Consider the following 57,671-nt stretch of genomic DNA (forward strand, 5'->3'; position numbering starts at 1 on the left):
TCGGGTATGCGCAAAACCAGTTGACCGACGACGGAATTGTCCGCCCCCGTCGACTTGGGGCGTGGTATCTGAATGCCGAAAACCAGGCGGATACGCTATCCGAAGACGTCACCAGTTTTGCTGGGCGTTTCGAATTGTTCGCCGCCAAGTATCTGACATCGTTCGCCGTCGCAGAACGCATCCGATCACGGGTTTTGGCGGCGTTGGTGCCTATGTACGAGGTCACCGCCCAGCGTTTGAACCGGGTCGCAGAGTTGGAGGAATCACCGTCGCCGACCGACGGTATGCGTGCGGCCAGCTATGTGCGGTTGGAACGCCTGTTGGCGGTCGCAAAGCAGCATCGGATTGATTTGTCGGTCGTTGCGATTCCGGTTGGTGAACCGTTTCGCCTTGATCCTGGTTTGCTCGCGAAGCTGGAAAAGGCCGGGGTTCGCCATATCGATGCCCGCAGTGTCCCGGGGATCGGGCCGGATAGCTTTCCCGATGGCTATCACATGGACCCATCCGCGGCCAAGTTGTTCACCGAATTCGTTGCGCAGCAACTGCGTCAGGAGCCTTCGCCATAGTTTCCGACGCGGCAGTCCTGTTGTGAATCGAATGTGTGGTTCGACCTTAATTCGATGCGATGGCTTGCTTGTAAACGTCCACATAGGCATCGGCCATGATGTCGGCGGAATAGACTTGAGCGAACACTTCTTTCCCCTTCGCAGCCAGTGCCGCTTGCTGATCCGGGTTTAATAAAACCGCTTCGATCGAATCGGCCATTGATGCCGCGTCCAACGGGACGGCGAATCCGACACCTTGATCCACCAATCCGGTCATCGCACCCACGCGTGACATGCCGATCGGGACACCCGCGTCCATCGCTTCTAGGATCGAGATCGGTGTGCCTTCGGTGGTGGACGGTTGTAAGTAGATGTCGATAGCGGTCAGCGTCCCACGAGCCTGTTTCATAAAACCTGCCAACATCACGCGATCCTCGATTTGGTTGCGTGCGATCGCGGCTTCGATGGGTTCTCGCTGCGGCCCTTCGCCGACGATCAGCAGTTTGACATCGTGTCCGCGTTGGACCAGGGCGGCGACCGCGTCGACAATCGCCACCTGATTCTTTTCGGGGCTCAGTCGGGCGACGGTTCCCAAAATGGTTCCCGACGCAACAAAGGACTTCAGACTTTCGCTCCACGATGACCGGTCGGCCACCGGACCATGGTTGTCCATCGGGCGGATGCCGTTGCGGATGACAGTGATCGGCACAGGAGTGATGTCTCGCATTTCGTCGGATACTCCGACAACGCTGCGGTGAAATCGAAGCGACTGACGATCCAGCCATTCGTAAACTGCGATTGCCGATATCACGCGTGTCGTTGTGAATCCATGCAACGTCCGCACCAGCGGCGGCATCGGGCAACGCCACCTTTGCATTCCAAGCAAGACACTGGCCTTGTAGTCGTGAATGTGACAAACGTCGACATCATTGGCGATCAACCACGCTGCCATCTGGCGTCCGCCGCGAAGATCTAGTCCCCGTTTCAGTGAAAAGGTATGTGTCGCCAAACCTTCGTTTCGGGCGACTTCCGTGACTTCCTTGGGATCATCCCCGGGCACGCGGATGCTGCCCAAAATTGAATCGATCCCGGCGCTGCGATGGGCGCGCATCAATTCCAAGATGACTTGTTCTTTGCCGTACAAAGCACAGCTGGCGACGATATGAACGACCTTCATGACATTGGATCTTAGAGATGACTTGTCTAATTCGTCTTTGCTGCACCGACAAGACGTTCTCGTAGGACATCAATGAACGAGAACCCGCGAGCGGTGAAATACAACCACGATAAAAACATGCATTGGACAAAGCCGCGGCGAAATCCGCCTAGCCACTGATGGGCTGCCAGCGTTGAAAGCGCCAATGCAAAAATCGGATAGGCCAAAATCGCTGGCCACCACCCTGTGACCCACGGGCCGATCAAACTGAACAAAAACGCGGCTAGCAACATCAGCACAAAAATGGGGATCTTCGAAGCAAAGATTCGGCTGATGGGAGTGAAGTTTCCCTTTCCATGCCACCGCTCGCGGCGAAAGAAATGCCCCACCGTGTTGGGGTATCCCAGGTGCACCGTGACCAACTTGATTTCGTTGAACACATCCGCCCCATGCGCCCGAGCCCGTTCACAAAATTCGTGGTCCTCGCCGGTCTCAAAACGAATGTCAAATCCACCGATCCGGTCAAACAAATCTCGTGTGATCAATAAATGACCACCGTTGATGAAGGTGACCTTCTGTTGCTTTTGGAAGAGTGGGCCGAACCACACTTTGGCCACCCACGACGCGTTCGGGTCAACTGCGTAGACCGAACCGGCGACCGCAGGGTGCGAGGTGATGGATTCAATCACCGGGTCTAGGTTGTCCCGCCACGTGTCGTGCAGATAAACGTCGCCGTCGATGAAAACCAAAATGTCGCCACTGGAATGTTCGACGCCGTGATTGCGGACCGCGCTGATCGTGTATTTGTGCGGCAGTGTCAGTAGCGTCACTCCGTGCTGCACCGCGATATCGGGGGTCGAATCGGTCGATGCATTGTCGACCACGATGATCTCGTAATCTTCCCCCGCCATCTGCGCATGGATCGATTGCAGACACCGACCGATGTACCGATCTTCGTTGAATGCCGGGATGACAAACGAGAATTTCATGGAGAACGACGCCAGTGGGCGACCGCTGAATGCGGGGTGGTCGGATGAGACAATCGGAAACGTCCGTATACCGATGGAGACTAGTTTGAACGCAATCAGGGATCAACCGTACAGGATCCAGACCGGAGCCATGGTTGTCTGGATCCCATTGTCCGTGGACCAACCCCAGGCCAGACCCGCCCAGCGGTTATCATGTCGGATACCCGCAGGTACGCTGCCCCGTCCGAATGTCAGGAACGACCTGGCAGGATTGAAATCGAGCATCTAGGCGTCGGCCAGTTCCCCGCCACTTCCCCTTTTTTTCCAACCGGAGTCTAGCCAGTGATTCGACTTGCACTGCTATGGATCGTCGCCATGGGCATGACCCGTGGCGTCTACGCTGAACGACCCAATGTCGTTTTCTTTCTAGTGGACGACTTGGGCTGGGCTGATTTGGCTTGCTACGGCAGCGATTTTCATGAAACCCCCCACATCGATGCATTGGCTCAGTCGGGCATGAAATTCACGCAGGCCTATGCCGCGTGTCCGGTGTGTTCACCCACGCGAGCCAGCTTGTTGACCGGACGCCACCCAGTCCGGGTCGACATCACCGATTGGATTCCAGGGTCGCGTGCGAATGCCGAATCTAAGCCGCGATTTCAGCATGTCGATGATCGCAATGGATTGGCCCTCGACGAAGTCACCTTGGCCGAATATCTGAAGCAACAGGGCGACTATCAAACGTTCTTTCTTGGCAAGTGGCACCTCGGCGGCGAAGGCTACTTGCCGACGGACCAGGGATTTGATGTCAACATTGGTGGTGGTCACGTTGGATCACCGCCGGGGGGATACTACGCGCCCTGGACGAACCCCTATCTAAAAGCAAAGGCCGACGGCGAATACCTGACCGAACGATTGACCGACGAAGCGATCGATTTGATCGAAGACGCCGATCGTCAGCGGCCCTTCTTTATGTTGATGAGCTATTACAACGTTCACACGCCGATCCAGGCCGACAAACGTAGCGTCGATCACTACCAAGAAATTGCCAAAGAACGCTTCTCCACCGAAGTGGAACCGATCCATGAACGGGATGCCATCAGTCGATCACGACAGGACAACCCGCAGTTTGCATCCATGGTCGGCGCGGTGGACCTAAGTGTGGGACGGATCTTGCAGTTTCTGGAAAAATCCAATCTGCAGGAAAACACGATCATCGTCTTCTTTTCTGACAACGGTGGACTGTGCACATTGCCGCCACGCAAACCCAAACGCAACGGACGCCGGACTGCAGCCGAGAAGTTTGTCGGTGGCCCGACCAGCAACCTGCCGCTGCGTAGTGGCAAAGGTTGGCTCTACGAAGGTGGTGTTCGTGAACCAATGATCATGCGAGTCCCCGGTGTGACCCGACCGGGCAGCATCAGCGATCAGTTGGTCGTCAGCACGGACGTCTTTCCTACCTTGGTCGACCTCGTTGGACTACCGATGGCGCCGAAGCTGCACGCCGACGGAGTCAGTATCCAGCCGGCGCTGAAAGGCATCGCGATGGATCCACGCAAACTGTATTGGCACTACCCGCATTACCACGGCTCTGGCTGGAAACCGGGCGCATCGATTCGTGATGGCGATTGGAAGCTGATCGAATTCTATGAAACCGGTACGTCCGAACTGTATCGGATCAGCGAAGACATTGGCGAAACCAACAACCTTGCAGATGCCCATCCGGAGATTCGCGATCGATTGAAAACGCAGCTCCGTGATTGGCAAGTCGAATTGAACGCCAAGATGCCCATCGAACGTTAACCCATCAAACGTTAACCAATCGAATGTTAACCCGTTGGCAATGCGACGTTCAGCCGAACGCTGTCAGCGCGGACGGGTGGCTTCGTCCAACACGCCAGATATTTCTCGCGTGTTGTTCGCTATCCGATGTGGGCGCGAGGGTGAGCCTGTTCGTAAACGCGGCGCAGGTTCGTTGCACTGACATGCGTGTAGATCTGGGTGGTCGCCAAACTCTTGTGACCAAGCAATTCTTGAACGCTGCGGATGTCGGCACCGCGATCTAGCAGATGGGTTGCAAAGCTGTGACGCAGGGTGTGCGGGCTGGTCCGTGAATCCAACTGTGCCAAACCGATATATTTCTCTAGCATCCGTCCGACGCTGCGGGTGGTCAGGATGTTGCCGAATCGGTTGACAAACACGGGGGCCTGGCGGCCGAGTGATTCGGTTTTGGGGGCGCGAATGCGACGTTGTTCATATTGGTGGATGGCTTTGATCGCATACGAACCCAATGGTGCGATGCGTTCCTTGCGACCCTTACCGCGGACGCGGACGATCTGTTCGTCGGCGTCGACGTCGCCGTCACGCAGTCCTACCAATTCGCTGACCCGCAGGCCTGCCGAATACATGGTTTCTAGGATCGCCCGGTCACGCAGTCCCGACGTCTCGTTTGCCGGTGGCGTTAGCAGCAGTCGCCCGACTTCGTCATTGGTCAGCACATGCGGCAGTTTGCGTTGTCGCCGCGGGTTCCGAAGCGGCTTGGCCGGATTGCTGTTGGCGATCCCTTCACGCATCGCAAACTTGTAGAAGCTGCGCAGGGAAGCCAACTTTCGTGAAATCGTTGCCCGCGCATACTCGGCCTGTTGCAAGGCTGATTGGAATGCACGCAGGTCCTGAGGCGTCAGGCTGTCGGGATGTGGCACCCGACCATGAGTCGCTTCCAACCAATCGACCAGACCAAAGAGGTCTTCACGATAGGCTTTGATGGTCAAGTCCGAAGCGTTGCGTTCCTGAGCCAAATAAGTCAGGAACTGTGCGATCTCGCGACGCATGTTGCCGAAATCCGATTAGTGGAAGTCGTCGATCGATAGACTGTCGAACTCGTGCCCTGCCAGCGTGTCGTCCTCGGTAGGCACTGCGTCACGAATCTTGCGACTCAGCATCGCGGCGTCGTACCACGAAAAATCTATCTCGGGATCGGCGGCGAACCGGGCCAGTTGGCGAAGAGTTTCGTCGCGATTTGCATCGTCGAAAAGAAAAAGAAAACGCTCTTCACCTTTGACCAAGGCGAGAACGTTGATTTCAGTATCCATTGCGTCCATGTCCGAAAAGCAAGAAACGACCTGGTTTGCCATCGCGAGTGCAACTTGCCTGGCTTACCTGGCCTCAGTATCGGCTCAGCGGCCAGCGGAGGATGAGGTCGCTTTCGTCCTTGCCCCCTCGAGACTCAAGCATTTCGGTAATGTGGAGGTGACAACAGAACTGAATGAAATCATCGCTACGTTTCAGATAACCCTGCCAACCGCTCGAACGTGCGTCATCCCCCGTCTCGACGTAATCGGCTAGTCGATTGGTGAAGTATGGATCGTCGCCGCGATAGATCTTGGTATGCGTCAGCACGGGGTCATGACTGGCGATTGCCACCGGTCGGACGGGTGACGGTGGATCGGGAATCAGGTCCGTTGGGTTGGGCCATGCGGGTGGCAAAGGAGCGTCCATGTCGGACCATTCCACGACTCCGCCGTCGCTGCCGTAAAACTCACCCTGATACACTTCTCCCTCGACGATCGTTCCGCTGTCGATGGTGTGGGTGTCGATGGTGTGTCCGCCGATGGGTTGCCCGTCAATGACGTACTCGCCCTCATCGATGACCTCACCCGAATCGACCAACTGACCCGATGTTTGGGTGACCAATCCGGATGGAATTGCTTCGGTTGGAATACGGCTAGTTGGAATACGGCTAGTTGGAATACGGCTGGGGGAGACTTGTCCAGGCGAGATATCGCCGGGGGCCGAGCCGACATCGCTTGGGGCTGCGTTTGCAGACGCGGCCGGGCCGCCAAGATTGGGCGAATCGGTGTCGGATGGCGCGTTGGGGATCGGTGGAAGCGGTGTCTGCGTGGCCAACTGGCTGCGTGCAAGTTCGAACTCCGCTTCACGGGCGATCCGCCGCGGGATCTGTTTCTCGGCTTCGGTCCCCCAGGGCAATCCGTAACCAGCCGGGATCGTGTGAAACCCTTCGTTCGCCGCATACCAGTGGACGGTCATCGCCATTCGTGGCGGATAGAAGGCGTCAAAGTCGGTGACTGAGCCGACGACCAACGCCTCGACCCCCATCATCTGTGCCAAGCGTTGAAAGTCTTCGCCCGAGGTCGGTTCGCCATAGGTCATGGCGTAACGCAGCCATTGGGTCTTGGCCACTCCGATAGGCAAGACCTCAAATCCCGGGACCGATTGCAGCGCAGCATAGTACTTCTCGGCGACCAAATCGGTATCGACGGTCGGTTCGCTGCTTTGGTTATAGAACGGCAGGACCGCAACCCGTTTCAATTGTGGAAACGGATTGTGGATCGAGTCACGTTGGCGAGTCTCGGGAAAGAACGAACAACCTCCGCCCAGAATGATCACCGCAAGTGCGACCACAACCAGATAGATCGTTGATTCAATCGATTGTCTGTGTTTCACGGTGGTTTGCCGGCGCTAAGAGTCCGCGCACATCATCTCCACCCCCGTCAACTGTATCGGCACGCCCGGACGGGAACCTTGACCTAATCGGAAAAGTTTCTTCGATCGTCACCCCCGGTTGTTTCCGGTGCCGCAGACCGATCAGCGGTCCTTGCGGCATCCTGTCCTGCGACCACCCTATCCGGCGGGCATCCAAACGCTGCGGACCTGCCGCCCCGTCGTTTGCTGCCTTCCGCGACCAAACCCGCCACGCCTGGATCGCAGGACGCGGTGGCCGATGCCGGCGGCAGTGAATGAGCGGTGGCACTACTGCCGCATCAGGATTCCGAAACTAAGAAAGTCGGCCGACATGGTGTTCGTGACCGACGATCCGGCAAGTGCTCCGGTGCCCGGCTGGATGATCGGGCCTGTGACCGCGTTTTCGAAGTAGTGCGAGTAGCCAGCGTTCAACGAAACCTTGTCGTTCAGTTTGAAGGAACCGCCAGCGCTTAGCATGTGTTCATAAATCAGCGGTGACGCCAGATTGAAAAACGACTCGTTGTTTTGGATCGGATTCTGGTTGTAGGTGTAACCCATCCGCAGGTAGATGCGGTCGTTGATCGAACGCTGGGCGCCCAACGCGAGGGCAAACACGCTGCTCCAGTCCAATCCGTTCAGTTTTCCTGTCGCATCATAGGAAGCGCGGTCGCCAAAGCCGTCTGCGTTCTCGTAATCAATGAATCGGGCATCGGCGGCAAACAACCATTTGTCAAAACCCGTGAATCCGAGACCCAGCGAGACGGTTGTTGGAAGGTCGATTTCAGTCGTCAGTGTGCGAGCGACGCCATTTTCGTCGACACCCATGAATTCGAACGTTTCCATCCACGCTTTGCTCTTGTACGAAGCACCAACGTGCCAGGCATCGTTCAGGATGTAGTACATCCCGGCTTGAAACCCACCACCCCAGTGGTACTTGGTCGCCCGACCCGCTGAATACGTGTTGTTTGAATTGGCGGAATCGAACACAAACGGTTCAAGTCCGACCTGGGCCGTCGTGATGACGGGGCCCGCGGCGACCGATAGACGGTCCGTCAATATCACCGACAAAACCGGTGCGATTTGCAGGAATGTCGCCTCGGAACTGATGCGTCCCAGACCAGATGGTTGTGGCATCAAGACCGGGTTCGTCGAATCCGATGGCAGGCTGGTTTTGAAACCGGCGACCGAATTGACCCCAAGCCCTAGCGTGAAGGGGGAATCTTCCAAATGATGCACCCAACCAAAGTTGGGAACCGGGAAGGTTCCTGGGTCCGCATCCGTGCTGCCGCCGAAGGGGCCTACTGATGACGAAACATTGTGATCGGTAAACAACAGATCCACCCCGACTTCAAGCTCGGAATGTTCCAAGCCGCTGATCGTGGCGGGATTCCAGTAGAGCGCACCGAGTGCGCTGATCGGCGCCGCTGTGGACGCCCCCCCCATCCCACGATGGACCGGTCCTGCTGCGGAAATGATTGCGCCCTGCGAATATGCCTTGCCCGACATACCCAGCGCAAGAAATAGCCCCATACCTAGCAAAAGGTATCTTTTCATCGAACGTGCCCCGTCGAATGGTCGACCTCTGCGATATCAGCCGAAAGGTCTGACATCACAGTGATTGTCGTCTTTTCCGACACGGCGAATTGGCAAAATTGCAAATGCCCATCCAGCTTAACAGGGTCCGCTTAGATAACCTGCGATGGCATCCGGCTGCGTTCCGCCCCATGCGGATCGAAACGCAGCACTTCGTTGGCTCGCCAACCACTTCGAAACCGGGGAACGCTGTCCCCGGGATGGATACCGGTATCGAACACCAGTCAATGGTTGATCATCGCTGGAAGACTTGCGAAACGGCGAACTGATAGGTCGATAATACGGGGTCGTTGGAGCCGACGTAGGTCCCCACCGATGTCGACTGGGTTTCCGAGTAACCGCAACTACCAAGGAATTCACCCGGCTGGTTGTTCCCGAAGATAAACCGCTCGCCCAATTCTTCCATCCCTTGGATGAAGTTCACAATTTCCATCGATGGTACCGTTCCCTCGACAACCGCTTCCGTCACCATGTCACACCACACGCGACTATCGCGATGATGCAGCAGGCTGGAAATCTGATGAAGGATGGCGCGATTTTCTTCGGCGGTGAAGTACATCGAACATCCCTCGTAAATGACCGCGGTCGGCAATTTGGGATCGAAATCCGGATGTCCTAGCAAACGCTCGGATAGATCGTCGACTTTAAAGTCCGCTTCAATCGTATGCCGAACGATCGAAGAACTGCGTGGGACTTCGTTGACCACTCGTTTGCGTTCTTCAAGCATCTCCGGTAGATCGATTTCAAAGAACGTCGGGTTCCCCAGTTCGTTGGATAGACGAAACGGTCGCATGTCCAAACCAACGCCCAAGATGATTACCTGCCGTAGCCCAGGGATGCGACGCAACGTTTCGTCGGCATGGCTGGTTCGGGCCAATACCATCTCGCGAAGTTGCGGCAAAATGCCATGCAATCGTTTGGCCAATAGTTCGCCATGCGGACCGGCGGCTTGCCGTTCGTGGCTTTGATCAACACGAATCTGTGGGCCATCGGATGACGCCCGCAGCCCTGCGATCATCCGCGCCGAAGCCTTCAACTTCTGTTTGAACAACGGCGAAATGCGGGGGTTCGTCTTAGTAGGTTTCAGCTGAATCGAAGGCTGTGCGAAATATCGCATCTCGGCCTCTGCCACCAATTCACCATTCGACGTGAAGGTTACCGGAAGTGTGACCAGCACACGTTTCCCCGCAAAATACCTCTGACGTACGGTGTCTGCCACACCCGGTGGGATCTCGCAGGTACCAACCAGATGTCCGGTACTAGGATTGCGATATTTGACATCCATCGATGCCAACCATAGCGATGCAGAATTGTCATCTGTACATCGGTGTATCCCCGAAAGGGGGACGCCGCGTAGTAGAGATGCTAAAGCCAATCCGCCCGTGTAGTCGGCCGATAACGAAATCAACGCGGCTTGATGGGTGCCATGTTGATTGGTTGCCGCTTGGCAAAGAGGTAGTTCCGACTGGCACCCCCCTTCGGTCACCGAAGTAACTCGCCATCCCACTTCCTTTAATACCGGAATTGCTTCATGCAGCAATCGTGTCATCAACGGGGGGTTCACTCGTTCGCTGTAATCCTGATCCCAATCAATCTCTTGCCCACTACGAATTAACGTAACCATTGTCTTCTCCAAAATGAAATCTGGGTGCCCTCAGAAGTTAAATGCGTCACTGCCCGACGCTTTGAGCCGATTGTAGCTATGGCAACGGATCCGTGGATCAATTTGAAAAATATCATTGAGAAAAACAAAGCATTCGTAGCAAATGATTTGGAATAACCCCTTTTGGTGATCTATTTTTCCTCGGGCATAGCTATTGAGAACGCGTTTTAGCGTCGGCAATTGCTCGAAAACGTTTGTGACTCCTGCCCCGAAGTCATTTTCGTTTTGCAACACTTGTATTTGTTCGACAGAAATCGAGGCGATAGTGAGGTCAACGATTAATCCTGATGGTGTGGGGCAACGGGCGAACCGATATCGCATCATCAAAGAACTATCGAACACGTCCATCGTCTATTGTTTCCTTGCCGAGGACCTAGACGAGGGGGGGCAGGTTATCCTCCGCGAAGTACCTAAAGGGTTTTTCCGAGAGAGGGGGTACTATCGTTTTAAAACGGAAGCACGCCTGACATCTAGTATCCGATGTGAAACCTATGCCAGCCCCATCGATTATGAGGTTGGTGAAAAGAACCTACGGGTAGTGTATCCCTACACCGAGGGGGTCTCGCTGTCTTCTAAGTTTCATAAAGCCCCGCTGTCCGCCGCCGAAGCGATGGGGTTGGCCCGCGATCTATTGGACGGTTTGGATCATATCCACCGGATAGGGTGTATCCATCGCGACATCCGTCCCTCGAACATCATCGTGCGACCCGATGGCCGTTCTGTTTTATGCGGCTATGTCCCGCTGTGGTGTCCGGAACTATTTGGCAAGGACGATCTGCTTGCTCGCGAATGCGCGTCGTATACGTCCCCTGAACTTTCGGGAATCATCGATCACGACATTTGCGAGTCGTCGGATCTGTATTCGGTTGGATACGTCCTGTACGCCGCTCTGACCGGAGAAACCGCATTCGATGGCGACGTCAGCGAGATTCTGTATCAACACATGACGGCGGACCCGGACGCTAGCCGGTATCCCGACGACACTCCGGATGCGGTCATTCAATTGATCGACAAGCTGATCTGCAAAGAGCCTCGCGACCGCTACCAAAGTGCTCGCGCTGCCCTGCATGATGTCGACGCGATTTCGCAAGCGCTCCTGGGGGACGTCAGTTTTGACGATTTTGTAGTTGGCGCTGCTGACCAACGTTCGGTCATCATTGACCCCGCGTTTGTGGGGCGGGATGCCCAAGTCAAGGTGTTAGAGCAAACCCTTGAAGACGTCGTCGTTGGGAAGTCTCAAAAGATCTTGATGACCAGCGAATCGGGGATGGGAAAGACAAGATTGCTGAACGAGGTTGCACGTGTTGCGTCTCGAAAGCGGTTCTTGGTACTGCGCGGTCGCGCCACCGAACACGCCGCCCAGCAACCCGCAGCGGTCTGGTTGCAGGCGATTGATCAACTGGTCAAGCATTTGGCAAATGATCCGTTGTTGCTTGCCCGGACCATGGACCGGATGGAGGACTATCGCCAGGAAGTTGCGACAGCGATGCCGCAACTTGCAAAGTCCTTCGGGTGGAATATCAGCACGCTATCGGGTCCGGATGTGCTAGGCCAAGGGCGAGTGGTATCAGCCTTTCGATCTCTGTTCACTGGTCTGGGGACTGCGGATCGCAGTTTGATGATCACTTTGGACGATTGCCAATGGATGGATGACCAATCGTTTCGAATTCTAATCGCTTTATGCGAAGCACCATCGGAACACTGTTTTCTGTTTGCGGTTGCGCGCCCCGACGAAGGGATTTCGAACAAGCTGCAAAGTGAGGTCGAGGTTTCGCAGAAACTTTCGCTCGGACCGCTAACACCCCATGCGGTCAAGCAGCTGGCTGAATCCATGGCTGGCCAGCTTCCAGATGTTGCGATCGAAGTCGTGCAGCGATTCGCCGAGGGTAGCCCGTTCATGGCTGCCGCCGTCTTGCGAGGTCTGGTTGAATCAGATGCGCTGCGCAGCGTCGACAAGGTATGGCAGGTCGATCACGACCAACTGTCGTCTTTCCAAACCGCTGATGGTGCGGGGGATATTCTGGTCGATCGGTTGTCTCGTTTGCCCGACGATGCAAGAAACATTCTCGCCGTCGCCGCAGTGATCGGTCGCGAGTTCAGCCTTGACATTGCTGCCGATTTGGTCGGCATCAGCGTTGCCGATGCGCATAACGCCATCCATCCGGCCCGCATGCAACGATTGGTCTGGAGCCGTCCTGACCGAGTGCTTTCGTTCGTTCACGACAAAATTCGCGAGGCGATTTTAGAAGAACTTTCAACGGCCACGATCAAAACCGCACACGGTCAAATTGGGCGATACCTCGAAGCGAATGAACCGCATGAGTTCTTTCGGCTGGCCTATCACTATGACGCTGCGGATATGCATCAGCAGGCGCTACCCAATGCGATCCACGCCGCCAAAATCGCGCGAAACAGTTTTTCGTTGGTCAGTGCGCAAGAACAGCTGCAGATCGCCGTGCGTGCACTGCATCATTCGACGGGCGAACATCAATTGTTCATCGAAATGATGATGAGCGAGGTGTTGTTGTTGCAAGGTGAATACGACACTGCCGAAGAGTGGCTCGATCGGGCTGACAAAAGCGTTGATTCCAGCAAAGACCAGGCTCGTGTGTTGCTACGGCGTGGCGAATTATGGTTCAAGCGTGGCAACAAAGACCAAGCTGTGGAGTGCTTTGAAGCGTCGCTTCGGCAGCTGCAGCAACCGGTCTGTTCCACGCCGATTCAATTGGGTTGGAACCTGGCGATCGAAGGCGGCCGACAATTGCGGAACTCGCTGTTCCCTAGCCTGTGTGGGAAACGCCAGATCGATCCCAGTGAACAGGATCAAATGTCGCTGTCGCTGTACAGCCAGATAGCGCACGCGTACTGGTACACCCGCAACAAGTATTTCACGCTGTGGGCACACCTGCGGGGGATGAATGCGGCCGAAGAATATCATCCGACGCGGTTCCTAGCACAGACGTACTCGGAACACGCACCGGTGATGACGCTAGTGCGTTGGGAAAAACGCGGCATTCAATACGCCAGCCGGTCGCTGGAAATTCGTAAGTCGTTGGGCGATGTGTGGGGACAGGGGCAATCACGCAACTTCCTAAGCATCCTGTTGTATTCATTCTCGAGGTACGAAGCCTGCATTGACCAGGCGCGCCAAGCGGTCGACGTTTTGGAGCGAACCGGCGACTATTGGGAAGTGCATATTGCGCGGTACCAGCTTGCTGCGTCGCTTTACCGAATGGGAAAGTTTGACGAAGCGGTCGAACTGTCCCAGGTCAACTACCAATCGGCAATCAAGCGTGGTGATTTCCAGGCGACTGGGAATATCATTGACGTCTGGGTGCGTGCTGCGTCTGGGAACGTGCCGGTCGTTCTGATCGACCTTGAACTTTCCAGAGATGTGATCGACGCACAACGGACCTGCCAAGTCTTGATCGCGAAGGGTGTCCATGACTTCTATCACGACCGTTTCAGCGAGGCTGCCGCTTCGTTCGAAAAAGCGGTCCTGGTAGCACAGAAGACGAAGGTCAAGAACTCTTATGTCAGTCCTGCTCATGCGTGGATGTGCAGCGCCCTGCGTCGCAAGCTGGAAACCACCGTGGTTCGCAACGTGGCGACGCGACGGCAAGCGGTGAAGCGATTGTACCGAACGGCAAAAAAGGCCGTTTCGATTTCCAAAGAATTTACGAACGATCGTCCACATGCGCTGCGTGAATTTGCTGCGGTGCTTGCGATTTCAGGTAAACAACGCAAATCACGTCTGATGTTCCAACGCAGCTTGGATATCGCCAAGCAGCAGAACGCGAATGCCGAGTACGCTGAAACACTTGTCCTGTATGCGGAATATGCGAAAGAGTTTGGTTGGCCGATCGATGAAGATGAAACCGAACAGGCAAAAGAACGACTCTCGAAATTTAGCGATACCAAACACAGCGTCAACGAAAGCGGATCGCTTTCGTTGCTGGATCGATTCGATTCACTGCTGGCGTCAGGTCGTCGAATTGCCACCAGCGTGATGCCGCAAGAAATCTATAACGAGGTTCGAGCGGCCGCTGCCAAGATCCTACGTGGCGAGCAGGTGTTTTTGATTCTCGAAGATGCCGATGGCGAAATTTCGACGGTTCCCCCGGTGCAACGATTTGATCCGTCCATCCTGGATGAATCGCGGCGGTTGAAGCAAACCGTGGTTCGCGACCAAGAAATTTGCGTCTTGCCAGGTACTTCGGATTCGGACAAGGGAACGTTCCTTTGTTGCCCAATTGATGTGAATAATGAAACGGTAGCGTTTCTTTATGTCGTCAATCGTCGGTTCTCTGGAATCTACGGTGATGACGAAATTCGAATCGCCGACTATCTAGCGTCCGCGGCCGGTGCGGCACTGGAAAAGGCCGATAGCTTTTTCCAATTGCACGACCTGAACCAAAACCTAGAACGCAAGGTCAAGGAACGTACCGATTCGGTGGTGCGACATTCGAAAGAGCTGGAACGGACTGCGCAGCAACTCACCGCGACTCAAGAAAAATTGCAGTTGGCTAAAAGTGTTGCCGAAGAGGCGAATGCGGCGAAGAGCGATTTCCTGGCCCGGATGAGCCACGAAATTCGAACTCCCATTTCCGGGATTCTAGGATTCACCGACCTAATGCTCCGCGGTGTTGTATCAGACGATGCGGAACGCACGTTACACCTGCAAACCATTCACTCCAATGCCTTTCACCTGCTGGATTTGCTGAACGATATTCTTGATATCTCGAAGATCGAAGCGGACAAGTTGGTGACCGAGAGTGTTATGTGCAACCCGATCTTGATCATTGGCGATGTGGTCACCTCGATGCAATCGCAGGCGATGAAAAAGAAGATCGAACTCGGCCTGCGCGTCGAAAGCAGTGTGCCGGATGCGATCGTCAGCGACTCCACTCGATTGCGACAGATTTTGACCAACTTGGTCAGCAACGCGTTGAAGTTTACCGACCAAGGCGGCGTTACGCTGGTGGTCCGAACGCTGGGACCAGCGGCCGCACCCGATCAACTGCAGATCGTGGTGGAAGACACCGGGATCGGAATGACCCCCGAACAGATGGCGTCGGTGTTCGAACCGTTCAAACAAGCGGACGTTTCAACCACCCGGAAATATGGCGGCACCGGTTTGGGGCTTTCCATCAGCAAACGGCTGGCTGACGCGTTGGGCGGAACAATCGACATCGAAAGCGAACAGAATGTCGGAACCCAGATGATTCTGACGCTGAAAATTGATTGTCCCGATGATGTTCGTTTGATTGATCCCGACGAGGTTCTTTCGACTGCCCGTGGGCATCGAAACAATCAGTTCCTAAAGTGCAACCTCAGCGGCGTTCGTGTGCTGGTCGTGGATGATGGTGAATCTAACCGGAAACTGTTGTCGTTGTTGCTCGCCGACTCCGGTGCGATCGTCAACACGGCATGCAACGGTCAAGAAGCGGTCGATGTGTTGATGGCGGATCATGATTCGGCCGACATCGTCCTGATGGACATGCAGATGCCTGTTTTGGACGGGTACAGCGCCGTCGAATTACTCCGCGAGAAAGGTTTCCAAAAACCGGTCGTTGCATTGACCGCCAATGCAATGGTGGGCGACGAGGGCCGCTGCCGAACTGCTGGATGCACCGAATACCTGACCAAGCCGATCGATCTGAACGCACTGCTAAGAATTGTTGCAGCAAACTCGGTCGGTGAAGACGCTTGCGAGATGATTTCGGTCGAACATGCTGCAGGTGTCGATCAGGCAGCGCCAGCGTCGCCGATCGCTTTGCAAGTTCGTCATGACGGGAAAGAGTCCATGTCGTCGTCGAATCTGTTGCCGGCCTATCCAGCGTTGTCTGATGATGATGACTTCCTGGATGACGATTGGCTTGAAACATTCGCCAGCGAATTGGTAGAGCAAGTGGATGTTGTTCTGCCCAGTCTGATCGAGGCCAGCATCGCTGGCGACATGGACACGATCGCCAAGCATTTGCATCAGATCAAAGGATCCGGCGGAACGGTGGGCCTCGACAAATTGTCCGAGATCGCAGCCAAAGGCGAACAAGCGATCGTCGATTCGCAATGGGAAAATATTTCCAGCACGCTGGCGGAGTTGCAAGAGTTCGTGTCGATGGCGAAAGCCGCACGATAAGCCCCATCGGACAATTTGGGTCGTCGGGCGATAGCCCCGGCTATTGAATATTGCAGGTGTGCAGGAACCGCGAATGTCGCCTGATCCCGGGCATTCGGACCGTGGGGCAATCATCGTTGGCGTTGGATCGCTCATTGGGGCGATCTGATCGCTGATCGGCTGGATGCGACCCGATGGGGACCCTGCCTTGATGTGGGCGTCTGCGTCGCATTCGACGCTGCTGCCGAAAATTTTCGGGATCACGCTGCCCGCGATCAAATCGCGGGGCGTTGGCAGCAATCGCCGTTGCGAATACTGCCCCCCGAAAAAGAGGCGACGGTGGGATTCGAACCCACGAATAAAGGATTTGCAATCCTTCGCCTTAGCCACTTGGCCACGTCGCCGTTTTGATAATGCGAAAACTAGAGAAAGACTGGCGAACAGTCAAGATCGGTAGTTTCGCATGCTTTTGTGTTCTGCACCAGATATGACAGTACTATCGGACAAGATTCTTTGAGACTTCAACCCGAACTGAGAAAATTTCTGGCAATTGGGTGCTCAGTACGTTCCCAGTGGCCGCTTCTCGGTCCCCTTTAGCAGCCGCATCAGGGCCACACGCAGTTCTTTCACCTTCAACGGCAGCGGCAACAGTTTATGGTTGCCGCCCCGACGTGCCGAGGCGATCAAGCTGGTTTGCCGCCGATCGACCAGCAGAATAGAGGGTATCGACGCGGTGTGTTCGTCGTCTGCAAATTTATTGAACGCTTCGACAGCTAAACTTCCAAGTTCCGACGCACCGAACACCAGACAGTCGGCTGGCGGATCGTCATCGGGGTGGAAACGGGCCAGTGCTCGGTTGGGGTCTGAAATGACCAGGACTCGGTAGCCGCGTGATTTCAGTCGTTCGCGAACGGCATTCTGGAGCGCCACTTTCGATTCGACCAGCATCACGATGTAACCTTCGCCTTCGTTGGTCGGATCCTCGTCTTCCTCTTGATATTCACTGCCGGGCGCATCATCGTCGCGGCGGCGGGGGCTGATCCCCTGTTCCAGGATCTGGATCGCTTTCTTGGCTTCGGCTTGCAGGGCCGCAGCCGACTGGATCCGCTTTTCAGGGTTGAATTCCAACGCCCGTTGGACCAATTGGTTGGCGACCCCTGGGACATCAGGGACGCGTTCATGAAGCGGAACGATTTCTTGAAAACGCGAAACGCTAAGCCGCTGCAGTCGGTCACGGGTTTCCGTCAGCGCCGGGACCCCTGCCAGCATGTGGTACAGCATGTTGCCGGCAAAATAGACGTCACTGCGTGGGTCGTCCTTGCGAACTCCGGTGCCCCGTTCCAGAGCCGCATAATCGATCGCTCGCGCGTTGGGGCAGTCGGCCATTTTTTCGGGGTTATTGCGGTCGGTCAACGCAGCCAAACCAAAGTCGACCAGCTTGGCCTTCCCGTCGGATGAAATCAGCACGTTGGACAATTTCAAGTCACGGTGGGCGATCCCCAGTGATGCCGCGTAAGCCAGTCCAGATGCGATCTCGTAGATCAAACGCAAACTAAGATCCGCAGGCAGCTTGCCGCGTACCTTCACCAGATCCCGAAGAGTTTGCCCTTCAACAAATTCCATCACCAGGAATGGGTTTCGTTGATCGGGGACGACGTCCAAGATATTCACGATGTGCGGATGGCGAAGCTTCAGCCCCATGCGACCTTCGCGAAGAAATTGTTCCAGTTCCTTCAACTCGTCCCGGAAACGTTTTCGCAGCACTTTGACCGCGAAGACCTGGCCGTCTTTTTCCGCCCGGTAGACTCGCGCGAACGTACCCGCACCAATCAGGTACAGAATCTTATAGTCGCCATAGAAATAACCCTGGCGATCACCCTTCAAGATTTTGTCGGTTTGCAGCGTCGTCACGACGCCGTTGCCCTGCATGACCCGGATCATTTCTTCCATCGTGTGGTCACCAACGCCCAATTCGTTGAGTGCATGGTCGATCACACGGCGGTCTGCGAGTCCAAGGTCAGCAATTCGCTGCGCAAACTGTTGGGGGGTAAGTTCACTCATCAATGACCAGGAACACTTCTATTCAGGACGCGGAAAAGACATTCAGGCAGGTAGCAGCGTCGGTCCCGCCAAGGCCATCGTCGTCCCCTGAGAAGCACGGCCAAATTGCCACGGTGACCTCGCCGATTGGTGGGCCACGCACGGCGGGGCAATCAACGGTGGCCATCCGAAAGCGGACGCGATCAGGCAACAGGCATCCATCGGGGACTGGAACCAACTGGTTAACAGTTTACACAGAATATTGCCGCGGGTCTTGGCAAGGTTTTTCTGCATGGTGACGGCGGGCCGTCTTGCGGCCGGAAGCGAAGATCCGGCCCGTTGGCGGTGATCCGCAGTTTGGCGGCGTCGATCGGCGGTCGATCGGCGGTCGGGCGGCGGTCGATCGGCGGTCGGGCGGCGGTCGGGCGGCGTGGATCGTCCCTGAGGGGCCTGTGGACCCGTCATTCGGTGTCTGTGAACCGCGATGGATTGTTCATGAACCGGTGTGCGGGGCAACCGTCACGGGAGCAAGCGTCGCGGGGGATAGCCGGAACAGGGCGACCGAGAAAGGCCGCCAGCAAAGAATTTGTGCCGATCGTTCTTTGAGTGCTCGGATTGACCGAGGAAACGATTGGCAGGCACTTCGGCAGTTGGTTTGTGCCGACGGGACCGCCAAGTTTGGCGATCCCGTGGATGGTGCGTTGGTGGAAACTTGGCCGGAAGCCTAGCCCATCAATTTTTCCAGAGTCGACAATGCCGACTTGGCTTCGTCGATGCCACCGATTTCGGCAACCAGTTGCTTGACCTTCAGAAGCGAATCAACCGACACGTCGCCATTGGATTTCGCTTTGGCGGGACGGCCAACGGCGCGAACCGATTTGACAGAGCCTTTCGGGCGACCTGGGCGAGCGACTTTCTTCTTTCGCTTGGATGTTGAAAGGATCGTGCTGACAAATCCAGCGCTGACCGAGATACCTTGCTTGCTAAGGTCTTCGGCGATTTGCTTTGGCTTTGCCGATGGGTTGCTGGTGTTGTAATCGCGAATGGCTTGCGACTTGTTCGGTCCGCCCGACTTCTTCTTTGCCATGATCATCATACCTTTCGAACCGAGAATTCGGCCGTGAACTTTGGGGGGTGAAACACATCGGTTGGTGAACGAATTGCAAAAGCCATTGAATAGAACCACGTTGCGAATGTTGTCTTGCGGGGCGAGCAAAACGACGCGCATTTGTGGTTTGGCCTGCAATCATCGCGAACCATCTGTGCACTTGGTTCCCTAAGTTATGTGGTTTGCGCTTTTTGTCAATCCGATTATGGGTATTGAGCAAACAAACCACTGCGATTGCAGCGAAGATTGATAATGAAATCGATGTTGATGTTGGTCATCGCCATCGTTGATGTCGATTACATCCGCTGGACGACGCCGACACCCAAAAGGTTCAGCCCGACACCAAGGATACGCCCGCACAATGCAACCAACATCAACCGTGTCGCTTGGATGGTGGGGGATTCGGCGCGCAGTACGTGACAGCTTTCGTTGAACTTGGAATACACCTTGGCTGTTTCCAACAGGTAATCAACCAGCATGTTGGGGGCATAGTCTTTATGGACGGCAACGAGTGCTTCTTCGAACTTCAAAAGCATCAGCGCTAAGTTGCGTTCGGCTGGATGCGTCAGTTGGATGCCGTGGCTTTCCACCATGTCGATCACATCCGATTCGGCCTTCTCTGCACGTTCCAAGATCTTTTGAATACGAGCATAGGAATACTGAACGTACGCGGAAGTATTCCCGTCCAACGCGACCATTTTGTCCAGGTTGAATCGATAGTCACTGGTCCGATGGTGCCCCAAATCAGCGAACTTGATGGCTCCGATGCCTACGATTTCGGCGATCGCTTCTTGTTCGGATTCATCCATCGGTGGATCGAAGTTTTCCAAGCGATCCGGGTTGCACACCACCTGTTTGGCACGATCCACCGCATCATCGAGCAAGCTTTCCAGTCCGATCAGCGACCCGCTGCGAGTTTTCATCGGCTTGCCGTCTTCGCCCAGGACGGTGCCGAAGTTGACATGCACCAACTTGACATCGCCGGTCCCCACAGCATCGGCGACCGCAAACAGTTTTTCGAAGTGCTCGCTTTGGCGGCTATCGACGACATAAACAATTTCCGCAGGCTGAAATGTCTTCAAGCGGTATTCAAGCGTTGCCAAATCGGTGGTGGCATACAAGAACGCACCATCTTGCTTGCGGACGATCATGGGGGCATCAAAGCCGTCTAGGAAGACGCACGTCGCGCCATCACTTTGAGATGCCAATCCCATGGTTTCAAGTTTTTCGACAATCGGACCCAACATGGGGTGGTAGAAGCTTTCCCCCAATGTGTGGTCGAACTGGATATCCAATCGGTCATAGATCCGATTGATTTCGTCTTTACAGAAAGGAAGGAACTGTTCCCACAAGGCAAGGTTTTCGGGGTCGCCACGGTGTAGTTTTGCGGTTTCTTGAAGGACAGCGGTATCGATGTCGCTGTGTTTCTGTGCGTCGGCCATCAATGCCGCGTCGCTTTCCACCGCTTGGATCTTCCCGTCCAAGGATTGGAGTTCGTCGCGCAGTCCGGCGATCCGTCGTTGCTGCGAAGCGATGTTCTTTTTGGCCTTCTTCTGTTCTTTGGCTGGTAGCGAAGCGAGGCTGGATTCGGCGGCAGCCAAATCGTTGGTTGCCGTTTCGATCGCTTCGATGGTCTTCGGTTTCGATGCCAGCGCCTTTCGGTATTCGATCAACTGGTTGACATGGCGATACAGCTTGGAAAGCTCGGGGACGGGATTTTGGTTCACCACTTGGGGGTCACCGAAATGCCTATAACCGTAAATGATGATTCCAAATTGAGTGCCCCAATCACCCAGGTGATTGTCTGTGATGGTTTGGTAGCCCAGGAATTTCAGGGTTCGGGCTAGAGCGTCGCCGATGACTGTGCTGCGAATGTGGCCGACGTGCATGGGTTTCGCCACATTGGGTGACGAAAAGTCGATCACAATGCTTCCACCCTGCTGTGTTTTGGCGACACCGCAGCGAGCATCACCGAGCATGGCTCGCAGCTGCTCCGTTAAAAATTCATCGCGCAGCTTTAGATTGATGAACCCAGGGCCGGCGACGGTTGGCGTTTCGCATAGGTCATCGACCTTCAATCGCGACACCAGCGTTTCGGCGACTTCGCGCGAAGGTTGCTTCAGGGCCTTGCAAAGCGGCATTGCCGAATTGCACTGATAGTCACCGTGATTGGGATCCGTCGTCGATCGAATCATCGACGCGAAAGCATCAGGATCATCGGTCAGGTCTTTCAGCGCGTCGACGAAACGTTGCTGCAACAATTGGGGAATGTGCATAGATGCGACCGCAAAGGCCGTGGGTCAAAAGAAGGTGGACGATTCAACGACCGCATTATGCCATCGTTGGTTCGCTTTGAACCTACGGCACAATGCGGTCGGGCGCCTTGATCCAAGGCGGCTGGCCAAGGGGATTCTTACGCCTTGGCTTTGGTAGGATTCGGTGGACGACTGACCGCTGGTGTCCACCGTGGATCGGTCGCTTGGCCGATTCCTAGGCTTGGGGGGGAAGGCCAAGTTCTTCCAATGGGATCGACTTGCCGTCGGCCCACAGCGATTCTAAGTCATAGTATTCGCGGGTTTCGTCATCGAATAGATGGACCACGACGCTGCCGTAATCGAGCACGATCCAGCGACTTTCGTCGTATCCTTCGATGCCCATGCGATGGTCGCCAAGCCCTTTTTCAAGTGCGTCGTCGATCTGTTCGCTGATCGCATGCAGTTGCCGCCGGCTGGTCCCGGTCGCCAAAACGAAGAAATCGAATTCGGCCGATTGGGCACAAACATCGATCACCATCACGTCTTGGCCGTTGTTTTCCAGTGCCACGCGAGCGGCTTCGGTGGCCAGTTTGCGACCGTATTCAACCCCCAGGGGACGAATCGCACGCGACGGATTGACCATCGGGTTTTCGTTGGCAGCCGACTTCGATGATGGCTTGCCAGCCACAGGCGAATTGGCCGCTGACGAATCAGCAGAAACGGGTTGGGAGCCGGACGGATCGGGCGTTTGTTCAGAAGTATTGTCACTCATGATCGAGAGTCTAGTAAATTTAGCCGCCCTGTCACGCACCGGTCAGGCAGCGGGCGGCGTTCCCAAGGCAATGGGTGGACACGATACTATCGTGCAGGTGCCCACGGCGGACCCTATTTCTCACTTCCTAGCAGCAGGTATTTTGATGGCAGATTGGATCGAGCCCGGCCAAGCGGCCCCCGCTTTCACTTTGAAAGATGACTCGGGAACCAAGGTCAAATTAAGCGATTTGAAAGGGAATCCGGTCCTCGTCTACTTCTATCCGCGTGACGACACACCCGGTTGCACCAGGGAGGCCTGCGCTTTTCGAGACCGATATGACGAGCTGAAGAAGCTGGGCGTCCAGCTGTTCGGCGTCAGCGGTGATACGGCGGAGAGCCACCAAAAATTTCGTGAAAAATTTTCACTTCCTTTTCCTCTTTTGGTCGATTCGGACCATGCGATGAGCGAAAAGTATGGTGCCTACCGTGAAAAGAACATGTACGGCAAGAAATCGATGGGGATCCAGCGGTCGACCTACCTGATCGACGCCCAAGGCAAAGTCGCCAAGGTCTGGAAACGCGTGACAGTGGACGGGCACGACCAGAAGGTCATCGAAGCGGTCCACCAGCTAGAGAGCGAGTGAGGCCGCGGAATCCCCCGGGCCAGAGATTCGCGGCGGCGGTTGAGTCGCCGCCCGCGTGGCAATCTGCACGTTGATGCAGACTGCCCCTGTCCACGGGCGGGTTCGAACTACTTCTTCGGACGCTTCCGTTTGTTGGGACGCTCGAAAGTCGGCTCGGGCTTCTTCACGCTGTCCTGAATTCGTTTGACCAACGAATCTTTCTTCGCAGCCGGTTTTGACGATCCCGAATCTGTGGGAACTGCCGACCCTTCTAGGACGGAAGTATCAAAGTGGGATGTCTTGGGAAGCGTTTTCTTGACCAAGATTCGTTCGCCAATGCCCCACAGACTGCTGGTGATGAAGTAGATGCACAGGCCCGCAGGAACGCGAAAGAAGAACAGTCCCATCATCAACGTCATGACGTTCATCATCTTTTGCGTCATGGCGGTTTGTTCGTCCGTCGCCGGCGGCATGAACATCTTCTGCTGAGCCAAGAACAGACCGACCACTAGGACCGGCAGGATGTTGAAATAGGGTCCCAACCATCCTGTTCCCCGGCCCGACATGTAATCGAACAACCAGTCGCCCCAATAGGCCAGCATGTCGGGGCCGGCCAGGTTGGATGCCCAATCGGTACCGCTGAAAACGGGCTGTTGGCGTAGTTCGATGTCGACCGACAGGGCGCGATAGAGCCCGATGAAGATCGGCAATTGCAGGAACATCGGCAGGCAGCCGGCCATCGGATTGAACCCAACGCGTTGTTGGAGTTCCCGCTGGGCCTTCATCCGCCCCTCCATGTCGTCCTTGTGCTTCTCGGCGATCTTCTTCAGTTCGGGAGCCAGTTCCTGCATCTTCTGGGCGTTGATGGCCGCTTTGCGGCTTAGTGGGAACATGCAACCGCGGACGATGACCGTCAGCAGGATGATCGCCAGGGCATAGTTGCCGACGCCCGAAAGCAGGTGAAGCAATCCGCCCAACAGTTTCGCGAATCGTTCAAACCATCCGTAGTAAATGAATTGGCCAAGTCCGAAGGGTTCCAGAACCTCGGGGTCCTTGGGACCGGCGAACATCTGCAATTCTTGGCGAATCGATCCACCGGGCGGGACATTGGCGACCACGCTATCGAGCACGAACGAAGCATTCACCGCGCGTTCTTTGTTCTTTGGAACGGCCAACGGATCGGCGACGACTCCGGCTACGCAGCGACGGAATGTGGTTAGCGAATCGACACCTTCGCTGGGCACATAGGCGACCGCAAAGTACTGCGCATCGATGCCGATGTAGCGAAGGTTGCGTGAGGAGTCATCCAAGTCGGGGGCGAAAATCGGCCGATAAGGATTCTCCGGGGTCTTTTTAGCCAGTTTCAGCAGTTCATAGCCGCTGACCAGTTCGTGATCTTCGGCGGCAGTGTTGTAGACCACGTCGCGGGCGGCGGCGCCAGAGAAGTTGGGGCTGATTTTATTGCTGTACCACCAACCTTCTAGGGTCACGCCGTTGGGGCCTTCCAAGCGATAAGACAAGTCTTGTGCTTCGTCGCCTAGATTGTCGACCTGCAGTTGCATGTCGATCGAATAGTCGGCTGGTTTGACGGCATAGGTGCGTTGCAGTCGAACCGACTGTCCTCCGACCGCTTCCATTTCCGCCTGGGAAAGTTCGACTTGCAGGGTGACCGATTCGCCTTCGTCGCTGTCGCTGGTGCCGGACGTGCTCCAGATCAGATCCGCTGGGCTGGCGTATCCGGGGATTTTGTTTTTCCCCAAATCGATGCTCTTGCGATTCACCTGGCTGAGCAGCATCAAGCAAGATTGGCGGGTCAAATTGCCTTCGATTTGATCGGTTCCACCGTCGCGTGCTAGCCGCACGACGTCCAGCGGGTACTGCGACAGGGTCACCGTGACCGTTTCGGGGCTCTGGGTCGCCGATCGCACGATTTCCAGATCGACCTGGTCGCCAGGAACCGATTTTTCCAGCGCCGCGTCGATGCCGTTGCGGGTGGTTACCGGTTTGCCGTCGATCGACGTGATGATATCGCCGACTTTCAACCCGGCGATCTGGGCGGGAGTTCCCGGTCCCACAACGTTGATGACCACACCGTCCACCGTGGTAGCGGATTCGGCAGCCAGATATCCCAGGTATCCGATTCGGATATCGACCCGGTGGTATTTCAGTTTTCCTTTGTCATCCCGTTCGGTCAGTTCGATCCGTTCGATACCCGCACCGCGAGTATTCAGGGTGACCAGCATGTGGTAGCCGGAATCCGCAGCCATCGAACCCAGCGTGATCCACTCGGGATCCGTGGGGCGATTGGATGCGATTTCGTCGGACGACGCATCGTCCGGGGCCGTTTTATCACCGGTCGGTCCGACCGCGCCGGCATCCACCAATTCGGGCTTGGGATCAGCATCAGCGAGCAAATCGCCAGCTGGATCGACCATTTCCGCGACCGGTGGGGCTTCAGGCTGAGGTGCGAATTTCTCGCGCAGCAGCATGTAAACCAAGAAAAACGCCGTCGAAGAGACGATGAACGTAAGCAGACGACGTTCCACGATCGATCCCGATGGGAAGAGAGAGCGAGAGGCGAGTCCGAGTGCGGATCCGCGTGATTCCAAAGCGCTATTCTGTCCGCCACGCCAAATCTTGGGAAGGCGAGCCAATCAGAACACCAAGTCGATTCGGTGGGGCGAGGCTTCGGTGGTGGCATTCGCCCGAATTCCCCGTGGGAAAGGATCTCTGGCGACGCCCGCTGCGTCCATGGTGAAATGGACGACCATCGGCCCAAGGATTCCTTGGGCATTCGACGAAAAAACGCAGTCGCGTTGGAGACCAACTTTTACGGTCGCGATGCGATCTCGACCGCCGAACTGACGCCCATGTAGGCCATCAAGTCGCTGATTTCTTCCAGCGTCAAACTATCTAGCAGCCCGCTTGGCATGATGCTGCTGTTGCTGGGCAGCACCTGATCGACTTCCGATTCGGGGATCGTCGTCACCTGGTTGTTGGCGTCTCGGATCTCCAAAGTGCGGTTCGTCATCTGGCTGACCATGCCGACCAGGACCCGTCCGTCGAGCGTCAGAACTTTCTTGCTGGCGTATTGGTCGCTGACAACGTGGTTGGGATACAGGATCGATTCCAGGATCTCGCGTTTGCTGAATCGTTTGGCCAATCCATTGAGCGATGGGCCGATGGCTGGTCCGTCACGATTGACTTGGTGGCATTGGTTGCATTTGGCTTTGGCAAACGCGTCCAGCCCATAGTTGGGGTCGCCTTGGCTGCCATCGTCACTGTCCAGGTAGTTCACCAACTGGTCAAAGTCCCAGCGGGATTCGTCCGCTTTGGGAAGTTCGGCCGATGGGCGATCCGGGTGAGCCTTGGCGTACCATTTTTGCCAAGGTCGCATCGTCAGGCTTCCGCTGGCCGATTTTTCGCTTGGCGGTCGTTGCATGCCGGTCCAATGTTCCAACAATCGTTCGACGTTCTCGATTTCGCGACCGTCTTGTTCGGCACGCAGTCCCAAGATGATCAGCTGTCGCAGCGCCATCGGGTCGTCGGTGGCAACGCTGACGGTCCGCAATGCTTTGACGACTTCATCGCCGGTTTCGTCTTCCAGAACATTCAGGCTGCGGACCAGATAATCCCAGTTTTCGCCGTCGGGATGTTGGGCCAACGCCATCGCAATGACGGCTCGACGTTCCGGTTCGGTTCGCCAAAGTTTTCTCAGGTAGGCTGCCGATTCGTCGTCCTTGGCCGACGCCAACATCGCAATGATTCCGGTGCGCAGTCGACGTTCGACGTCGCCGGGACGTGGGTTGGCGATCAGTTGTTGATCCAACGTGCGGAGCGTTTCGGCGGTTTCGTTATCGATCGGGCGCGGCAGTTTGTAGATGGCCGCCAAGGCAGCGTTCCGCCACACGGATCCTTGTTCCAGAATCGCTTTGACGTCTTCGTCGGACAGCGACCTAGCAAAGTCACGCGTGACCGCCATCAAGTACATCGACAGCGATCCGCTGGTCACCGCGTTGGCGGTGTTTTCGTAATACTTCAAGATCTGGAATCGTTGATTCGCTGTCCAATCGTGGGACAGGAACTGCAGGCACATCGCAACCAGTGTTCGGTCGACGTCGGCGTGATCGGTGTTGTTGATGTAGTCCAACGCCCGCTCGGCGACGCCGTCGGATTGCAGGTAGGCACACAACCGAATCAGTTCGTGATTCATGCGGTTATCGCCGGCCGGAAATTCTTCTGCAATTTGAATGCTAAGCTCGGGCACCTTGTCGGGGGAAACTTTCCCGCGGTGCAGCGCGACTTGGCACAATCGAAGCGTGTCGACGAAGTCCACATCGCTAAGGAATTCCTTCATCAGTTCGCTGGATCGTTCCAACACTTGCAACGCGGTCGCTTCGGTCGGGTCTGCATTGATCAGTCCCAACATGCCGACGATGCTGATGCGTGGGTCGGGGCTGGCCAGGACTTCGCCACGCCATTTTTCGGTGTCGATACGTTCCAGCACGCGGCGGGCAACAAACGCGAGTGTGCGATCGTCTTCGCCCAGCAGTGGGATGACGGCATCCACATCGGATGGGAACTGGCCGCTTCGCAGGATTGCTTCGCAGGCGGTTCGTCGCACGAACGCGTCGCCGTCGGAAAGCAATTCGACCAATTCAGCAGCACTTCGTTTGCCGGGATGCAGCCCCATCAATCGGGCCGCGCGTGCTCGAACGGCTTCGTTTCCGGATCGGCTTAATTCGATCACAAGGTCTTCGCTGGGGACCGGGCCAAAGAGTTGCATCAGGTCCATGGCGCGAGTTCGGTAATGCGATGGGTTGTCGTCGCTGTACGCAACACCGGCGACCATCTGTCCCCATTTGTCACCCAATTCGCGTTTGATCGATGCGATTTCTTGGCGGGCCCAAGCGGATTCCAGTTGCGGTTGGCGGATGGCCGCAGCGATCCCAGTGCCAAGTTTCTTCATGCGTTCGGGAATCTCGCCCTTGTAGACGACGCGATAGACTCCGCCTGCGGTTCCGCGACCGCCGGTGCAGAAATACAGGGCACCGTCGGGACCAACTTCCAGGTCGGTGACGTTCAGCGGTTGGCCTTTCAGAAAGACTTCGCTGTCGGCAATGTATCCGCTGCCGCGTGGCTTCAAACGCACATTCAAGATTCGCCCTTCGGACCAATCGGCCAAGAACAACGAATTGTGATAGCGGACGGGAAACATGTAGTGTTCGTAGCAGGCGGCGCCGGTCGGGCTGCCGCGTCCGGTGTCCAATAGGTTGGGCAATCGGTCGACGTAGTATTCAGGCCATTTGGCCCATCCGGTTCGCCATCCGAATTCACCGCCTTCGGTGACGTCGTAAAGTGCGGTCGGGCGGAACCATGCGGTGTCAACATCGGCTTCCATGTCGGCGTCGTGCACAAACATGCCGCCGCTAGGGTGGAACACCAAATCGTAGGCGTTGCGGATGCCGCCGGCGACGCGTTCGACCACACTGCCATCGGCGTTGGTTCGAATCACGGTGCCACCAGGTGCGCGGATGCCGCGTCCGTGTCCGGCCGGATCTTCGTAACGGGGCAGCAGGTCGCCTTCGTACGCGTCGGTGAGGGTTTCGCCAGGGCCGGTCTTGCCGGTCGCTTGGACATGGCTGCCCAGCACAACATAGATCATCCCGTCCGGGCCAAGCCGGATACCGTGGGCACCATGTTCGCCGGGGCTGCCATCGAGTTTGACGATCGTGTGCACTTCTTCCAGCGTTCCGTCGCGATCCTTGTCGGTCAAACGGTACAGGGCGCTGCCGTCGGGGCCCTGGCCGGTGACGAAGACTTCGCCGTTAAGCGCTAGGATGCCTTGGCACGATGTCACTTGATCGCAATACGTGCGGACATGTTCGGGGATGCCGTCGTCGTCGTTGTCCATAACCAACAGCAGTGGGCCACCTTCTTGGGACAAAATGATGTGTCCAAATTCGTTGAACGTCATCGCGATGACCGATCCGGTCTGTTCGTCGTCTAAGACGCGTTGAACACCGAATCCTTTTTGAATCTGGAATCGTTCGCGTTGTTCGGTCTGGGTTTCGGCAGCGACATGTTCTTGGCGATCCCAAGGGGCGGTGTCACCGAGTTTTCCGAATTCGGTCGGGGAATCCCACAACCGATCGTTGAACATGACGGTTTCCCACATCGGATGATCGCTGGTGCTGGCCTTCCAGGTGCGGTCGGTGCTGAACGTGAACCACTTGTCCTGTTTTTCGGGACGGATGGAAACGCGAGCAGCCAGTGCTGCGGTGTTGCCGCGAGTGTTCACGACGCGGACCGCGATCATGTTGCGGCCGACTTCCAATCGGTCGCTGATATCGTAGGTCTGCATTTCGCTGGACGACGTTCCGGTGCCAATCAACTGATCGTTGAAGAACAGTTCATATTCGTCGTCGGCGGTGATTTCGATTTTGCCTTCGGCCGGCACCCGCAGGTTGATCGGTTTGCGGAACAGGCATGTTTCGCCCTCGGGGATCGCGTCCGAAATGGTTCGTCCGTTCGCCCAAACCCACTGGGCTTCGTCCGCCGAAGCGATTGGAACGGTGATGCACACAGCGGCAAAGCATGCCGACAGCGCATAAGCGAAGGGGCGGCGAAAAATCGTGGGGAGGCCTTCCATGGCGCAATCATCAATTCGGGGGGAGGGACGTCAATGTCCGGACGGGTCCGATAGAATCCTTTCGGAAACTAGGCTCTACCCCACCATCGATGCAAGATGAATCTTTACTGGCGGACGAAATGGCCCGATTTGCCACCGCTCTTTTCCAACAGCATGATTTCCCCGATCTGAATCTCGCGATCGATCCCTTTGACCATGTCATAGACCGTCAAACAGCCGACCGATACGGCCGTCATCGCTTCCATTTCGACGCCGGTTTTCCCCGTCGTCTGGACGGTGGCCAGGCATCGCAAACGATCGGCAGCCGCCCACTGGAAATCGATCGAGACCGATTCGATCGGGATCGCATGGCACAGCGGGATTAGATTCTGAGTCCACTTGGTGGCCTGGATGGCTGCCAATCGGGCGACCGCCAACACATCGCCTTTGCGGGCGGTTCCAGCTCGGATCGTTTCAGCGGTCGTCAACAACATTCGCAATTCGCCCGATGCCACCGCTTTGCGGACGGTGGGTGTCTTTGCCGAAACGTCCACCATGTGGGCATTTCCGTCTTGGTCAAAATGAGGTGTGCCGCTCATGCGTCTGTTCGTCTGTGCCGGATAGTGTGGGCGATGGGGCGACAATCATCGGCAAGGAAAGCATGCGTCTGCCGTGATGTGCGATCCGAGTGGAATCGTGGTGGATGGTTCCAGCAGTTGTAGTCGAAGTCGCCTGGCTTGGGACGCCAATGTTCGATCCGATGCCGGGCTGTGGAAAGATGCCTGCACCAACGAAAAAAGGCGTCTCACACCTGCGGGGGTGTGAGACGCCAGTCGACGAGGCTCTTTGAGGCTCTTGGAAGATCTTGTTCGTTATTCGAGTCGAATCCTTTCAACCCGGTTTGGCGAAACTAGACCAATTCTTTTTTCGCACCGACGAGAGTTCGCAAGCGTTCGGCCAACAAGTGGGCATCGAATGGCTTTTTGAATGTTTCGTTGATGCTGCTTCGATCGAAGCTCATTGGTTGCCCGTCGTCGGGCAGCAATGCGATCAGGACGATATCAGTGAAGTCGATGTTCTTTCGCAAGTTCTGGCAGATTTGAACTGCCTCGATCTTGCCGATCGAAAAGTCAACGATGATACAATCCGGATTGAAGCTTTCAGCTTGAATTCCAGCCTCGAAACCGCTCGCGGCGACTGCCACTTTGAACGCTTTTTCGGGAGGAAGTTCTCGCTTCAGGTTCTCAATCAGCACCTGGTCTTGGGCGACGATCAGGCACTTTGCCATCGCTTCGTCTTCCAAGTCGCCCAGGGGCATACCATGCTCTTTGAGAAACTTAATTAAGTACTCTCGCGGAATTCTTCGATCCTGGGATCCAGGAATTCGATAGCCTTTCAAACGCCCCGAGTCGAACCATTTCGATACGGTCCGGGGTGCTACTTTACAGATCTTAGCGACCTGTCCAGTTGTGAAGACCTTCATGCTAGGTTCTCCATAACGCCTCGTTTAATATTCCCTCGAACAATGGTGCGTCGGTAACCATTGTCCTGTCGGCCTTGCTTCGTGGAACATTCGTCTGAACAACTGGTCCTGATCAGTTGGCATGGACGATTGCGGTGGGTCGCAACTGTCCAATGCTCAGCAAGTGGCTTGTCGATTTGGCAAACAATCTGCATGAGCACAGTGGTGAACGTCCTACGCTGGGTCTGGCCAGCCGGTTTGCATCTTGCGACGCTCGCCTAGCGGGATCCTCGCGGTTTGTTTAGTCAACTCGTTCACAACGAAACCTACGGTCGCGTTGGTGGGGCAGAAGCTGTGGAAAATCTGTAATCAATGCTAGGCCTTCCATCGGACTGCGACAGAATCTGCAAGGACACCGAAGGCTCGGCGTCGTTTGCTCTGTGCGGTTCGCATGGAATGCTCGGCAATGGTCACCGACATCCTCCGAGGTTTCCCCGATAATCGCTTATCAGAAAAACGCCGGATGCGTTTCCCAGAATCCCCCCTGGGTGGACGGCAGGATCGAATGGCGGTGGTCCTCGGCTGGCTCCCGAAGGAGCGTCGCGTTGGACTCGTTTAAACGATCCCTGTCCGAGAGATAGTGTCGAGTAAATCGGGGTTCACTCTTTAGGGCGTTTAAGCCAGAACGACCACTATCAACGGTTTCGCCGGTCGTCTGCATTGCGGCTAGCCACGTCCATGATACGTTGGAACTCCGGAAAACCCGCTTTCTTCACATTTTTAGACGTGATTGGGGTCGTCATGATTCCGCGCTTCGGCCGGGTGGTGGGGGAAAACTTTTTCCTGTTCTTCCGCTTCCCCGCGTGCTCCTGTCACAATGTTTCAGCGGGGTAATGTCACCCCATTCGTTTCATCCTCTCTAGATTCTCAAGTTTGGCCCTCATGGACGTTTCTGCTCGCCAGTTTTTCGACGAAGCCATCACCACCCCCAGTCCGTCGGGGTTCGAAGAACCGATCCAGAAATTGATCGGCGATTACATCCGCCCCTCGACGGATGACCTTCGAATCGATTTGCACGGAAACCTGATCGCATCGGCCGGTGACAAGTCTGGTCCCCGGCTGATGTACGCCGGTCACTGCGACCAGATCGGAATGTTGGTTTCTTACATCGATGATCTAGGGTTCCTGTACGCACAGACGATCGGCGGCTGGGACCCACAACAGTTGATCGGGCAATCCATGACGGTATGGACCGACACCGGACCGGTGTCCGCCGTGATCAGCCGCAAACCGATTCACCTGTTGAAACCCAAAGAACGTGAACAAGTCGTTGGCCTGCACGAATTGTGGTTGGACATCGGGGCGAAGGACAAAGCGGATGCCGAGTCGTTGGTGCGCGTCGGTGACCCCATCACCTTGGAACTGAAGATTCGCAATCTGATGCACGATCGGGTCACCGGACCGGGCATGGATAACAAGACCGGGATGTGGACGGTCATGGAAGCGCTGCGTCGATCGGTCGCTGCCGCTGATTCGCTCCGCTGCCACCTGCATAGCGTGGCAACGGTGCAAGAGGAAATTGGACTGCGGGGTGCCAAGACGGCCGCCGGCAGCATCAATCCGTCGGTCGCGATCGCTGTGGATGTGACCCATGCGTCGGATTGCCCCACGATCGAAAAGCAGATGCAGGGTGATATCTCCATCGGTGGTGGCCCGGTGATCTTTCGCGGCCCGAACATCAACCGCAAGGTCGCAGCGCGGTTGATCCAACTGTGTGAAACCCATTCGATTCCCTATCAGCTAGCGGCCGTCGGACGGGCCACCCCGAACGATGCCAACGCACTGCAAGTCCATGGCGGTGGAGTGGCGACCGGATTGGTCGCGATCCCCAACCGATACATGCACTCGGCTGTGGAAGTCGTTTCAATGTCAGACATCGATCATGCCGCAGACCTGTTGGCCGCGTTCGCGACTGCACTTTCCAGCGACGACGACTTCACCCCCGGTGAATGATTCGGGATCGATGGTGACCTTTCGCGGGCACGTCGCAGCGGCGCACATCGCTTCGGCGGGAAGTTGTCGGCGGGAAGTTGTCGGCTGCTGATGCAGTGGTCATCGTCCCGCAAGCCATTCAGCGTGATCGCCTGGGGGCGACTGGTGTACCGCAGCGTGTGGGGGCTGCAGCGAGGACGATTTTTGCGGGTGCTCGGACATCGGAGCGTTACCGCGTGTTAAAATTTCGCTTAGACGCGGGGGTGTCTTCCACCGCCGGTATTTCCGAGGCGAAAAAAATGGCAAAAGTATTGCTGGTAGAAGACAGCCCGACTCAGGCTGTCGAGATGCGAATGTTGCTCGAGGAAGCTTCGCACGAAGTGATCCATGTTGCCAACGGGAAATTAGCCCTCGCTGCGTTGGGCGAACATCTGATCGAGGTGGTGGTCACCGACCTGGAAATGCCCGAGATGAACGGCTTGGAATTGGTCGAAGCGATGAGTCTGGAATACGAGCACATCCCGTCGGTGCTGGTGACCGCTCGCGGCAGCGAAGAACTTGCGTCCAAGGCACTTCAGCAGGGCGCGACCGGTTACGTTCCCAAGAATCACCTGCAAACGATGTTGAACGACACGATCGTCGACGTCTTGGGGGTCTTTCGTACCGATGCCAGTTTTGCGAAGTTGATTTCGACGCTGCAGAAGAACGTCTTCGTCTTCGACATGCCCAATGATTCAACCTTGATCTCGCCCACCGTGGCGCTATTGATCCAAGTGGCATCGGGGATGGAATTGTTGAACGGCAGCACGTTGGTGCGTGTCGGGGTCGCGTTGGAACACGCTTTGTTGAATGCGATGTACCGTGGCAATCTGCAACTTGGCCCATCGGTCACGCCCGCCCACCGGGCGATCATTTACGATGACGTCACGACCGATTTGATCGAAAAGCGAAAGCAGAGCGAACCCTACAAGGATCGTCGCGTGCACGTCGAAGCGACGGCTAGCAAGGACGAGATTCGAATTTTGGTCCGTGATGAAGGACGCGGCTTCGACACCTCCAAACTGCCTGGCCGCGAAGACGTTCAGGTGGTCGATACTGAATCGGGACGCGGGCTGGTTTTGATGCGTAGCTTCACCGATGAATTGATCTTCAATGAAGCCGGGAACGAAGTCACGATGATCAAGTATTGTCGCTAGTGACCAAGGTGCGTTGCAAACTGCGTCAAGCGATTGTCGTTCCACAAGTCATTGCTTGATGACCGGTTCTTGGTCGGCCGTCGCCGTGATCCAATCGGTGTCCAGATCGGCTACCCTGAACGAAATGTCGACGACGCCTGCGATTTTTGGGCTATTCGGTGATCGCCCCCAGCGGCAATCGGTCCTTGCCTCGCTTCGGCGCAGCGTTTGCAACTGCATCCCGAATCACCGCATTTGAATTACCGCACACTGCATTCGTAGAAGGAACCTTGCCATGGATTCGGATCAAGGCGACCACATTCAGTCGCGATCCAGCTACGAGGCTCTGGTCAATGCGCTGCCACTTAGTCTGCTGATCAAAGATGCCGATGGTCGGCGTTTGTTCGCGAACAAGGCCTATCTGGATTTTCGCCAGATCACACTTGCCGACGTGGTCGGGAAACGTGACAGCGACTTGTTTCCCGCGGACATCGCCAAGCTGTATCGTGATGACGACGTCGCGGTCATGCAAAGCGGACAGACATCGCGGTTGGTCGAAGAAACCAGCGACCGCCAAGGCCGACGATCGTGGATCGAACGGATCAAGAGCCCCGTATTGAACTCTAGCGGATCGGTGATCGGGATCCAGGTCCTGTTCTGGGACGTGTCGGATCGCGTGCAGGCCGAACGAGCGCTGCAGCACGAAAAGGAACTGCTGGGGACCCTGCTGCGCCACATTCCCGATTCGATCTATTTCAAAGATCGTGACAGTCGATTCATTCGGATCAGCGAGGCGATGGCAACCAAGTTCGGATTGCAGAACGCCGCGGTGGCCGAAGGGTTGGCCGACGCCGACATCTTTAGCGAAGAACACGCCGACGCCGCTCGGCAAGACGAATTGCGAATCATGGAAACTCGTGTCCCGCTTGTCGATCGAGTGGAACGCGAAACATGGCCCGAGGGTGAAGACACTTGGTGCATGTCCACCAAAATGCCAATGATCGATAACGACGATCGGGTCATCGGTACCTTCGGCATATCGCGTGACATCACCGAACTGAAACGGTCTCAGGATGCGCTCAAAAAAGCGCTCGAAGCGGCGGATGCAGCGAATCGTGCCAAGAGCGACTTTTTGGCGAACATGAGTCACGAGATTCGCACGCCCATGAACGCAATCATCGGGATTTCAGAACTGCTGTCGCAGACCGATCTGTCGCCGGAACAGGCGGATTACAACGAATTGGTGCGAGATTCAGCCGATGCGTTGCTGCGATTGTTGAACGATATTCTGGACTTTTCAAAGATCGAGGCACGCAAATTAGAACTCGAATCGATCCCGTTTTCGATTCGTGATTTGGTCGAAAAGACCGGACGGACTCTGTCGCTGCGTGCCGCCGAAAAGGGACTCGAACTGGCCTGCCGTGTCGCCTCGGATGTGCCCGATCGGTTGATGGGGGACCCAGGGCGAATTCGTCAGGTGCTGATTAACCTGATCGGAAATGCGATCAAGTTCACGGACGTTGGCGAAGTGGTGGTCGAGGTCTGCAATGGCGAATGCCCGCCGGCAAGCGAATCGGCTACGCCCCAAGATTCGACGCCCGTCGGTGATCGGGTGCCGATCAAAATCAGTGTTTCAGATTCTGGTGTGGGGATTCCCGCGGAAAAGCAAGCCTCGGTGTTGGAAGCGTTCACCCAAGCCGATGCATCGACGACCCGCCGTTTTGGCGGTACCGGATTGGGGTTGGCGATCACCAAGCAGTTGGTCGAACTGATGCTGGGCGAACTGCAGTTGGAAAGCCAAGTCGGCAAAGGCACCACGTTTTTCTTCACCGCTCATTTCCCGAAGGCTCCGTCGAATCAAACCGATCCGGTCGCCCGACTAAAAGATCTTGCAGACCTGCCGATCCTGGTTGTCGACGACAACGAAACCAATCGCCGGATACTGCGTGAAATTTTGTCGGCCTGGAGATTGTCGCCGACGTTGGTCGATGGTGGCCCGGCGGCGCTGGAAGTGATCCAGCAGGCGTCCGAAGTTGGCCGCCCATTTTCGATGGCGATCTTGGATTGCATGATGCCCGACATGGACGGGTTCGAACTGGCCAAACAGATTCGACGCATGCACCATGTCGACGACATGAAACTGATCGTTTTGTCGTCGGCTGATCGAAAAGAGGATGTGGGGCGTTGCGACGAACTTGGCATCGCTAGGTATCTGATCAAACCGGTCGTACAGTCGGAACTGTTGGACACCGTTTTGCAGGTGATGAACGCACAGCAGCCGAGCATTCCGAAAGTTGCAGAGAATCGGATCTCGTGTCCCCCGATGCGTGTGCTGGTGGCCGAAGACGGGTTGGCCAACCAGCATGTGGCGGTCGGGAATTTGCAGGCCTGTGGACACCAAGCGGTTGTCGCCAGCGATGGACGCGAAACAGTGGCGAAGTGGAAAGCCGAACCGTTCGATGCGATCCTGATGGACATGCACATGCCGGTGATGGACGGGATGGAAGCCACGATCGAAATCCGTGCCGCCGAAGCGGGGACCGGTCGCCGGATCCCGATCATTGCGTTGACCGCCGCCGCGATGAAAGAGGACGCCGAGGCCTGCTTGAAAGCTGGGATGGACGCGCACCTAGCCAAGCCGATCCATCAGCGGCAGTTGCAAGAAATGTTGGCGCGGTTTGCTCCGCAGGTCACCGAGTTGTCGAAAATTCAGTCGACGAAACAGAAGTCGACGAAACAGAAGTCGACGAAACAGAAGTCGACGGGGCGATCGCTCGGAACGGTGTCGGCCGAGTCCCATCAGACCGCCGGCGATTCGAATCAACCTGCGACGCTGCAACCTGCGGCAGACCGACCAGTGTCAGCCCATGATGCATCGATCCATTCCGATGATCTGCCATCCACCGATTCCACGGCGGGTGTGTCGCCAACCGCCGGCGATGCGATCGATCTTCGCGCCGCTGCGGCGCGTGTGCCCGGTGGCGTGCAGGGAGTGCGGCGATTGGCCGAAGTGTTCATCCCCGAATGTGAATCGATCTTGGCGACGCTGCGGAACGAGGTTCCAGACGGCGATTGGAAGCTGATCCGTCGATCGGCCCATACATTGAAGGGAACTTCCAATTTGTTCTTTGCCGAACGAGTTGCCGAACTGTCACTGCAGTTGGAACAGTTCGATCCCGATGTGCAGGCGTCTCAGATCGTCCCGGTTTTCAAGCAGTTGGAAGCCGAGGCCGAGCGGATGTTGGACGCCGTGCGGACCTTTTTGAATTCCGAGGATCCGCAGTAGTGTGGCGGCGCGGACGCCGGACCTAATCCTTTTCGGAAATGCCTAGTTTGGCCATCCAGCGGCGTGAAGGCGTCGTTCCGGCCTCTTGGTTTTGCCGACACTCGCGGCGTGCGTGTTCGAGCTGTTCTTCCAATTGGCTGGTGCGCCGAGTCAGTTCTTGCCGTTCCCGCGACAACTTCGCTCGTTCCAACGACGCCTCGATCTCACTCTTGCGGAATTTCTCTTCCCATTCGGCTTGCAGCAACTGCAGACGCTCGCGTTCCTGCATCACCAATTCATCCGAATCGATCAGTTGGGCGATCGCTGCAGCACCGACGGCCGTTGCGCCGTCACCGGCATCCGATCGTTGGTCCAGCAAACAATGAAGTTCGCCAATTTCCGTGTCGCGGTTGGCGAGTTCGGCTTCATGCTTGGCCAGCTGGGCGTAGATCGCACGAACAAATTCAATCGGCGACTCCGCCAGCGCTGCATCGTCGACGTTGTGTTCGGCTTGGAGATCTTCGATGAACGTGTCGGCATCAAAGTCGTCGTCTTCTAGCTGCTGCAAGATCAGTGCCTTGCGTTCTTCCCACGACAACGCGTCGCTGGTGCTCGATTGAGCGTTGGAGACCGTGGACCGAACGTTTTGGGATGCAAGCCGCGACGCAAGATCTGCGTTCTGTTGGCGCAAATCGTCATTCTCGGCTTCGACAGAACTGACGTGAGCAGAGATTTCGTCGATCTCCGATCGCAGGTCTTGCAGTTCGTGATCCGAGATTTGGTTGGTGGGGGTGTCGCCATCCCGGACCAGGACTGCCAGCGGATAATCGGTGCCCGACGAGGTTGCGGGCTCGCTAGCGGCCGGTTCAGGCTTGCTGGTCTGATCCGCCAGCATTCGATGCAGTTCGCTGATCTGTTCAGCCATCTGCTGAAGCAGTTCCGTATGGTTGTCCAAGCGGATGGACGCCGTATCGGCGGCGCTCAGTTCATGCGGCGGCGGTGGTGCTTGTTGTTCATCGCTGTTTTCAAACCAATCGTCGGTTGCCCCATGATCCAAGGTTGCCTCATTCAGGTTTGCCGTTTCGTAGTCGGATGCATGATCGGTCTTTGGTTCGTCAGACCCATCGGTCGATGCATCAGACGACATGTGGATGGGGGACGTCGAGGGTGCCTGATGGAGGTCGGTTCTCGGAGCCAAGGTTGCGCGCTTTGCGTTCGGCTTCCTGGTGAATTTTCGAGACTTCCGAGCCATTGTTTTGCAGCGAGAGGTAGGCGAACCGGTCAGATAAGCGTTAAAATCGACACAGCTGGAATAGACCTTTCAGCGAAGCAATGACGCATCGGTAGTGACGCACCAAAGTTTCTGCCCAACCGTGATGTTGCTTCATGAAAGGATTACGTTGCCAAAAGGCAACTGTCAAAGGAAAACACGTTCCCTCGCACTGGATCTCATGGCGAAAAAGAAAACAGCCACCTCGAAGAAGGGTTCGCAATCCGCAGGCAGCGGGGTGGTGTCCGGTAACTCGGGCGATTCGTCTGAAAACGGAGGCCAGGATGTCGATGGGATCAACTTCGAAACGGCCCTAGCCGAGGTCGAGCAGATTGTCGCTGAATTGGAAAGCGGCGATTTGGGGCTGACCGAATCGCTGGGGCAATACGAGGTAGGCGTGAAGCGTCTGAAGCAGTGCCATCGTATTTTGGCGGCTGCCGAGCAAAAGGTTAGCGTGCTAGCCGGATTCGATTCCGAGGGAAATCCTGTCACCGAACCGATCGCTGAACTGGAAGTCCGAGGCGGTGGCGGTCGAACCAAGGCATCTGCCGGGCGGCAATCCGCTGCTAAAACCCAGAAGAAATCGACCAGTGGCGTTCCAGACGCCCTTAGCCAGTCTGGCGATGGGGAAACCGTGGACGATTCGCCAGGCCTCTTCTAGAATCTACGACTAGGCTCGCAGCCCATCGGTTGCCACCGGCTGCGTTTCGCGTTGCCATGCCCCCCGACGGGGGCTATGCACGCTGCGGCCACCCTGCTTCACCTGTCACCTGCCTCGCGAAATATCGGCCGTCAAATCTTGGTCAATGGAAAGTCCGCATCGGGGATCGACGATCTGAAGCCCTGGATCGAATCTTCGCTTGAATCGGCGTGTGAATTTGGTGCGGGGTGCCCCGAGACGTTGGCGGCCGCGATGCGGTACGCCCTGCTAGCACCCGGAAAACGATTGCGTCCAGCGTTGGTTTTGATGGCGGGCGAAGCCTGTCACCAGAATCTTGACGATGAACTTCGATCGCAGTTGATGCCTGGGGCTGTCGCGGTCGAAATGATCCACGCCTATTCGTTGATTCATGACGATCTGCCGGCGATGGACGACGATGATTTGCGACGTGGTCGGCCGACGGTACACATTCAGTTTGACGAGGCGACCGCCATTTTGGCTGGCGACGCGTTGCAGGCTCAAGCGTTTCGGCATTTGGCAGAGTCGGTTGCGGACCCCGCTCGGGCCGTTGCGGCAATCCGGTCTCTGTCCCAAGCAGCATCCGCAACAGGCTTGGTCGGGGGGCAGGCCGACGATTTGGCCGCTGAAAAACGCGACGACCTATCGGATCAAGATGGCGGATCGATCGATTGGTTGGAACATCTGGAATCGATTCACCGTCGAAAAACGGGGGCGTTGTTCGCGGCGTCGTTGGATTTGGGGGCAATTTTGGCGGGAGCCGACCAGTCGGCGCGGTCGACGTTAGCGGAATACGCATCCGACTTGGGGCTGGCTTTTCAAGTCGTTGACGATTTGTTGGACCACACGGCGGACGATGCTGATCTGGGGAAACGCACAGGAAAAGACGCAGATCGTGGAAAGCTGACCTATCCCGGGTTGTTGGGAATGGACGGGGCACGAGACAAGGCGAACGAATTAGTGGAATCGGCAAAATGCCGAGCGTCTGTTTTCGGTGCCGCCGGATGGCGGTTAACCTGGCTGGCGGACTATGTATTGGAGCGAAAACATTGACGAACACACCCCCGAAGAAGAGCGACGCACATCATCACGCCTTGGGACAGCACCCGTTGCTGGCCGGTTTGGATGATGCGATGCCGCTGCGAACGTTTTCTCCCGATCAACTGAATTCAGTGGCCGCGGAGATTCGTGACGTTCTGTGCAATCTATTGGCGACCCGTACGGCGCACTTTGCGTCGAACTTGGGCGTCGTCGAGTTGTGCTTGGCGCTGCACTGCGAATTTGACTTCCGCAGCGACCGTTTGGTCTGGGATACCGGGCACCAGATCTATCCTCATAAACTGGTAACTGGGCGATATCACCAGTTCCCTTCGATTCGGACGCGTGGCGGTTTGATGGGGTATCCCAACCCCCACGAAAGCGTTTACGACCTGTTCATGACGGGCCATGCCGGATGCAGTGTCAGCACGGCGGTCGGTCTGCGCAGTGGCGATGTGGTCGGTGGTCAACCGGATCGCCGTACCGTAGCGGTGATCGGGGACGGGGCGTTCCCCAGCGGCATCGTGTTCGAAGCGATGAACAACGCGGGTGAATTGGGCGACGACCTGACGATCGTTTTGAACGACAACAAAATGTCGATCTGCCCGCGCGTCGGTGCGGTCGCAGACTATTTGGATCGTCTTCGCAGCAACCCGTTCTATACGGGGCTGAAAAGCGAGGTTGTGAAGCTGTTGGAACGCGTGCCGATGTTCGGCGATCCGGCTGAGCGATTGTTGGCGCAGATGAAAGAGGGCGTCAAAGCTGGACTGCTGGGCGGGATGTTGTTCGAGGAACTGGGGATCCGCTATGTCGGCCCCATCGATGGTCATGACATCGCATTGGTGCGAAAGTACTTGGCGATGGCTCGCGAAACCAGCGGTCCGGTCCTGTTGCACGTGGTCACCGAGAAAGGGCACGGTTACAAACCGGCCGCCGAAGATCCCGTCTACTTCCACACGCCCCCTGCGTTCAACGATGACGCCGGCACACTGACCACGCAGAAGAGCGACGGGCATCCGCCGTACACGCTGCACGCACGCGAAGCGATCCGCAAAGCGATGACCGAAGACCAGCGTGTCACGATCATCACCGCTGCGATGTGCCAGGGCAACAAACTAGAACCGGTGCGTGAAAAGTTCCCGGATCGATTCTTTGATGTCGGTATCTGCGAATCGCATGCGGTCGCGTTCGCCGCCGGCCAGTGCAAGACAGGCTTGCGTCCGATCGTCGATATCTACAGCACGTTTCTGCAACGTAGTTACGACCAGATTTTTCAAGAGGTTGCGCTGCAGGATCTGCCGGTGACGTTCCTGTTGGATCGTGCCGGTCTGACCGGCCCCGATGGACCCACGCACCACGGGCTTTTTGATATCGGTTACATGCGAGTGTTCCCGAATATGGTTTGCATGGCACCCGGGTATGCTGCCGAAACGGGCATGATGTTGGACGCCGCGTTGCATCACGATCACCCCTGCAGCATTCGATATCCCAAGGCGTCGGCGATCGAATTGGATCATGTGCCGGCACCCATCGAAATTGGCAAATGCGAAGTGATTCGCGAAGGTGCCGATGGCACCATCGTTGCCTTCGGTGCGATGCTAGAACAAGCGATCGCGGCGGCCGAATCCTTGGACGGCGACTTGGACGTGGGCGTGATCAATGCTCGTTTTGTCAAACCGATGGACGAAGCGATGGTTCACGACACCGTGGCCGGGGGCAAGTTTGTCGTGACCGTGGAAGAAGGCGCCAGGATGGGCGGATTCGGATCGGCGTTCATCGAATCGGCTGTCCAGCAGCGATTGGATACGCGTGCGATTCGCGTATTGGCGCTGCCAGACGAGTTCATTGACCACGGCGACCGCAACGAACTGTTGCACGATCACGGGCTAAGTCCCGTCGCGATCGCCCAGGCCTGTCGCGATGCGGTCCCTACCGGCGTGCATTGATCGGGTAGGTTAGACTGTCGTTCGGCAAGATCTGGCGGACCAAAGCTTGGTGGCGGATTGGCCCAAGCTGTGCCCGCTCGATCACACCTGCACCTTCGGGAACCGACGACATGTCCTGCCAAGATTCTGGCGATCTGAATCGCAATTCGCGTGACCGCCCCCGAGTCGCGATTCTGGGGGTTCCCGGCCGTGAAAGCGTCCAAAAGGAACTTCAGCGAATTCGTCCTGCCATCGAAGAACGGGCCGAGATCGTCGTCGAGGACTTGGAGTTCCAGTACGACTTTTCAGACACCGACATCGATTTGGTGATCGTGCTAGGTGGCGACGGATCGATCTTGCAGTCGGCCCGCCAGATGGGCGTCAACCAAATCCCTGTGTTGGGCATCAATTGCGGCCGGTTGGGCTTTTTGGCCGCGCTTTCACCAGACGATTTTCTGTGCGTCTGGGCCGATGTGTGTTGCGGGCAGTTTGCGGTCGCCGAGCATGTCATGCTGAAAACGCAGCTGGTTCGCGACGGTAAGGTCCAGGCGGAACAGTTGGCGCTGAACGAAGCCGCGGTCCTGGGCGGACCGCCCTACGAGATCCTGGACATCGACCTGTATGCCGATGGCGAGTTGGCGACCCGGTATCGCTGCGATGGTTTGATTTTGGCGACGCCGGTCGGTTCGACCGCTCACAATCTTTCCGCCGGTGGGCCGATTCTGCGGCGGACGCTGCAAGCCGTCGTGATCTCGCCGATCAGTCCCCATACGTTGACCTACCGACCGGTCGTGGATTCCGCTGACACTCGATTCGAACTGCAAGTCGTCAAACCGAACGATTCGACCAGCATCGTGGTGGACGGCAGAATGCTGGGGCAGCTGCGTTCGGATGACCTTGTGCGAATCGAACGCGCCGACACCACCTTCAAGATGGTGTCCGTGGCGGGGAACAACGACTACCGATCGCTCCGCGAAAAACTGGGCTGGGGTGGCTCGGTTTCGATGCCCCGAACAAGAACCTGATTCCCGCGGGAGTGATGCTCGCGGACGTGATTCCCGCGGGCGTGCAGCCACCGCCGTTTGGGTTGGCGAAGCCTTTGCTTGAATACGCAGGGGCGATCTAGTGCGAGGGGAAGCACCCTCTGTGCAATCGCCACGGGGCGGTCAGTCTGAAGCTGTGTTCCGCCGTGGGGGGCTGAAGATCGGTCTTGTCGTCGATCGGATGATCTGCGACTTTTGGGCGTGTTGTGAAACACCCCGTTTTGACGTGTAAGGAGACCTTAGTCGTGCACCGAATTTCGCTAGCCGCCCTAGTTCTTGTTGGATCGATCGCCTGCGGCGCCCCAGCCGGTGCCGAGGATTCCACTTCGATTTTGGAACCCGCCGAAACTTACCTGCTTCGATACAAGCTTCAAGCTGACGAACAGATTCCCTACGAAGTGACTCACATCGCCAAGACCAAGACACGGATTCGGGGTGCCGAAGAAGTTTCGAACGTCCACACCGTTAGCCAGCGTCATTGGAGCGTGACCAAGGCGACGAAGGACGAAATGACTTTCGAGCACGTCGTTGATTCGGTCGAAATGACGCAACAACAAGGCGAAGCCGAAGAACTTCGTTGGGACAGCACCACCGGTGAAAAGCCGGTTGCCGTGTTTGAAAAGGTCGCCGAACAGATCGGCGAGAAGCTGTCGACGATCTCGATCAACGCTCGCGGTCAAGAAACCAGTCGCGAAGATTTCGGTGGTACCAAAGCCACCTTGGGAATGGGTTCGTTGACACTGGCTTTGCCAGAAGAACCTGTTGCCGTCGGTGCAACTTGGTCGGTGCCTCGCGAGGTCCGGACTCGGACCGAAGAAGGCGAAGTCAAGGTGATCAAGATTCGCGAATTGTTCACCTTGGAAAAGGTCAAAACGGGCGTCGCCACCTTGTCGGTTCGTAGTGAACCATTGACACCGATCGACGACGAATCGGTGCGTGCCCAAGTGGTACAGCAGCTCAGCAATGGGCAGATTCGTTTCGATATCGATGCGGGTCGGATGCTGAGCAAGCAACTCGACTGGGACGAAACAGTGGTCGGTTTTCAAGGCGCCAATAGCCTGATGGAATACCGAGCACGCATGACAGAAAAATTGATCGACGGCATCGAACGCACCGCCAGCCGCCGCTAATCAGCCGCCGATCGATCGTTTAACCGCGTGGGCATCGCCCCGCGCGCCGATTGCAAATCACCCAGCCCGCTAGTCACGTGGCTGAACGAGGCGCAACCGATTGGTCGTTTAACCGCGTGGGCATCGCCCCGCGCGCCGATGCCGTGCTAGTGCTGCGGTTCGTTCTTGGCACGGCGTCCGGACTGGGCTGACGACTCGGTCGTGGGGGCCGTTTCGTTTTCGGTCAGCACGACGACGGCAACGATCGCGGTGATCTGGCATAGTGCAAAGATCAGTGGTGGCGTTTGCCGCAGCTCGGCCAACAGTCGCTGTACCCACTGGGGTTCCCGCGTCTGTTGCTCGGCGATCCATTCACCCAGAGTTCGCGCCACCGGCGCCCAGGTCGACGTGTGTTCCCATCCGTTGGACGTCCGTCGCCATCCTTCGGGAGACTTTGCGATCGGGCGTGATACGATCGGTGGCGTGTCCGCGCTGGACGCGACGGACGTCGTGGGCAGGATCGAGATCGCCCCTAGCGACGGGATCGGATGCGTCGGCGCGTCGTTGGACAGCAGCCACAGGAAGCTGGCGATGATGACACAACCGCAAAGGTTGCCTCTCAACCAGCGGGCTAGCCAGCGGGCGTCGTCGGGATGGATGTAGAAAGCTTTCATTGAAGGCCATCCATCGCAGATTCCGGTCCGCTGATCCACGAAACGCTTCCGGCGGATTGAAGTGCCGTGTTTTACGGTGTTTGGCGCATCGTCCCGGATTCTTAGGTGACGCCGTGTTGCATTCGGGCAACCCTGCTGCGTGGCGAGAAATCACCGATGTTGCCCAGAAGCAGCGCGGCGCTGGATAGGCCGTGGGGTCTACCTAGCCCGCACAATCGTCACTTTCGGAAACCCATCGCTGATCGGTACAGGAAGCCGTCTGGAATCCAACCAGCTTTGTTTGAATTGCGGCCTAAGTTCTTGCTAGAGCATCATTCCGATACTGGCTTGGGTCGCGCGGTTCCACTGCGACTGATCGGAGTGATGTCGCGGGTCGACGCAACGAATTGCCACCAACATCGAACAAGGTTTCCTGATATGACGACCACCACCCCAATCGCTCTGGAAGACGTCTTTCATTCGGAAGTCCTGCCGGCCTTGCCGCACAGCGCGATCGGACTCTTGCAGCTATCGCAAAACTCGGACTTTGGTCCCGCGGATTTTACCAAGCCGATCGAAGCTGACCCGGGGTTGATGGGGCAGGTCCTGAAGTTCGTCAATTCGTCGTACTTTGGGTTCAGCCGCGAAATCATGAGCGTTCAGCAAGCACTGACATTGGTCGGCACGCGTGCGATCACTAACTTTGCACTCTGGAACGCGGTGTTCAGTGTGATTCCGAACCCCAAGTTCGGCCCCTTCGATCTGAAGTCGCTGTGGCAAGATTCGCTGCGTCGCGCCTTGTTTGCACGGATGTTGGGAAGATCGTTGAAGCTACCGAACGCCGAAGATCTGTTCGCAGGTGCCCTATTGCAAGACATGGCGATTCCATTGTTGTTGAAGGAATTGCCGACTGAATACGAAGCACTGGTTAGCCGTCGCGCCCTGGAAGGTCGCCGTCTAAGCGGTTTAGAAAAAGAGATGTTCGGTTGGGATCACGCCGATGCCGCCGCCATGTTGGCTGCCCGTTGGAACCTTCCCGACGAATTCGTCACGCTGATCGCCTTGCACACGAATGTCGACAAACTGTTGGCCGCGGGCAAGGAGCATCGCGGTTCGGCCTGTGTCGCGCTGGCGTCGCTATTGCCGGCCTGTTGTGACAAAGACTGGAGCGAAAAAGATCAGTTCATCGAAGGGTTCCGCACGCTGGCCGAACAGAGCGACCAGCAGTTGGGCGAATTGTTCCTGTCGGTTGACGAGGCCACGGCCGAGTTTGCACCGCTGCTAAAGTTGCCTGTCCCCAAGCGAACGCTGACCGAGTACATGGCCGAATACATCGGCGAGTGATCAGGGACCGCGATTCAGGTGGGACCCGCGCAGCCCGATCGGCTGTGCGTCCGGTCCGTTACACCAATCCCCAGCCGCGTTTCTTTTCTTCGCGGTAGGCGTCGAATCGGTTCTGTTCAATCGCGTCGCGGGCACCCTGCATGACGCGTTGGTAGTAGGTCAGGTTATGGATCGAAACCAAGATCGGGCCCAGCATTTCACCTGCGATGAATAGATGCCGCAGGTATCCCCGGCTGTGTCGGCACGCCAAACACGGGCAGTCCTGTTCCAGCGGTTGAGTGTCTTCGCGGTGAACTGCATTCCGCAATTTCACTTTGCCAAGATCGGTGAACGCTAGCCCGTTTCGTCCGTTTCTGGTCGGCATCACACAGTCGAACAGGTCGATACCGCGAGCCACGCTTTCGATCAGGTCGATCGGTTGTCCGACGCCCATCAGATAGCGAGGCTTGTCCTCCGGCAGTGCCGGGCAAGTCGCGGCGGTGATCCGGTACATTTCGGACGGTGCTTCGCCAACGCTTAGACCACCGACGGCGTAGCCATCGAAGCCCATTGATGAAAGTTCGGTGGCGCACTGCACGCGAAGTTCCGTGTCCAAGCCGCCCTGCACGATGGCAAACTTGGCCTGGTCGTCTCGGCTGGCTGCTTCCAAGCATCGCTTGGCCCAACGGATGGATCTTGCCATGGCGTCTTCGACAACGCCTGGTTCCGCCGGTAGGGCGACGACGTGGTCCAGCACCATCGCTACGTCACTTCCCAGTGCTTCTTGGATCTCGATCGAATGTTCCGGCGTCAGGCGGACCTTCGCACCGTCGATATGGCTGCGAAAGGTGGCCGCTTCTTCGGTGACGTTGTTGATCGCGTTGAGACTGAAGATTTGAAACCCGCCGCTGTCCGTCAAAATCGGACCTTCCCAGCCGGACATGCCGTGCAGTCCGCCCAATTTGCGAACCGTTTCGTGGCCTGGGCGAAGCGCCAGGTGATAGGTGTTCCCCAGGATCATGTGGGCGCCGGTGGCGGCGACCTGATCGATGGTGACACCCTTGACCGTCCCCTGGGTCCCGACGGGCATGAAGCCAGGCGTCTGGACGGGGCCATGGGGTGTTAAAAAAACACCGCGGCGCGCCGAAGTGGTCGCGTCGCGGTGCGAAAGTTCAAATGCAAACTGGCTCATGAAAATTGCTGGGGATCAGTCCCCACGCATCTTCAAACCGAGGTCCGTCAATTTCTCGCGGACCTCGTTCAGGCTGGTCACGCCGAAGTTCTTGCACTCCAGCATGTCGTCGCCTGTCTTTCGGATCAGTTCGCCGATCGAATTGAGTTGCAGTCGAGCCATGCACTTGCGAGCACGTACCGACAGGTTCAGATCCGAAATTGGACGATCCAGCAGAGCCTGTTCGTCGGGCGACATGTGGCTGGTGTCGACCGGTGGGTCGTTGTTCTTCTTTTCGTGAGCAAACTGACCCAGGCTTAGGCCCTTGCTGGTCAGCATTTCACGAATTTCGAACAAGCTGGTTTCGCCAAAGTTCTTGCTGCTAAGCAGTTCGGCTTCGCTGGTCCGTGTCAGGTCACCGATCGTTTCGATGCCCATCTTTTGCAGGCAGTTACGGCTACGAACACTCAGTTCGAAGTTCGTCACCGGCATGTTCAGGATCTGAGCCAAGCGATCGTTGCGACGTTGGGCTTCTTCGTCATAAAGCATGTTGCCGGTCGCGGCCGCATCCTTCATGTACAACTGGGCCTGCGGGTGATCTGGATAGCAATCCAGGATCCGCTTGTAGCACAGTTGGGCCTTGTCGAACTTGTTGTTGTCTTCGTAAATCAGACCCAAGTTGATCAGGGCGCCGACACCGGTTGGGAACGTCTTGGCGGCTCGTTCGTACAGGGCCAGGCTTTCCTGGTCGTTGCCCATGCGATCGTTTTCGAGTGCCAAGCCGAACAGAGCACCAGCGTGGTTTTCGTCGGTGTTGACGGCTCGTTGATAAAGCGCCAATGCCTCTTCTTTGCGTCCACCGACGGCGGCAACCGTCGCGGCACGTTGGTACATGTAATCAGCCGTCTGCTCTGCAGGGCCGAAGATGTTGTCCAAGATCGCCATCGCTTCTTCGATGCGACCGGCATAGCGGTGGCATTCGGCGATGCCGATCTGGCATTGGTCGTTGTTGTAGCCCGAAGTCAAAGCTTTCTGATACGCGGCGATCGCGTCTTCGTACTGGCCCAATTCGAACTGGCTGCGAGCCTGATAAAACAGCGCCATCGCACCGCCATCGGCAGCCTGCAGCGTATTCAGGGATTCACGGAATTTACCCAGCAGAAATTCGCATACGCCCTTCTTGGTCGTCCCGGCAGGACTCAGCGTATCGTCGTCGTCCATCTCGTTGACGGCGTCGCGCAATTCGCCAAAGTGGCCGTAGTTTTCCGAAATCGCGGTTCGGATCTTTCCCACGTCGGCGGGGCCGAACGAGTTGTTGGAAAGGATCGTTTCCTTCAGGTCGAGGACGTCCAGCTCGGTTTCACTCATCGACACAGGTCTCCTGCCCTCCGCGGGGGGCTTCAAAAGCATGTGATACGGGAGCAAGAAACATCGGTGCGGTACCAACGAATCCTGCCGCGAATAAGTCCGCAAATCGCTCGGTAGAACCGAGCATTCTGTGATCAAACCGCTATTTTTTCCGTGCACTTCATCCAAAGGCTGCTGGACCGGTCTTCGGGCCGGTCAAACAGAAAAGCCAGCGGTGGGATTTGAACCCACAACCTCCGCATTACGAATGCGATGCTCTGCCAATTGAAGCTACGCTGGCCTAAGTGATCCAAACGACGGTGTCCTGGCCCAACAGCCACTGGACTCAATCGATCGTGCACGTAGGTGATGAAGTGTACGAAAATAGGCGTTTTCGCGGGATCGGGCATGCTTGAATCGATTCAAAAAGCTACCCGCGTGCCAAACGTCTTCGCCAAAGAAGAAAAATACGGTATTTCACTAAATATCGTCAAGAGGCGGTCACCCGGCCGGCACTAAAAAGGCTGTAAGAAGACTGGCTGGCCGGGTGTTATCAATTGCATTCCTTGCGTTGCCCTACTTCTGGACGCCGGAGACCACCCGAACGGCCTGGATCAGGACGGGTTCGACGGGAACATTCTCCATCAAGCCGCCCTTGGGCGCGGGAACCGTGCGAGTCGGCTTGGCTTCGATTTTATCGACCACATCCTTGCCTTCGATCACTTTTCCGAACACGGCGTACCCGAAACCATCCGACCGAGGGTCGGCGCGGTTCAAGAAGCTGTTTTTTGTGCCCGAATTGATGAAAAACTGGCTGGTGGCACTGTGGGGGTCGCCGGTCCGAGCCATCGCGATGGTGTATTCGTCATTTCGCAGTCCATTGGACGCTTCGTTGCGAATCGGTGGCAGGGTTTCCTTTTCGCTCAAGGTTGCGTCCATTCCACCGCCTTGGATCATGAAATCGGGCATGACGCGGTGGAAAACGGTGCCAGGGTAATGGTCCTTTTCGATATAGGCCAGAAAGTTAGCAACCGTCTTGGGAGCCTTGGCTTGGTCCAGTTCGAGGACGATTTTGCCTTCGGTGGTCTCCATTTCGACCACGATAGCCTTGTCAGCGGCCAACACGGTGGACGCAAAGACGCCGGTCATCAACGCGAAAGCGGCGGCAAACATCGAGATTCGTTTCTGCATTCCTGAGGAACTCCTGAGTTCAGAAAATCGTTGGCGACGGTGCGACGTCCCGCAGGACGGGGAACGGCGACGGTCGACAAAGGTGGGACTTTGGGTGGGACTGGCAATGCCATCATTCGCCGGCGCCGCCACAGGGCGTTCCCTGTAGACAATCCGCCCGCGGACTCATTGTCACGTTTTGTTCGTACAAGGCAACCTTTGCGAGGGCAACATGGATCTTGAATCCCTGCGATTCGCCGATCACACGATGGTGCATTGTAAATTAGCAAGCCGAGGCAAACCGATGAAATACAGTACCTTGGCCGCGGTGGCAACGCGATTCACGTCGAATCTTTGTTTTGAGTGCATTTCGCGGTTGGCGATTTTCGGGGCAACCAGGAAGGCCAGTCTTTGGGGCCGCTTCGTCCCACGTACGTTTCGCCGCGCGCCACGCGGGTACGTTTCCCACACGTCTGAACAAACCAGCACGCAAGTCGTTTAACCGCGTGCCCATCGGGCCGCGCGTTTTCGGTCCGGTGCGCGCGGGGCGTTGCCCACGCGGTTAAACGATAGGGCCGCTGGCATGATGAGAACCTCGCGCAATGCATCGTTCATGTTCGTTTCACCGCGTGCCGATCGGGCCACGCGTTTTGGGTCCGGTGCGCGCGGGGCGTTGCCCACGCGGTTAAACGATAGGGCGGCTGGCATGATGAGAACCTCGCGCAATGCATCGTTCACGTTCGTTTAACCGCGTGCCCACCGGGCCTCGCGTTTTACGTCTGGTGCGCGCGGGGCGTTGCCCACGCGGTTAAACGATAGGGCCGCTGGCATGACGAGAACCTCGCGCAATGCATCGTTCACCTTCGTTTAACCGCGTGCCCACCGGGCCGCGCGTTTTCGGTCGGGTGCGCGCGGGGCGTTGCCCACGCGGTTAAACGATAGGGCGGCTGGCATGATGAGAACCTCGCGCAATGCATCGTTCACATTCGTTTAACCGCGTGCCCATCGGGCCGCGCGTATTCGGTCCGGTGCGCGCGGGGCGTTGCCCACGCGGTTAAACGATGGGGCCGCTGGCATGCCGGGAACCTCGCGCAATGCATCGTTCACATTCGTTTAACCGCGTGCCCATCGGGCCGCGCGTTTGGTCCGGTGCGCGCGGGGCGTTGCCCACGCGGTTAAACGATAGGGCCGCTGGCATGCCGGGAACCTCGCGCAATGCATCGTTCACATTCGTTTAACCGCGTGCCCATCGGGCCGCGCGTTTTCGGTCGGGTGCGCGCGGGGCGTTGCCCACGCGGTTAAACGATTGGGCCGCTGGCATGATGAGAACCTCGCGCAATGCATCGTTCACGTTCGTTTAACCGCGTGCCCACCGGGCCGCGCGTTTTAGGTCGGGTGCGCGCGGGGCGTTGCCCACGCGGTCAAACGATAGGGCCGCTGGCATGCGAGAACCTCGCGCAGTGCATCGTTCACGTTCGTTTAACCGCGTGCCCATCGGGCCGCGCGTTTTCAGTCTGGTGCGCGCGGGGCGTTGCCCACGCGGTTAAACGATTGGGCGGCTGGCGTGATGAGAACCTCTCGCAATGCATCGTTCACGTTCGTTTAACCGCGTGCCCATCGGGCCGCGCGTTTTCGGTCGGGTGCGCGCGGGGCGTTGCCCACGCGGTTAAACGATGGGGCGGCTGGCATGACGGGGACTTGTGCAGCGTATGGTTCGCGTTGGTTTTGCCGCGTGGACGTCGGGCCGCGCGTTCGGTCCGGTGCGCGCGGGGCGTTGCCCACGCGGTTAAACGATTGGGCGGCTGGGATGCCGGGAACTCGCGCAGTGCATCGTTCACGTTCGTTTAACCGCGTGCCCATCGGGCCGCGCGTTTGGTCTGGTTCGCGCGGGGCGTTGCCCACGCGGTTAAACGATGGGGCGGCTGGCATGACGGGAACCTCGCGCAGTGCATCGTTCACGTTCGTTTAACCGCGTGCCCATCGGGCCGCGCGTTTTCAGTCTGGTGCGCGCGGGGCGTTGCCCACGCGGTTAAACGATTGGGCCGCTGGCGTGATGGGGACTTGTGCAGCGTATGGTTCGCGTTGGTTTTGCCGCGTGGACGTCGGGCCGCGCGTTTTTGGTCCGGTGCGCGCGGGGCGTTGCCCACGCGGTTAAACGATTGGGCGGCTGGGATGCCGGGAACTTGTGCAGCGTGTGGTTCGCGTTCGTTTCGCGGCGTGCCCATCGGGCCGCGCGTTTGGTCTGGTGCGCGCGGGCGTTGCCCACGCGGTTAAACGATAGGGCCGCTGGCATGACGAGAACCTCGCGCAATGCATCGTTCACGTTCGTTTAACCGCGTGCCCATCGGGCCGCGCGTTTTTGGTCCGGTGCGCGCGGGGCGTTGCCCACGCGGTTAAACGATGGGGCGGCTGGCATGACGGGGACTTGTGCAGCGTATGGTTCACCTTCGTTTAACTGCGTGCCCATCGGGCCGCGCGTTTTCGGTCCGGTGCGCGCGGGGCGTTGCCCACGCGGTTAAACGATGGGGCCGCTGGCATGACGGGAGCTTGTGCAGCGTATGGTTCACGTTCGTTTAACCGCGTGCCCATCGGGCCGCGCGTTTTCGGTCGGGTGCGCGCGGGGCGTTGCCCGTGCGGTTAAACGATGGGGCGGCTGGCATGACGGGGACTTGTGCTTCGCATCGTTCGCGTTCGTTTCGCCGCCTGGCCGTCGGGCTGCTGTGGTTTAGGCGACTAGTGAGTTTGCGACACGGGTCACCAGGGACGGGCAGGTTGCAGCCAAACTTGCGAAAAGACGACGTCCAATTTTATGGTGCAGTGAGGTCGTGATCACCTTGCACATTTGGCGACGCCGATTCAGCAGCCGATTCAAATTGGCGTTCCATTGGGGACCCAGCGTTGTCGGATCAGCGGTCGATGCAATCAAGTTGGCCGCCTCGATCCCGCTGGCCAAAGCCCAACTCATCCCCTCGCCCGTGAAGGGTTCGACATAACCAGCCGCGTCTCCAATCGCGATGATTCGACCATTGCCGGAAACGCGTGTTCGTCGCATCGGTGGCGTGGTAACGACGCTATGGACCTGGTCCCAGTTGGTCACATCAAACGCACTTCGCTGAACCAGTTGTTGCATTCTTTGAACGGGATCGCCAAGCGTTTGTGATTGGTTGCCCGACCGCAGTGCGGCTGCGACGTCGACTCGTCGTTCATCAAGACGAACCAGTCCGACGTATCCGTCGTCGCCACAAGCCATGTAGATCGCACCGCTTTCGATCGAGTCGGTCGCAATCGTGCAGGAGACACCGAAAGGGCCATGAGGGGCTTCGATCCACGGCAAAATATCATTGAATCCACCCGACGAAAGTCCGGACGCAATCACGGCAATGTCGAAACGTGATGATGTGATCGAACTCTGATGTTTCAGCTGGACATCCACACCGCGATCATCTTGGCCAAGGATGCGGCCGCTCGTGTTCATGGATACTTCGACGCCCAGTTCAACCGCTCTTTCGATCAGCACCGGATCAAGACTTTCTCGCGAAATCGCGAGCCCCTGCGGGATTTTGGCTTCGACCAGATGCGAGTCAAACGAAGCGATCCAGCGATCGGTCGCCAACCCGAGGTCGACGACCGTTTGTCGGATCGCCAACGTTTCCAGACTGTGCAAACCTTTCGCGTTGAGGCAGCATCCGCACGCTTTGGATCGCGGGAATTGTTTCCGTTCGGCAAGCGTGACGTGGCAACCAAGTCGTGCCAGCATGATCGCGTTGCTGGCGCCCGCTGGCCCACCGCCGATCACAAGAACCTTGCGAGGTTGATCGGAAATCATGGTGACCTTCGGTGCTGGTTGTTGGTTGGGGCAAAATCGGGGGCCCACAGTTTGAAATAAAATCGCCCGGGAAAGATGCGCCGTGCCTGGATGGTTCCTCCCACCGCTTCTTCGGCCAGCGTCTTGGCTTCGGACAATGTGTAGGCACCTTCGACGCTCAGCCGAGCATCGTGGTGGACCACTTTGGATCGAGTCAGCACACGCGAAGCAGCCGAAATCAGCTCTCGGTTCAACTTGGACCTTTCCAGATCGCAAACCATCGACGCAACTCGCGCGGCGGAATGCATGGATTTCAGCAAATGGATCGTGTCGTGCGGATCCAGGTGATGCAGAAAGAGTGAGTTGGTGATGACATCGAAACCGGTGGGCAGTGGTTCGCGAATGCAGTCCTGTTGGATCGCCGAAATCTTGACACCCGCCAACGCTGCTCTTTGGAATTGTTTCTCGATTGCGAAATGACTGATTTCGACGGTGGTCACTTCGATGTCGATCCCGCATCGATTTCCCATCTGGCTCCATGCAATGGGCAGGTCGGCGGAGCCCGATGCGACGTCCAGTACGCGCAGTTTGCCAGAGGTGTGCTGGGAGGCAATCTTTTTCAGATGACGAAACAGAATCGGTGCGATGAAAGAAACTTTGTTTAGCCTGGCCAGGCCCGAGAGCGCGTGCACATGCAGCTCCTCGGGCAGATCTTCCTGATCCATGATTTCCGGTTGCCGGTTACGTTCCAAGATGGGGCCTTTGTCGCTGGCTGGTGGGTAGGTGTGATCATTGGCGTCCTAAAGAGCGTCCCTAAACAGGGTCATCGTGCGGCAATGCCGATTCGATCGCCGAGCCAAGTTCATCGCAGCATAGCGTACTTGTCCAGGCTTTCGGCTTCGCAACAGCCGCCGCGCCCGAAAGAGAGTGCCCCGTGACGACATGTTTTCATGCAGTCGGGCGGCGAATGCGGCCGCCGTCCCGACGCCGTCATCGGCTCACGCCCACCAGCGGAGCGTTGGCAAGAAAGATGGGGCCGCTGTGCCCAGGACGAAAGAGATCGGATGCCGGTGCGGATCGGTCGTCCGATCAGGCCATGATCGATTGGATCGGTTGACCTTCGCTGCGTTTGATCGGTCGGCCGATCGGTGTGTCCAGTTCTTCGTCGTAGGGTATGTCCAGTGCGGACAGGATCGTAGCGTGCAAATCGGCGACGGTGACCGCATCGGAAACATCCCCCAGCGGTTTCGCTGGATCCAGTTTGGGATCCGGCGATGTCGCGCCGTGCACGTGTCCGCGACGGATTCCACAGCCGGCAAGCAGCGTCGAAAACCCGTGTGGCCAGTGGTCGCGTCCTTCGGCCGGATTGTGAGTCGGTGTGCGTCCAAATTCGCCGCCACAGACGACCAGGGTGGAATCCAGCAGGTCGCGGTCCTTCAATCGTTGCAGCAACGATGCCAGGGCAGGATCCAGTTTTTGGCACGCAGCGGATTGCAGAGTGTGGTTGGTGATGTGCGAATCCCAACCGCTTAGAGTGACCTCGACACAGCGGGCGCCGACTTCGATCAACCGCGTGGCCGCCAAGCAACCGCGTCCAAACGGGGTGTCGCCAAACGCTTCGCGAACTTCGCGTGGTTCGTCGGAAACGTCAAAGGCACCCAGTTGATCGCTGGACATCATCCGCAGGGCTGAATCGGTGGCCGTTGTGTGCAAAGTCCGCGCGGATTCTAGTTTCGCCAATCGACCACGACGAAACTCATTTTCGACAACGTTGTACAGATCGTCGATGCGCCGATCAAAACGGTCCTGGTCGACACGCCGTGTGATGTCGGGAACGGGGCCGGCGGGGTCGTTGATTTTGAAAGCGTCGTAGGCGGCGCCCAGGTACCCGCCGCGTGACGGGGATTGTCCCGGCAAGATCGAGATGTGTCGCGGAATGTCGGCGCCCGATTCGCTGGCGTGACACAGGACCGAACCGATTGCGGGGTGTCGCAGCGTCGGATCCAACCGGTACCCGGTCTTGATGTTATAGACGGCTCGCGCATGGTCTCCTTCTTTGCTAACCACGCTTCGGACCAACGACGTCAGGTGCATCTGCTGGGCTGTTTGGGGCAGCAGATCGGAAATCTGGATACCTGGGATGGTGGTGTCGATCGCCTTGACGTCCCCGCCGATCTTGGTGCCCACATGGGGATCGAAGGTTTCCAGTTGGCTGGGCGCGCCCTCGCACCAAATCAAGATCACGTTCCGCGGCTTGGCCGGATCGGTGACGCCCCGCTCGTCGGCCATCGCTAACGTTCGGGCGATCGATGACATCATCAACGCCCCGCCACCGGCGCCCAATAGAGTTCGCCGCGACAGATGAGCCGATGCATCACAGAGTTCGATAGGCGATGGGCTGTGCATGGCAGGTGTCTCGTAGAGAAGATGGATCAAAATCGGTAGCGAAACTCGCCAAACGTCACTAGTGATTCCAGGCTAATTCACTGCTGTTCAGAAGCACCCACATCAGGTCTTCGATTGTTTTGCGACGAAACTTCGCGTCGGATATTTGGCCGACAAAATGGTCATGTTCAACCTTGGTCGGATAGCGGTTCAACGCACAAAGATAGATCGTGTCGACGATAGCGCTGTCGTCTTCGGCAAACATGCGTGCGTGCGACGACGCGTTCAGCACAGGGTTGTCCTCGGTCAGTTCACGCAACATCTTGCCGTTCATCATCAGCAGTCGCTGAGTGATGGTGACACTGTCGGTGGTAAATTCATCTTCGCCGATGTCACCGTATCGTTTGACGAAATCATTGTTCGTGGTCAACGTGATCAGTTGCAGCAACAACGCCGAATCACGGTCCGTGCGTTTGATCCGCGACGCTTGAATGATCGCTCCGGCGACCTGTTCGGGACGCAGGCGTACCAGCGGAAACACTGCGCCGGCACGTTCCATCGCTTCGCTGATTTCAATCCCGTCAATCCGGCTGTCGGCGCGAAACGCAGCCGACTTTGCGATCAATCGAATCAACCGACGCAGATTGAATTGGTGGTCAATGAAATCGGTCGCCAACTGCTGGGCCAGCGGTGAACTGGCTTCATCGAGTGGCAGGTTGTCGACGGCTTCCCCAGCCGGACGACCATACATCAGCGCCCAGACGTGACTGACGGCGGCGCGAGCGGCTTGGTGGTTTTCGGGATGCGTGATCCAGGCTGCCAATCGGACGCGAGCGTCGCCGTCGGCGGGCAACAGTTCCGGCGAATAGGGAACGCTCGGTTCGACGTCGGTTTCGTCGTCATCGTGCAGATATTGATACT

General features: G+C 57.1%; 39 protein-coding genes and 2 tRNA genes (2 of these 41 cut by a window edge). 14 read left to right on the top strand and 27 right to left on the bottom strand.

Going from position 1 to position 57,671, the window contains the following annotated elements; all coding sequences use genetic code 11:
• Window positions 1–566, top strand: partial view of a hypothetical protein gene (locus tag K227x_RS08425; protein ID WP_145169106.1) — the 3' portion only. 397 nt of this gene lie to the left of the window's left edge; 566 of the gene's 963 nt are visible here — the last part of the coding sequence; its start codon lies off the left edge, out of view; it ends in the stop codon at window positions 564–566.
• A 46-nt stretch (window positions 567–612) separates the two neighbouring features.
• On the opposite strand, the gene K227x_RS08430 is transcribed toward K227x_RS08425, so the two are convergent.
• Together K227x_RS08430 and K227x_RS08435 are read right to left on the bottom strand one after the other, a co-directional pair.
• On the bottom strand, window positions 613–1,722 hold the full coding sequence (locus tag K227x_RS08430; protein WP_145169107.1) for a glycosyltransferase family 4 protein: 1,110 nt from the start codon (window positions 1,720–1,722) through the stop codon (window positions 613–615).
• Between the two features lie 26 nt (window positions 1,723–1,748).
• The gene (locus tag K227x_RS08435) at window positions 1,749–2,690 is read right to left on the bottom strand and encodes a glycosyltransferase (RefSeq protein ID WP_145169108.1); all 942 of its coding nucleotides are present in this window, start codon (window positions 2,688–2,690) and stop codon (window positions 1,749–1,751) included.
• A 321-nt stretch (window positions 2,691–3,011) separates the two neighbouring features.
• Here K227x_RS08435 and K227x_RS08440 point away from each other — a divergent pair, with 321 nt between their 5' ends.
• Window positions 3,012–4,472 carry a sulfatase gene (locus tag K227x_RS08440; protein ID WP_246146674.1) on the top strand — a complete coding sequence of 487 codons (1,461 nt, stop codon included), beginning with the start codon at window positions 3,012–3,014 and terminating at the stop codon, window positions 4,470–4,472.
• Between the two features lie 119 nt (window positions 4,473–4,591).
• On the opposite strand, the gene xerC is transcribed toward K227x_RS08440, so the two are convergent.
• The 6 genes from xerC to K227x_RS30365 form a co-directional block, all read right to left on the bottom strand.
• Window positions 4,592–5,500, bottom strand: coding sequence for a tyrosine recombinase XerC (gene xerC, locus K227x_RS08445; RefSeq protein ID WP_145169109.1), 909 nt, complete (start codon window positions 5,498–5,500; stop codon window positions 4,592–4,594).
• Between the two features lie 15 nt (window positions 5,501–5,515).
• Window positions 5,516–5,761, bottom strand: coding sequence for a hypothetical protein (locus K227x_RS08450; protein ID WP_145169110.1), 246 nt, complete (start codon window positions 5,759–5,761; stop codon window positions 5,516–5,518).
• Window positions 5,762–5,834: 73 nt separating this feature from the next.
• Window positions 5,835–7,133, bottom strand: a complete 1,299-nt coding sequence (locus K227x_RS08455) for a hypothetical protein (RefSeq protein WP_246146675.1) — start codon at window positions 7,131–7,133, stop codon at window positions 5,835–5,837.
• A 306-nt stretch (window positions 7,134–7,439) separates the two neighbouring features.
• Window positions 7,440–8,705, bottom strand: a complete 1,266-nt coding sequence (locus K227x_RS08460; RefSeq protein ID WP_145169111.1) for an OmpP1/FadL family transporter — start codon at window positions 8,703–8,705, stop codon at window positions 7,440–7,442.
• 274 nt (window positions 8,706–8,979) lie between these two features.
• Window positions 8,980–10,368 (bottom strand): SAM-dependent methyltransferase, encoded by a 1,389-nt coding sequence (locus K227x_RS08465; protein WP_145169112.1) that lies wholly within the window; start codon window positions 10,366–10,368, stop codon window positions 8,980–8,982.
• A 30-nt stretch (window positions 10,369–10,398) separates the two neighbouring features.
• Window positions 10,399–10,755 (bottom strand): hypothetical protein, encoded by a 357-nt coding sequence (locus tag K227x_RS30365; RefSeq protein ID WP_218934109.1) that lies wholly within the window; start codon window positions 10,753–10,755, stop codon window positions 10,399–10,401.
• Between K227x_RS30365 and K227x_RS08470 the strand changes: the two genes are divergently transcribed.
• On the top strand, window positions 10,700–16,549 hold the full coding sequence (locus tag K227x_RS08470) for an ATP-binding protein (protein ID WP_145177499.1): 5,850 nt from the start codon (window positions 10,700–10,702) through the stop codon (window positions 16,547–16,549). The genes K227x_RS30365 and K227x_RS08470 overlap by 56 nt on opposite strands.
• A gap of 310 nt (window positions 16,550–16,859) precedes the next feature.
• Here K227x_RS08470 and K227x_RS08475 read toward each other — a convergent pair.
• Window positions 16,860–16,932, bottom strand: a tRNA-Cys gene (locus K227x_RS08475).
• A gap of 154 nt (window positions 16,933–17,086) precedes the next feature.
• On the bottom strand, window positions 17,087–18,589 hold the full coding sequence (locus tag K227x_RS08480; RefSeq protein WP_145169113.1) for a serine/threonine-protein kinase: 1,503 nt from the start codon (window positions 18,587–18,589) through the stop codon (window positions 17,087–17,089).
• 581 nt (window positions 18,590–19,170) lie between these two features.
• Between K227x_RS08480 and K227x_RS31370 the strand changes: the two genes are divergently transcribed.
• On the top strand, window positions 19,171–19,296 hold the full coding sequence (locus K227x_RS31370) for a hypothetical protein (RefSeq protein WP_261343427.1): 126 nt from the start codon (window positions 19,171–19,173) through the stop codon (window positions 19,294–19,296).
• Here K227x_RS31370 and K227x_RS08485 read toward each other — a convergent pair.
• From K227x_RS08485 to rsfS, 3 genes are all read right to left on the bottom strand, one after another.
• Complete coding sequence (locus tag K227x_RS08485) at window positions 19,293–19,655, bottom strand: hypothetical protein (RefSeq protein WP_145169114.1); 363 nt, start codon at window positions 19,653–19,655, stop codon at window positions 19,293–19,295. The two genes, K227x_RS31370 and K227x_RS08485, sit on opposite strands and share 4 nt — an antisense overlap.
• A gap of 317 nt (window positions 19,656–19,972) precedes the next feature.
• Window positions 19,973–21,952: an arginine--tRNA ligase gene (gene argS, locus K227x_RS08490; RefSeq protein WP_145169115.1), complete on the bottom strand. Its 1,980-nt coding sequence runs from the start codon at window positions 21,950–21,952 to the stop codon at window positions 19,973–19,975.
• A gap of 214 nt (window positions 21,953–22,166) precedes the next feature.
• A complete protein-coding gene (rsfS, locus tag K227x_RS08495) occupies window positions 22,167–22,703 on the bottom strand; it encodes a ribosome silencing factor (protein ID WP_246146676.1) in 537 nt (178 codons plus the stop codon).
• On the opposite strand from rsfS, the gene bcp reads away from it, so the two are divergent.
• Window positions 22,702–23,328, top strand: a complete 627-nt coding sequence (bcp, locus tag K227x_RS08500) for a thioredoxin-dependent thiol peroxidase (RefSeq protein ID WP_391540424.1) — start codon at window positions 22,702–22,704, stop codon at window positions 23,326–23,328. The genes rsfS and bcp overlap by 2 nt on opposite strands.
• Before the next feature lie 107 nt (window positions 23,329–23,435).
• On the opposite strand, the gene K227x_RS08505 is transcribed toward bcp, so the two are convergent.
• From K227x_RS08505 to K227x_RS08520, 4 genes are all read right to left on the bottom strand, one after another.
• Window positions 23,436–25,853 carry a YidC/Oxa1 family insertase periplasmic-domain containing protein gene (locus K227x_RS08505; protein WP_145169116.1) on the bottom strand — a complete coding sequence of 806 codons (2,418 nt, stop codon included), beginning with the start codon at window positions 25,851–25,853 and terminating at the stop codon, window positions 23,436–23,438.
• A 284-nt stretch (window positions 25,854–26,137) separates the two neighbouring features.
• Window positions 26,138–29,959: a HEAT repeat domain-containing protein gene (locus K227x_RS08510; RefSeq protein WP_145169117.1), complete on the bottom strand. Its 3,822-nt coding sequence runs from the start codon at window positions 29,957–29,959 to the stop codon at window positions 26,138–26,140.
• Window positions 29,960–30,063: 104 nt separating this feature from the next.
• Entirely contained in the window at window positions 30,064–30,537 is a 474-nt protein-coding gene (moaC, locus tag K227x_RS08515) for a cyclic pyranopterin monophosphate synthase MoaC (RefSeq protein WP_145169118.1), read from the bottom strand.
• Window positions 30,538–30,848: 311 nt separating this feature from the next.
• Entirely contained in the window at window positions 30,849–31,421 is a 573-nt protein-coding gene (locus K227x_RS08520; RefSeq protein WP_145169119.1) for a helix-turn-helix domain-containing protein, read from the bottom strand.
• A 921-nt stretch (window positions 31,422–32,342) separates the two neighbouring features.
• Between K227x_RS08520 and K227x_RS08525 the strand changes: the two genes are divergently transcribed.
• From K227x_RS08525 to K227x_RS08535, 3 genes are all read left to right on the top strand, one after another.
• The gene (locus K227x_RS08525; protein WP_145169120.1) at window positions 32,343–33,413 is read left to right on the top strand and encodes a M42 family metallopeptidase; all 1,071 of its coding nucleotides are present in this window, start codon (window positions 32,343–32,345) and stop codon (window positions 33,411–33,413) included.
• A 278-nt stretch (window positions 33,414–33,691) separates the two neighbouring features.
• On the top strand, window positions 33,692–34,588 hold the full coding sequence (locus K227x_RS08530; RefSeq protein WP_145169121.1) for a response regulator: 897 nt from the start codon (window positions 33,692–33,694) through the stop codon (window positions 34,586–34,588).
• Window positions 34,589–34,862: 274 nt separating this feature from the next.
• Entirely contained in the window at window positions 34,863–37,853 is a 2,991-nt protein-coding gene (locus K227x_RS08535; RefSeq protein ID WP_145169122.1) for a response regulator, read from the top strand.
• A 22-nt stretch (window positions 37,854–37,875) separates the two neighbouring features.
• Here the strand turns inward: K227x_RS08535 and K227x_RS08540 are convergent, their stop codons facing one another.
• A complete protein-coding gene (locus tag K227x_RS08540; protein ID WP_145169123.1) occupies window positions 37,876–38,979 on the bottom strand; it encodes a hypothetical protein in 1,104 nt (367 codons plus the stop codon).
• A gap of 304 nt (window positions 38,980–39,283) precedes the next feature.
• Between K227x_RS08540 and xseB the strand changes: the two genes are divergently transcribed.
• The 5 genes from xseB (at window position 39,284) to K227x_RS08565 (ending at window position 44,917) form a co-directional block, all read left to right on the top strand.
• Window positions 39,284–39,763, top strand: a complete 480-nt coding sequence (xseB, locus tag K227x_RS31570; protein WP_145169124.1) for an exodeoxyribonuclease VII small subunit — start codon at window positions 39,284–39,286, stop codon at window positions 39,761–39,763.
• A gap of 75 nt (window positions 39,764–39,838) precedes the next feature.
• Complete coding sequence (locus K227x_RS08550) at window positions 39,839–40,834, top strand: polyprenyl synthetase family protein (RefSeq protein WP_145169125.1); 996 nt, start codon at window positions 39,839–39,841, stop codon at window positions 40,832–40,834.
• Window positions 40,831–42,765: a 1-deoxy-D-xylulose-5-phosphate synthase gene (dxs, locus tag K227x_RS08555; RefSeq protein ID WP_261343428.1), complete on the top strand. Its 1,935-nt coding sequence runs from the start codon at window positions 40,831–40,833 to the stop codon at window positions 42,763–42,765. Before K227x_RS08550 ends, dxs begins: the two co-directional genes overlap by 4 nt.
• A 110-nt stretch (window positions 42,766–42,875) precedes the next feature.
• Window positions 42,876–43,769 (top strand): NAD(+)/NADH kinase, encoded by an 894-nt coding sequence (locus K227x_RS08560; RefSeq protein ID WP_145169127.1) that lies wholly within the window; start codon window positions 42,876–42,878, stop codon window positions 43,767–43,769.
• Between the two features lie 263 nt (window positions 43,770–44,032).
• Window positions 44,033–44,917, top strand: coding sequence for a hypothetical protein (locus K227x_RS08565; protein WP_246146677.1), 885 nt, complete (start codon window positions 44,033–44,035; stop codon window positions 44,915–44,917).
• 146 nt (window positions 44,918–45,063) lie between these two features.
• Here K227x_RS08565 and K227x_RS08570 read toward each other — a convergent pair whose 3' ends face one another.
• Window positions 45,064–45,570, bottom strand: a complete 507-nt coding sequence (locus K227x_RS08570) for a hypothetical protein (protein ID WP_145169129.1) — start codon at window positions 45,568–45,570, stop codon at window positions 45,064–45,066.
• 417 nt (window positions 45,571–45,987) lie between these two features.
• Here K227x_RS08570 and K227x_RS08575 point away from each other — a divergent pair, with 417 nt between their 5' ends.
• Complete coding sequence (locus K227x_RS08575) at window positions 45,988–46,893, top strand: HDOD domain-containing protein (protein WP_145169130.1); 906 nt, start codon at window positions 45,988–45,990, stop codon at window positions 46,891–46,893.
• A 58-nt stretch (window positions 46,894–46,951) separates the two neighbouring features.
• Here the strand turns inward: K227x_RS08575 and tgt are convergent, their stop codons facing one another.
• The 8 genes from tgt to K227x_RS08615 all read right to left on the bottom strand — a co-directional run.
• On the bottom strand, window positions 46,952–48,064 hold the full coding sequence (tgt, locus tag K227x_RS08580) for a tRNA guanosine(34) transglycosylase Tgt (RefSeq protein WP_145169131.1): 1,113 nt from the start codon (window positions 48,062–48,064) through the stop codon (window positions 46,952–46,954).
• Window positions 48,065–48,079: 15 nt separating this feature from the next.
• Window positions 48,080–49,411 (bottom strand): tetratricopeptide repeat protein, encoded by a 1,332-nt coding sequence (locus tag K227x_RS08585; RefSeq protein ID WP_145169132.1) that lies wholly within the window; start codon window positions 49,409–49,411, stop codon window positions 48,080–48,082.
• Between the two features lie 206 nt (window positions 49,412–49,617).
• Window positions 49,618–49,691, bottom strand: a tRNA-Thr gene (locus K227x_RS08590).
• A 275-nt stretch (window positions 49,692–49,966) separates the two neighbouring features.
• A complete protein-coding gene (locus K227x_RS08595; RefSeq protein WP_145169133.1) occupies window positions 49,967–50,581 on the bottom strand; it encodes a peptidylprolyl isomerase in 615 nt (204 codons plus the stop codon).
• A 2,704-nt stretch (window positions 50,582–53,285) separates the two neighbouring features.
• Window positions 53,286–54,386, bottom strand: coding sequence for an NAD(P)/FAD-dependent oxidoreductase (locus tag K227x_RS08600; RefSeq protein ID WP_145169134.1), 1,101 nt, complete (start codon window positions 54,384–54,386; stop codon window positions 53,286–53,288).
• A complete protein-coding gene (locus K227x_RS08605; RefSeq protein ID WP_145169135.1) occupies window positions 54,383–55,117 on the bottom strand; it encodes a methyltransferase domain-containing protein in 735 nt (244 codons plus the stop codon). The genes K227x_RS08600 and K227x_RS08605 overlap by 4 nt, the downstream gene beginning before the upstream one ends.
• A gap of 337 nt (window positions 55,118–55,454) precedes the next feature.
• Window positions 55,455–56,771: a DUF1501 domain-containing protein gene (locus K227x_RS08610; protein ID WP_145169136.1), complete on the bottom strand. Its 1,317-nt coding sequence runs from the start codon at window positions 56,769–56,771 to the stop codon at window positions 55,455–55,457.
• Between the two features lie 58 nt (window positions 56,772–56,829).
• A protein-coding gene (locus K227x_RS08615) for a DUF1549 domain-containing protein (protein WP_145169137.1) crosses the window boundary here: on the bottom strand, window positions 56,830–57,671 show its end. It continues 937 nt past the right edge of the window; only the last 842 of its 1,779 coding nucleotides appear in the window; the start codon falls outside the window, past its right edge; the stop codon is at window positions 56,830–56,832.

Source organism: Rubripirellula lacrimiformis, assembly GCF_007741535.1.
Taxonomy (GTDB): domain Bacteria; phylum Planctomycetota; class Planctomycetia; order Pirellulales; family Pirellulaceae; genus Rubripirellula; species Rubripirellula lacrimiformis.

Coding starts and splice junctions, on each gene's coding strand:
- K227x_RS08430 (WP_145169107.1), bottom strand. CDS start 1,722: ATGAAGGTCGTTCATATCGTCGCCAGCTGTGCTTTGTACGGCAAAGAA.
- K227x_RS08435 (WP_145169108.1), bottom strand. CDS start 2,690: ATGAAATTCTCGTTTGTCATCCCGGCATTCAACGAAGATCGGTACATC.
- xerC (WP_145169109.1), bottom strand. CDS start 5,500: ATGCGTCGCGAGATCGCACAGTTCCTGACTTATTTGGCTCAGGAACGC.
- K227x_RS08450 (WP_145169110.1), bottom strand. CDS start 5,761: ATGGATACTGAAATCAACGTTCTCGCCTTGGTCAAAGGTGAAGAGCGT.
- K227x_RS08460 (WP_145169111.1), bottom strand. CDS start 8,705: ATGAAAAGATACCTTTTGCTAGGTATGGGGCTATTTCTTGCGCTGGGT.
- K227x_RS08465 (WP_145169112.1), bottom strand. CDS start 10,368: ATGGTTACGTTAATTCGTAGTGGGCAAGAGATTGATTGGGATCAGGAT.
- K227x_RS30365 (WP_218934109.1), bottom strand. CDS start 10,755: ATGGACGTGTTCGATAGTTCTTTGATGATGCGATATCGGTTCGCCCGT.
- K227x_RS08480 (WP_145169113.1), bottom strand. CDS start 18,589: ATGAGTGAACTTACCCCCCAACAGTTTGCGCAGCGAATTGCTGACCTT.
- K227x_RS08485 (WP_145169114.1), bottom strand. CDS start 19,655: ATGGCAAAGAAGAAGTCGGGCGGACCGAACAAGTCGCAAGCCATTCGC.
- argS (WP_145169115.1), bottom strand. CDS start 21,952: ATGCACATTCCCCAATTGTTGCAGCAACGTTTCGTCGACGCGCTGAAA.
- bcp (WP_391540424.1), top strand. CDS start 22,702: ATGATCGAGAGTCTAGTAAATTTAGCCGCCCTGTCACGCACCGGTCAG.
- rsfS (WP_246146676.1), bottom strand. CDS start 22,703: ATGAGTGACAATACTTCTGAACAAACGCCCGATCCGTCCGGCTCCCAA.
- K227x_RS08510 (WP_145169117.1), bottom strand. CDS start 29,959: ATGGAAGGCCTCCCCACGATTTTTCGCCGCCCCTTCGCTTATGCGCTG.
- moaC (WP_145169118.1), bottom strand. CDS start 30,537: ATGAGCGGCACACCTCATTTTGACCAAGACGGAAATGCCCACATGGTG.
- K227x_RS08520 (WP_145169119.1), bottom strand. CDS start 31,421: ATGAAGGTCTTCACAACTGGACAGGTCGCTAAGATCTGTAAAGTAGCA.
- K227x_RS08525 (WP_145169120.1), top strand. CDS start 32,343: ATGGACGTTTCTGCTCGCCAGTTTTTCGACGAAGCCATCACCACCCCC.
- K227x_RS08530 (WP_145169121.1), top strand. CDS start 33,692: ATGGCAAAAGTATTGCTGGTAGAAGACAGCCCGACTCAGGCTGTCGAG.
- K227x_RS08535 (WP_145169122.1), top strand. CDS start 34,863: ATGGATTCGGATCAAGGCGACCACATTCAGTCGCGATCCAGCTACGAG.
- K227x_RS08540 (WP_145169123.1), bottom strand. CDS start 38,979: ATGTCGTCTGATGCATCGACCGATGGGTCTGACGAACCAAAGACCGAT.
- xseB (WP_145169124.1), top strand. CDS start 39,284: ATGGCGAAAAAGAAAACAGCCACCTCGAAGAAGGGTTCGCAATCCGCA.
- K227x_RS08550 (WP_145169125.1), top strand. CDS start 39,839: ATGCACGCTGCGGCCACCCTGCTTCACCTGTCACCTGCCTCGCGAAAT.
- K227x_RS08560 (WP_145169127.1), top strand. CDS start 42,876: ATGTCCTGCCAAGATTCTGGCGATCTGAATCGCAATTCGCGTGACCGC.
- K227x_RS08570 (WP_145169129.1), bottom strand. CDS start 45,570: ATGAAAGCTTTCTACATCCATCCCGACGACGCCCGCTGGCTAGCCCGC.
- K227x_RS08575 (WP_145169130.1), top strand. CDS start 45,988: ATGACGACCACCACCCCAATCGCTCTGGAAGACGTCTTTCATTCGGAA.
- tgt (WP_145169131.1), bottom strand. CDS start 48,064: ATGAGCCAGTTTGCATTTGAACTTTCGCACCGCGACGCGACCACTTCG.
- K227x_RS08585 (WP_145169132.1), bottom strand. CDS start 49,411: ATGAGTGAAACCGAGCTGGACGTCCTCGACCTGAAGGAAACGATCCTT.
- K227x_RS08595 (WP_145169133.1), bottom strand. CDS start 50,581: ATGCAGAAACGAATCTCGATGTTTGCCGCCGCTTTCGCGTTGATGACC.
- K227x_RS08600 (WP_145169134.1), bottom strand. CDS start 54,386: ATGATTTCCGATCAACCTCGCAAGGTTCTTGTGATCGGCGGTGGGCCA.
- K227x_RS08610 (WP_145169136.1), bottom strand. CDS start 56,771: ATGCACAGCCCATCGCCTATCGAACTCTGTGATGCATCGGCTCATCTG.